The organism is Streptomyces sp. NPDC088350, from assembly GCF_044753545.1.
GTDB lineage: Bacteria > Actinomycetota > Actinomycetes > Streptomycetales > Streptomycetaceae > Streptomyces.
On record NZ_JBIVNL010000014.1, the window covers coordinates 1 to 57,408 of the forward strand.

At 70.5% G+C, this 57,408-nt stretch carries 47 protein-coding genes and 1 pseudogene (1 of these 48 only partly in view); 23 read left to right on the forward strand and 25 right to left on the reverse strand.

Annotation, left to right across the window (positions count from 1 at the left end; all coding sequences use genetic code 11):
• Positions 1 to 320: 320 nt before the first annotated feature.
• Entirely contained in the window at positions 321 to 1,328 is a 1,008-nt protein-coding gene (locus ACIQBL_RS38995; protein ID WP_401951157.1) for a stage II sporulation protein M, read from the reverse strand.
• 128 nt (positions 1,329 to 1,456) lie between these two features.
• Between ACIQBL_RS38995 and ACIQBL_RS39000 the strand changes: the two genes are divergently transcribed.
• Positions 1,457 to 2,473, forward strand: coding sequence for an RDD family protein (locus ACIQBL_RS39000; RefSeq protein ID WP_401951160.1), 1,017 nt, complete (start codon positions 1,457 to 1,459; stop codon positions 2,471 to 2,473).
• 57 nt (positions 2,474 to 2,530) lie between these two features.
• On the opposite strand, the gene ACIQBL_RS39005 is transcribed toward ACIQBL_RS39000, so the two are convergent.
• Positions 2,531 to 3,145 carry a hypothetical protein gene (locus ACIQBL_RS39005; RefSeq protein ID WP_401951162.1) on the reverse strand — a complete coding sequence of 205 codons (615 nt, stop codon included), beginning with the start codon at positions 3,143 to 3,145 and terminating at the stop codon, positions 2,531 to 2,533.
• Positions 3,146 to 3,283: 138 nt separating this feature from the next.
• Complete coding sequence (ahcY, locus tag ACIQBL_RS39010; protein WP_401951164.1) at positions 3,284 to 4,741, reverse strand: adenosylhomocysteinase; 1,458 nt, start codon at positions 4,739 to 4,741, stop codon at positions 3,284 to 3,286.
• Between the two features lie 444 nt (positions 4,742 to 5,185).
• Between ahcY and lepB the strand changes: the two genes are divergently transcribed.
• The gene (gene lepB, locus ACIQBL_RS39015; RefSeq protein WP_401951167.1) at positions 5,186 to 5,857 is read left to right on the forward strand and encodes a signal peptidase I; all 672 of its coding nucleotides are present in this window, start codon (positions 5,186 to 5,188) and stop codon (positions 5,855 to 5,857) included.
• A gap of 14 nt (positions 5,858 to 5,871) precedes the next feature.
• On the opposite strand, the gene ACIQBL_RS39020 is transcribed toward lepB, so the two are convergent.
• From ACIQBL_RS39020 to ACIQBL_RS39045, 6 genes are all read right to left on the reverse strand, one after another.
• Positions 5,872 to 6,852 (reverse strand): cation diffusion facilitator family transporter, encoded by a 981-nt coding sequence (locus ACIQBL_RS39020; protein ID WP_401951170.1) that lies wholly within the window; start codon positions 6,850 to 6,852, stop codon positions 5,872 to 5,874.
• A 146-nt stretch (positions 6,853 to 6,998) separates the two neighbouring features.
• Positions 6,999 to 8,150 (reverse strand): mannose-6-phosphate isomerase, class I, encoded by a 1,152-nt coding sequence (manA, locus tag ACIQBL_RS39025; protein ID WP_401951173.1) that lies wholly within the window; start codon positions 8,148 to 8,150, stop codon positions 6,999 to 7,001.
• Positions 8,151 to 8,259: 109 nt separating this feature from the next.
• Positions 8,260 to 9,387 (reverse strand): SIS domain-containing protein, encoded by a 1,128-nt coding sequence (locus ACIQBL_RS39030; RefSeq protein ID WP_401951176.1) that lies wholly within the window; start codon positions 9,385 to 9,387, stop codon positions 8,260 to 8,262.
• Positions 9,388 to 9,418: 31 nt separating this feature from the next.
• Positions 9,419 to 9,589, reverse strand: a complete 171-nt coding sequence (locus tag ACIQBL_RS39035) for a Trm112 family protein (protein WP_019072213.1) — start codon at positions 9,587 to 9,589, stop codon at positions 9,419 to 9,421.
• 304 nt (positions 9,590 to 9,893) lie between these two features.
• The gene (locus ACIQBL_RS39040) at positions 9,894 to 11,264 is read right to left on the reverse strand and encodes a phosphomannomutase/phosphoglucomutase (protein WP_401951179.1); all 1,371 of its coding nucleotides are present in this window, start codon (positions 11,262 to 11,264) and stop codon (positions 9,894 to 9,896) included.
• 180 nt (positions 11,265 to 11,444) lie between these two features.
• Positions 11,445 to 11,825, reverse strand: a complete 381-nt coding sequence (locus tag ACIQBL_RS39045; RefSeq protein WP_401951181.1) for a DUF3499 domain-containing protein — start codon at positions 11,823 to 11,825, stop codon at positions 11,445 to 11,447.
• Between the two features lie 330 nt (positions 11,826 to 12,155).
• On the opposite strand from ACIQBL_RS39045, the gene ACIQBL_RS39050 reads away from it, so the two are divergent.
• Positions 12,156 to 12,605, forward strand: coding sequence for a metallopeptidase family protein (locus ACIQBL_RS39050; protein ID WP_401951646.1), 450 nt, complete (start codon positions 12,156 to 12,158; stop codon positions 12,603 to 12,605).
• A 32-nt stretch (positions 12,606 to 12,637) separates the two neighbouring features.
• On the opposite strand, the gene ACIQBL_RS39055 is transcribed toward ACIQBL_RS39050, so the two are convergent.
• From ACIQBL_RS39055 to ACIQBL_RS39065, 3 genes are all read right to left on the reverse strand, one after another.
• Positions 12,638 to 14,125, reverse strand: coding sequence for a DUF5719 family protein (locus ACIQBL_RS39055; protein ID WP_401951184.1), 1,488 nt, complete (start codon positions 14,123 to 14,125; stop codon positions 12,638 to 12,640).
• On the reverse strand, positions 14,122 to 17,835 hold the full coding sequence (locus tag ACIQBL_RS39060; protein ID WP_401951187.1) for a glycosyltransferase: 3,714 nt from the start codon (positions 17,833 to 17,835) through the stop codon (positions 14,122 to 14,124). Before ACIQBL_RS39060 ends, ACIQBL_RS39055 begins: the two co-directional genes overlap by 4 nt.
• 221 nt (positions 17,836 to 18,056) lie before the next feature.
• Entirely contained in the window at positions 18,057 to 18,320 is a 264-nt protein-coding gene (locus tag ACIQBL_RS39065; protein WP_003975777.1) for a WhiB family transcriptional regulator, read from the reverse strand.
• Positions 18,321 to 18,925: 605 nt separating this feature from the next.
• Between ACIQBL_RS39065 and ACIQBL_RS39070 the strand changes: the two genes are divergently transcribed.
• The 4 genes from ACIQBL_RS39070 (at position 18,926) to ACIQBL_RS39085 (ending at position 22,951) form a co-directional block, all read left to right on the forward strand.
• Positions 18,926 to 19,471 carry a cysteine dioxygenase gene (locus ACIQBL_RS39070; RefSeq protein ID WP_401951190.1) on the forward strand — a complete coding sequence of 182 codons (546 nt, stop codon included), beginning with the start codon at positions 18,926 to 18,928 and terminating at the stop codon, positions 19,469 to 19,471.
• A gap of 70 nt (positions 19,472 to 19,541) precedes the next feature.
• Complete coding sequence (gene cofD / locus ACIQBL_RS39075) at positions 19,542 to 20,501, forward strand: 2-phospho-L-lactate transferase (protein ID WP_401951192.1); 960 nt, start codon at positions 19,542 to 19,544, stop codon at positions 20,499 to 20,501.
• The gene (locus tag ACIQBL_RS39080; RefSeq protein WP_401951194.1) at positions 20,498 to 21,811 is read left to right on the forward strand and encodes a coenzyme F420-0:L-glutamate ligase; all 1,314 of its coding nucleotides are present in this window, start codon (positions 20,498 to 20,500) and stop codon (positions 21,809 to 21,811) included. Before cofD ends, ACIQBL_RS39080 begins: the two co-directional genes overlap by 4 nt.
• Before the next feature lie 138 nt (positions 21,812 to 21,949).
• On the forward strand, positions 21,950 to 22,951 hold the full coding sequence (locus ACIQBL_RS39085; RefSeq protein WP_401951197.1) for a DNA-3-methyladenine glycosylase family protein: 1,002 nt from the start codon (positions 21,950 to 21,952) through the stop codon (positions 22,949 to 22,951).
• Positions 22,952 to 23,071: 120 nt separating this feature from the next.
• Here ACIQBL_RS39085 and ACIQBL_RS39090 read toward each other — a convergent pair whose 3' ends face one another.
• Both ACIQBL_RS39090 and ACIQBL_RS39095 read right to left on the reverse strand, forming a co-directional pair.
• Positions 23,072 to 24,154 carry a sugar phosphate nucleotidyltransferase gene (locus tag ACIQBL_RS39090; RefSeq protein WP_401951200.1) on the reverse strand — a complete coding sequence of 361 codons (1,083 nt, stop codon included), beginning with the start codon at positions 24,152 to 24,154 and terminating at the stop codon, positions 23,072 to 23,074.
• A gap of 114 nt (positions 24,155 to 24,268) precedes the next feature.
• Positions 24,269 to 25,591 (reverse strand): peptidoglycan recognition protein, encoded by a 1,323-nt coding sequence (locus ACIQBL_RS39095; protein ID WP_401951202.1) that lies wholly within the window; start codon positions 25,589 to 25,591, stop codon positions 24,269 to 24,271.
• Between the two features lie 139 nt (positions 25,592 to 25,730).
• Here ACIQBL_RS39095 and ACIQBL_RS39100 point away from each other — a divergent pair, with 139 nt between their 5' ends.
• The 4 genes from ACIQBL_RS39100 to ACIQBL_RS39115 all read left to right on the forward strand — a co-directional run bounded on the left by ACIQBL_RS39100 (position 25,731) and on the right by ACIQBL_RS39115 (position 31,484).
• A complete protein-coding gene (locus ACIQBL_RS39100; protein ID WP_401951205.1) occupies positions 25,731 to 26,468 on the forward strand; it encodes a TIGR03089 family protein in 738 nt (245 codons plus the stop codon).
• A gap of 280 nt (positions 26,469 to 26,748) precedes the next feature.
• Positions 26,749 to 27,864, forward strand: coding sequence for an LCP family protein (locus ACIQBL_RS39105; RefSeq protein ID WP_401951649.1), 1,116 nt, complete (start codon positions 26,749 to 26,751; stop codon positions 27,862 to 27,864).
• Positions 27,865 to 28,072: 208 nt separating this feature from the next.
• On the forward strand, positions 28,073 to 29,800 hold the full coding sequence (locus ACIQBL_RS39110; protein ID WP_401951208.1) for an LCP family protein: 1,728 nt from the start codon (positions 28,073 to 28,075) through the stop codon (positions 29,798 to 29,800).
• A 130-nt stretch (positions 29,801 to 29,930) separates the two neighbouring features.
• On the forward strand, positions 29,931 to 31,484 hold the full coding sequence (locus tag ACIQBL_RS39115; RefSeq protein WP_401951651.1) for an LCP family protein: 1,554 nt from the start codon (positions 29,931 to 29,933) through the stop codon (positions 31,482 to 31,484).
• A 31-nt stretch (positions 31,485 to 31,515) separates the two neighbouring features.
• On the opposite strand, the gene ACIQBL_RS39120 is transcribed toward ACIQBL_RS39115, so the two are convergent.
• Positions 31,516 to 32,550 carry a glycosyltransferase family 2 protein gene (locus tag ACIQBL_RS39120; RefSeq protein WP_401951210.1) on the reverse strand — a complete coding sequence of 345 codons (1,035 nt, stop codon included), beginning with the start codon at positions 32,548 to 32,550 and terminating at the stop codon, positions 31,516 to 31,518.
• Positions 32,551 to 32,676: 126 nt separating this feature from the next.
• Between ACIQBL_RS39120 and ACIQBL_RS39125 the strand changes: the two genes are divergently transcribed.
• Together ACIQBL_RS39125 and ACIQBL_RS39130 are read left to right on the forward strand one after the other, a co-directional pair.
• Positions 32,677 to 34,113 carry an LCP family protein gene (locus ACIQBL_RS39125; RefSeq protein ID WP_401951213.1) on the forward strand — a complete coding sequence of 479 codons (1,437 nt, stop codon included), beginning with the start codon at positions 32,677 to 32,679 and terminating at the stop codon, positions 34,111 to 34,113.
• A gap of 254 nt (positions 34,114 to 34,367) precedes the next feature.
• Entirely contained in the window at positions 34,368 to 35,654 is a 1,287-nt protein-coding gene (locus tag ACIQBL_RS39130; protein ID WP_401951216.1) for an LCP family protein, read from the forward strand.
• A 66-nt stretch (positions 35,655 to 35,720) separates the two neighbouring features.
• Here ACIQBL_RS39130 and ACIQBL_RS39135 read toward each other — a convergent pair whose 3' ends face one another.
• Positions 35,721 to 36,878, reverse strand: a complete 1,158-nt coding sequence (locus tag ACIQBL_RS39135; protein WP_266769313.1) for an acyl-CoA dehydrogenase — start codon at positions 36,876 to 36,878, stop codon at positions 35,721 to 35,723.
• Positions 36,879 to 37,056: 178 nt separating this feature from the next.
• On the opposite strand from ACIQBL_RS39135, the gene ACIQBL_RS39140 reads away from it, so the two are divergent.
• The gene (locus ACIQBL_RS39140; RefSeq protein ID WP_401951219.1) at positions 37,057 to 38,400 is read left to right on the forward strand and encodes a UDP-glucose dehydrogenase family protein; all 1,344 of its coding nucleotides are present in this window, start codon (positions 37,057 to 37,059) and stop codon (positions 38,398 to 38,400) included.
• 127 nt (positions 38,401 to 38,527) lie between these two features.
• On the opposite strand, the gene ACIQBL_RS39145 is transcribed toward ACIQBL_RS39140, so the two are convergent.
• Positions 38,528 to 39,028 (reverse strand): CGNR zinc finger domain-containing protein, encoded by a 501-nt coding sequence (locus ACIQBL_RS39145; protein ID WP_401951222.1) that lies wholly within the window; start codon positions 39,026 to 39,028, stop codon positions 38,528 to 38,530.
• Between the two features lie 84 nt (positions 39,029 to 39,112).
• Between ACIQBL_RS39145 and ACIQBL_RS39150 the strand changes: the two genes are divergently transcribed.
• Entirely contained in the window at positions 39,113 to 39,478 is a 366-nt protein-coding gene (locus ACIQBL_RS39150; RefSeq protein WP_401951224.1) for a VOC family protein, read from the forward strand.
• 14 nt (positions 39,479 to 39,492) lie between these two features.
• Positions 39,493 to 39,873, forward strand: a complete 381-nt coding sequence (locus ACIQBL_RS39155; RefSeq protein WP_401951226.1) for a VOC family protein — start codon at positions 39,493 to 39,495, stop codon at positions 39,871 to 39,873.
• 8 nt (positions 39,874 to 39,881) lie between these two features.
• Here ACIQBL_RS39155 and ACIQBL_RS39160 read toward each other — a convergent pair whose 3' ends face one another.
• The 4 genes from ACIQBL_RS39160 to ACIQBL_RS39175 form a co-directional block, all read right to left on the reverse strand.
• Positions 39,882 to 41,024: a dipeptidase gene (locus ACIQBL_RS39160; protein ID WP_401951229.1), complete on the reverse strand. Its 1,143-nt coding sequence runs from the start codon at positions 41,022 to 41,024 to the stop codon at positions 39,882 to 39,884.
• A 121-nt stretch (positions 41,025 to 41,145) separates the two neighbouring features.
• The gene (locus ACIQBL_RS39165) at positions 41,146 to 42,324 is read right to left on the reverse strand and encodes a dipeptidase (protein WP_401951231.1); all 1,179 of its coding nucleotides are present in this window, start codon (positions 42,322 to 42,324) and stop codon (positions 41,146 to 41,148) included.
• Between the two features lie 5 nt (positions 42,325 to 42,329).
• The gene (purE, locus tag ACIQBL_RS39170) at positions 42,330 to 42,881 is read right to left on the reverse strand and encodes a 5-(carboxyamino)imidazole ribonucleotide mutase (RefSeq protein ID WP_401951234.1); all 552 of its coding nucleotides are present in this window, start codon (positions 42,879 to 42,881) and stop codon (positions 42,330 to 42,332) included.
• Positions 42,878 to 44,017: a 5-(carboxyamino)imidazole ribonucleotide synthase gene (locus ACIQBL_RS39175; RefSeq protein WP_401951236.1), complete on the reverse strand. Its 1,140-nt coding sequence runs from the start codon at positions 44,015 to 44,017 to the stop codon at positions 42,878 to 42,880. Before ACIQBL_RS39175 ends, purE begins: the two co-directional genes overlap by 4 nt.
• Positions 44,018 to 44,180: 163 nt before the next feature.
• Here ACIQBL_RS39175 and ACIQBL_RS39180 point away from each other — a divergent pair, with 163 nt between their 5' ends.
• Complete coding sequence (locus tag ACIQBL_RS39180) at positions 44,181 to 44,702, forward strand: GtrA family protein (protein WP_401951239.1); 522 nt, start codon at positions 44,181 to 44,183, stop codon at positions 44,700 to 44,702.
• 22 nt (positions 44,703 to 44,724) lie between these two features.
• On the opposite strand, the gene ACIQBL_RS39185 is transcribed toward ACIQBL_RS39180, so the two are convergent.
• Positions 44,725 to 46,002: an ATP-binding protein gene (locus tag ACIQBL_RS39185; RefSeq protein WP_401951242.1), complete on the reverse strand. Its 1,278-nt coding sequence runs from the start codon at positions 46,000 to 46,002 to the stop codon at positions 44,725 to 44,727.
• Between the two features lie 6 nt (positions 46,003 to 46,008).
• On the reverse strand, positions 46,009 to 46,686 hold the full coding sequence (locus ACIQBL_RS39190) for a response regulator transcription factor (protein ID WP_174447603.1): 678 nt from the start codon (positions 46,684 to 46,686) through the stop codon (positions 46,009 to 46,011).
• A gap of 320 nt (positions 46,687 to 47,006) precedes the next feature.
• Between ACIQBL_RS39190 and ACIQBL_RS39195 the strand changes: the two genes are divergently transcribed.
• On the forward strand, positions 47,007 to 48,503 hold the full coding sequence (locus ACIQBL_RS39195) for an oligopeptide:H+ symporter (protein WP_401951244.1): 1,497 nt from the start codon (positions 47,007 to 47,009) through the stop codon (positions 48,501 to 48,503).
• 792 nt (positions 48,504 to 49,295) lie between these two features.
• On the opposite strand, the gene glmS is transcribed toward ACIQBL_RS39195, so the two are convergent.
• A complete protein-coding gene (glmS, locus tag ACIQBL_RS39200) occupies positions 49,296 to 51,143 on the reverse strand; it encodes a glutamine--fructose-6-phosphate transaminase (isomerizing) (RefSeq protein WP_401951247.1) in 1,848 nt (615 codons plus the stop codon).
• A gap of 604 nt (positions 51,144 to 51,747) precedes the next feature.
• Between glmS and ACIQBL_RS39205 the strand changes: the two are divergent.
• The 5 genes and pseudogenes from ACIQBL_RS39205 to ACIQBL_RS39225 form a co-directional block, all read left to right on the forward strand.
• A pseudogene (locus tag ACIQBL_RS39205) lies at positions 51,748 to 53,866 on the forward strand (RICIN domain-containing protein); the annotation flags it as partial.
• A gap of 14 nt (positions 53,867 to 53,880) precedes the next feature.
• Entirely contained in the window at positions 53,881 to 54,270 is a 390-nt protein-coding gene (locus tag ACIQBL_RS39210) for a hypothetical protein (RefSeq protein WP_401951664.1), read from the forward strand.
• A gap of 86 nt (positions 54,271 to 54,356) precedes the next feature.
• The gene (locus tag ACIQBL_RS39215) at positions 54,357 to 55,205 is read left to right on the forward strand and encodes a CbrC family protein (protein ID WP_401951250.1); all 849 of its coding nucleotides are present in this window, start codon (positions 54,357 to 54,359) and stop codon (positions 55,203 to 55,205) included.
• Between the two features lie 114 nt (positions 55,206 to 55,319).
• Positions 55,320 to 56,288 (forward strand): type I pantothenate kinase, encoded by a 969-nt coding sequence (coaA, locus tag ACIQBL_RS39220; protein WP_401951252.1) that lies wholly within the window; start codon positions 55,320 to 55,322, stop codon positions 56,286 to 56,288.
• A 16-nt stretch (positions 56,289 to 56,304) separates the two neighbouring features.
• A complete protein-coding gene (locus ACIQBL_RS39225) occupies positions 56,305 to 57,249 on the forward strand; it encodes a DUF389 domain-containing protein (RefSeq protein WP_401951254.1) in 945 nt (314 codons plus the stop codon).
• Here the strand turns inward: ACIQBL_RS39225 and glmM are convergent.
• Positions 57,246 to 57,408, reverse strand: the final stretch of a protein-coding gene (gene glmM / locus ACIQBL_RS39230; RefSeq protein ID WP_401951256.1) for a phosphoglucosamine mutase. 1,196 nt of this gene lie beyond the right edge of the window; the window shows 163 of its 1,359 coding nt (coding positions 1,197-1,359); its start codon lies off the right edge, out of view; the stop codon is at positions 57,246 to 57,248. The genes ACIQBL_RS39225 and glmM overlap by 4 nt on opposite strands.

Genomic DNA, 57,408 nt, shown 5'->3' on the forward strand with positions numbered 1-57,408 from the left:
TGCGTTTCCGACTCTATCAGACCGTTTCCGGTTCCGATTTCCTCGGTGCTTTCCAGGTTTCCGCTTCCGCGTTTCCCTTTCCGGCGGTTCCGACTTTATCAGAAGCTTTGGGCCGGACTGACCAGCCGCTCTTTTCCGATTCATCGGGAGTGTGGCTTCTTTGAAATCGAAGTCTCTAGAAGCAGACAGACACTCACTGTCGCCGACCGGACCAGATCCAGTTCTAGGCAACTGTTCGAATCTACCTCCCCAACCGGTCCGTGTCAACGGCTCCTGTGGGGCGAAGAGGAGACTAGCAGCTCAGCCGGAGTGCCCGCACATCAGGCGGCCGTGGGGACGGTGGAGCTGCGCTCGGCCGCCTCGACGTCACCCGTCTCACCGGCGCGCACGGCACGGCCGCCCAGGACGTAGACGTACGTCAGGAAGGCTCCTTCGGCGACGATGCCGATGCCGATGCGGGCCCAGGTGGGGAGGCCCGAGGGGGTGACGAATCCTTCGATGGCGCCGGAGACGAACAGGACCAGGGCCAGGCCGATCGCCATGCCCACGGCTGCTCGGCCTTCTTCGGCGAGGGCGGTGCGGCGCGAGCGGGGACCGGGGTCGATGAGGGTCCAGCCGAGGCGCATCCCTGTGCCGGCCGCGACGAAGACCGCCGTGAGTTCGAGCAGGCCGTGCGGGAGGACCAGGCCGAGGAACGTGTCGAGCCGGCCGACGGACGACATCAGGCCGATGCCGACACCGAGGTTGAGCATGTTCTCGAAGAGGATCCAAAGGACCGGTAGACCCAGGAAGACGCCCAGGACCAGGCACATCGCGGCGGCCTGGGCGTTGTTCGTCCAGACCTGTGCCGCGAAGGCCGCCGCCGGGTGGCTGGAGTAGTAGGTCTCGTACTCGCCGCCGGGGCGGGTGAGTTCGCGCAGTCGGCTCGGGGCCGCGATGGAGGACTGCACTTCGGGGTGCGTGCCTATCCACCAGCCCAGGAGGATCGCGACCACGGTCGACAGCACTGCCGTGGGAACCCACCAGTGGCGTGCGCGGTACACCGCGGCCGGAAAACTGTGCCCCAGGAAGCGCGTGACATCGCGCCAGGAGGCACGACGGGTTCCCGTCACCGCACTACGCGCGCGTGCCACGAGTTGGCTGAGCCGTCCGGTGAGCTGGGGGTCCGGGGCGCTGGACTGGATCAGGGAGAGATGGGTGGCCGTGCGCTGGTACAGGGCGACGAGTTCGTCGGCCTCGGCACCGTTGAGGCGGCGCTGGCGGCGGAGCAGTGCGTCGAGGCGGTCCCACTCGGCTCGGTGGGCCGAGACGAAGACGTCGAGGTCCATCTGGTTGCCTGCTCCTCGGCTGCTCGTCGACTGCTGGTTCGGGATCAGCTTGTCGTACTGGGGCGCGATGTGCCCTCAGCTTGGCAGACTGGCTGTTCCAGGGGCAGGGCAGGGGAAGGGCGGCAGGCGTGAGTGAGCTGGTGACGGGCGAGGCGGTGGCGCTGGAGTTGCGCCCCGCGAGACTGCCCAGCAGGGCGCTGGCGGTGATTCTCGATCTGATCGTGGCCGTGGCCGCCTATACCGGCGTGACCGTGGTCCTGATCCTTTCCACGGCCTCTTTGGACGACGCGGCGCAGATCGCGCTGTCGATCGCGGCCTTCGTGCTGGTGCTGGTGGGCGGGCCCATAGCCGTGGAGACACTGAGTCATGGGCGGTCGCTCGGGAAGCTGGCGTTCGGGCTGCGTGTGGTCCGGGACGACGGTGGGCCGATCCGGTTCCGGCACGCGCTGGTGCGGGGCGCGATAGGTGTGATCGAGATCCAGATGACCTTCGGGGTCGTCGCGTGCATCGCGTCGCTCGTCTCGGCTCGCGGTCGGCGGCTCGGGGATGTGTTCGCGGGCACTCTCGTCGTACGGGAAAGGGTGCCCGCCGGGCAGACGGCCTTCGTGCCTCCTCCGCCGATGTGGCTCACGGGACGTTTCGCCGAGCTTGACCTGTCGGCCGTCCCCGATGGGCTGTGGCTGGCCATCCGGCAGTACCTGACGCGGATGCAGCAGTTGGATCCGCAGGTCGGCTGGGCCATGGCCGAGCGGCTCGCTGCGGAGCTTGTGGCTCGTACAGGTGCCCCCGCGCCGCAGGGTGTTCCGCCGGCCGCGTATCTGGCGGCGGTGGTGCAGGAGCGGCAGGCGCGGGATGCGCGGCGGGCCTTCGGGAAGGGTGCGGCCGGGGGTGCACCGGTCGGCGGGTTCAGGCCTGGGGCGGGTGTGCCGGGCGCCTTCGGCAACGCGGCGCTCCAGCCTTCGCCGGCCCCTCAGCAGCCTTCCGGTTCCGTTCCCGCTTCATGGGCGACCGCCGCTCCCCCTCCGCCCACTGGAGCCGAACCGGTCGCGCCCGGTGTCCAGACGCCGGCTCCCCGGCCCCCGGCGCCGCAGAACCCCTCGCCGGCTGAGACCCGGCCCTCCACCGGATTCGCGCCGCCCGCCTGACCCTGCCGTGACCGGACCGGATTGCCCTGCCCCGTCGCCTGCCCTGAACGCCGCCGCTCAGTCGAAGACGGAGGGCGGTGACTCCAGTTCCTCCAGCTCGATGCCGGGGGCCGCGAGCACGACGTCTCCGGCGATGTGTACGGCGTGCTGCTCGCCCGTGTCCAGGGCTGTGACCTGGTATTCGTCCACGGGCAGAGGGCCGTTGTCAGTGGCGTGTGTTTCTCTCTTCAGCAAGGCCCAGGACTGGTCCACGGTGCGCGGGGCGAGGACCGGGTCCGTGAAGGTGACCAGGCGGACGCGGGTCGCGGCGGAGGACGGGGTGAGGCGCAGGAGACGGGTTGTGGCGATGAGGAACGCGGGGGAGGTGCCGGTGAAGGCGTGGGCTCTGACGTTGCCTTCGGTGGCATCGGTGCCGGTGGGGTCGGTGCGGACCCAGGTGACGCCGTCGAGAGCGGCGCCGCGCACCTGCCAGCTCGCCGCGTGGAGTTCCAGGCGGATAGGGCGGCCGAGTTCGTCGAGTGTGAGGTCGACGGAGCCGCTGTGGTCGCCGGAGGGGGTGGTGAGTTGGGAGACATAACGCCAGCCGGACGGGCCGGGGGCGCACTGGAAGTGTTCTTCCGCGAGGGGGGTGTGATCGTGCGGATCGTGGAGCGAATAACGGCCGCGGGGCATCGGGGTCCTGGGTCTTGACAGGCCGGTCCGCCAAAGGGGCAGGCCCCCGTCACGGGGGTGCGGGGGCCTGCCTCGGTGGACCTGTCGCTGGGGCCGCGTCAGCGCACGGACGCGGCCCCAGCGGGCGGGGTCGTCGGCTCAGTAGCGGTAGTGGTCCGACTTGTACGGGCCCTCGACCTCTACGCCGATGTACGCGGCCTGCTCCGGGCGGAGCGTGGTCAGCTTCACGCCGAGCGCGTCCAGGTGGAGGCGGGCGACCTTCTCGTCGAGGTGCTTGGGCAGCACGTAGACGTCGGTCGGGTACTCCTCGGGCTTGGTGAACAGCTCGATCTGGGCCAGGGTCTGGTCCGCGAAGGAGTTGGACATCACGAACGAGGGGTGGCCGGTGGCGTTGCCCAGGTTCAGCAGGCGGCCCTCGGAAAGCACGATGAGGACCTTGCCGTCGGGGAACTTCCAGGTGTGGACCTGCGGCTTGACCTCGTCCTTGACGATGCCCGGGATCTGCGCGAGGCCGGCCATGTCGATCTCGTTGTCGAAGTGGCCGATGTTGCCGACGATCGCCTGGTGCTTCATCTTGGCCATGTCCGCGGCCATGATGATGTCCTTGTTGCCGGTCGTGGTGACGAAGATGTCTGCCTTGTCGACGACCTCGTCGAGGGTCGTGACCTGGTAGCCGTCCATCGCCGCCTGCAGCGCGCAGATCGGGTCGATCTCGGTGATGATCACGCGGGCGCCCTGTCCGCGCAGGGACTCCGCGCAGCCCTTGCCCACGTCGCCGTAGCCGCAGACGACCGCGGTCTTGCCGCCGATGAGGACGTCGGTGGCGCGGTTGATGCCGTCGATCAGGGAGTGGCGGCAGCCGTACTTGTTGTCGAACTTCGACTTGGTGACGGCGTCGTTCACGTTGATCGCCGGGAACAGGAGGGTGCCGTCGCGGTGCATCTCGTACAGACGGTGCACGCCGGTCGTGGTCTCCTCGGTCACGCCGCGGATCTCCGAGGCCACCTGGGTCCACTTCTGCGAACCGTCACTGATGGTGCGCTGCAGGACCTGGAGGACGACGCGGTGCTCGTCGGACTCGGCGGTGTCGAGGGAGGGGACCTTGCCGTCCTTCTCGTACTCGACGCCCTTGTGGACGAGCATGGTGGCGTCACCGCCGTCGTCCAGGATCATGTTCGGGCCGCCGGTGGGGGTGTTCGGCCAGGTCAGCGCCTGCTCCGTGCACCACCAGTACTCCTCCAGGGTCTCGCCCTTCCAGGCGAAGACCGGGACGCCCTGGGGGTTCTCGGGCGTGCCGTTCGGGCCGACGGCGATGGCGGCGGCCGCGTGGTCCTGGGTGGAGAAGATGTTGCAGGACACCCAGCGGACCTCGGCGCCCAGGGCGACCAGGGTCTCGATGAGGACGGCGGTCTGCACGGTCATGTGCAGCGAGCCCATGATGCGGGCGCCGGCCAGCGGCTGGCTGGCGGCGAACTCCCGGCGGATCGACATCAGGCCGGGCATCTCGTGCTCGGCGAGGGTGATCTCCTTGCGGCCGAACTCGGCCAGGGAGAGATCGGCGACCTTGAAGTCCTGTCGGTTGTCGACAGTCGTCATTGCGAGGTACTCCTCGGGGTTGGGGCGAGGTGGGTACGGCTGGTCTGCGCGGCGGCGGACACAGGAGTGCCCGAAGGAGGGCACAGCAAGGCCCCCGTACGCGCAGCGCAGTCCGTCGGAGGCCCTCTCTCCCTCGGTCGGTCCGCGGTGGGACCGCCCGACCGCCATCAGCAGCGACGTCTGGCTCCGTCCCAAGCTACACCGGTGGGACCGGCCGCCCCCAGTCAGCTCCGGACAGATCCAGCCGAACTCCGGCGGGCGTCCGGCGTCGGATCGGGTTTCCGGCGTCGGATGTCGCGGGATGCGCGGAGATCAAAGGCCTCGGATCGGTCTTGCGGGACGGTTCGCCGAGCGAGGGCGGTCGGCCGTCGCGGGCCCGCACAGTCCGTTCACAGACACCCGCTACCCTCGGCGCCGCGGAAGTGCCGCATGGGGAGGGAAACGATGTCGGGCAAAGGGCGGGGACTCGGGGTCACGGCCGTCATAGTGGGGCTGCTGGGGGTGGTGCTGGCGCTCGGTTCCTTCGCGTACGCACGGCAATCGTACGGGAGTTCCACCATCAGCAGCCAGAGCATGTCGCCGACGTACAAGCCGGGCGACCGGATCATCTACGAGAAGGTCGCCGGCGGCGAGGTGCACCGCGGTGATGTCGTGCTGTTCTCCGCGCCGGACCGCTACGGGTTCAGCGCGAATGTGATGCAGCGGGTCGTCGGGGTGGGCGGCGACCGCGTGGCGTGCTGCACGGGTTCGGGCACGGACGCGCGGATCACCGTGAACGGAAAGCCGCTGGCGGAGCCCTACGTCAACCAGGGTGACGTCGACGGCCTGAACAAGACGTACGACGTGAAGGTCCCGACGGGGCGGCTGTTCCTGCTCGGTGACAACCGGGCGGACTCGCAGGACTCGCGTTTCTTCGCGAGCGACCACGACGGGACGGTGGCCGAGTCCGCCGTACGGGGCCGGGTGACCGACGACCGCAAGGTCCCCCTCGCCCTCGGGACGGCTGCCATCGGCGGGGTCGTCCTCGCCCTGGTCGGTGTCGGCCTGGGCATCGCGGCGTTCGTACGGCGGCGGAAGGCGGCGCCGGTGGCGCCGTGGCCGATGCGGCAGGTCTAGCGGGAGCCGCGAACTCAGTGCTCCGCGGGGTGTTGGGCCGGGCCTCCGGGGGTCGCCTCGCGGTCCGCGCCCTTGGTGGCCTCGGACTCGCTGTAGATGTCGGGTTCGAGGTAGATCACGCGGGCGATCGGGACGGCCTCGCGGATGCGGGACTCGGCCGCGTTGATGGCGGTGGCGACCTCGGCGGCCGTGTCGTCGTGCTGGACGGCGATCTTGGCGGCGACGAGCAGTTCATCGGGGCCGAGATGGAGCGTGCGCATGTGGATGATGCCGGTGACCGTGTGGCCGTCGACGACGGCGGCCTCGATCTTCTTGACGTCCTCGATGCCGGCGGACTCCCCCAGCAGCAGCGACTTGGTCTCGGCGGCCAGTACCAGGGCGATCAGGATGAGCAGGATGCCGATGCAGAGGGTGCCGATGCCGTCCCAGATGCCGTCGCCGGTGAGCAGCGCCATGCCGACACCGCCGAGGGCGAGGACCAGGCCGATGAGCGCGCCGAAGTCCTCCAGGAGGACGACCGGCAGTTCGGGGGCCTTGGCGCGTCGGATGAACTGCGACCAGGAGTGCGTGCCGCGCAGTTCGTTCGACTCCTTGATGGCCGTACGGAACGAGAAGCCCTCGGCGATGATCGCGAACACCAGGACGCCCACCGGCCAGTACCAGTGCTCGATGTCGTGCGGGTGCTTGATCTTCTCGTAGCCCTCGTAGACGGCGAACATGCCGCCGACCGAGAAGAGGACGATCGAGACGAGGAAGGCGTAGATGTAGCGCTCGCGGCCGTAGCCGAAGGGGTGCTGCGGGGTGGCCTCGCGCTGGGCCTTCTTGCCGCCGATCAGCAGCAGTGCCTGGTTGCCGGAGTCGGCGAGGGAGTGGACGCCCTCGGCGAGCATCGAGGACGAGCCGCTGAAGGCGAACGCGACGAACTTCGATGCCGCGATCGCGAGGTTGGCGCCGAGTGCCGCCACGATCGCCCTGGTGCCGCCTGACGCGCTCATGTGTTCGCGGTGTCCCTTCGCCTTCGTACGTCTGGTCCGGACGTGTGCCCCGGATCGGCCGTCCGACCGTCTTTGCCCGTCCTTTGCCGGTGGGCCATTCTTGCAGCCCTGCCCGGCGACGGCTCGTCAGGTATCCACAAGCCCGGTCATACGATCACAGTGGCGCGGAAGACCGTGCCGACTCCGGACACCTCGGCCCTGTCGCCGGCCGGGACGAAGACCGACTGGCCGGGGGCGAGTTCGAACTCGCCCGCCCTCACCGCACCGGCCGTGCAGAGCAGGATCTGCGGGGTGTCGAGGGTGAGGTCGCGGGCGCCGGCGCCCTCCGCGAGGACGTACCGGGACAGCCGGAACTCGTCGATGGGGGTCTCGTAGACCTCCTCGCCGTCGGGGGACGCCTCGGGGCGCAGCACTCCGGGGTCGCTCGCCTCGAACTTGACGATGCGCAGGAGTTCGGGGACGTCGACGTGCTTGGGGGTGAGGCCGCAGCGCAGGACGTTGTCGGAGTTGGCCATGATCTCGACGCCGAGGCCGTTGAGGTAGGCGTGCGGGATGCCGGCGCCGAGGAACAGGGCCTCGCCGGGCTGGAGTCGGACGTGGTTGAGGAGCATCGCCGCGATGACGCCCGGGTCGCCCGGGTAGTGGTGGGCGATGTCGGCGTAGGGGGCGTAGTCGCCGCCGAGGCGGGTGCAGGTGGTCGCCGCCGCGGTGACCGTGTGGCGCATCTCCTCGGGGTCGGCGGTGAGGATCGCCGTGAGGACCTCGCGCAGGGCGGCTTCCTCGGGGTGCGCGTGCAGGAGGTCGACGTACGGCTTGAGGGAGTCGACGCCCAGGCCGGCGAGGAGGTCGGCGGCGCGCAGCGGGTCGCGGAAGCCGCACAGGCCGTCGAACTCCGTGAGCGCGCAGATCAGTTCGGGCTTGTGGTTGGCGTCCTTGTAGTTGCGGTGCGGGACGTCCACGGGGATGCCCCGGCGCTCCTCGTCGGCGTAACCCTCCTTCGCCTGTTCCAGGTTGGGGTGTACCTGGAGGGAGAGCGGGGCGCCGGCGGCGAGGATCTTCAGCAGGAAGGGCAGCCGGGGGCCGAACTTCGCCACCGCCTTGTCGCCCAACTCCCGCTCCGGAGCGGCCTCGATGACCTCGACGAGTGTCCCGCGCGCGGTGCGCGAGGGTGCTCCCGGGTGCGCGCCCATCCACATCTCCGCCTGCGGCTCGCCGCCCGGCTCCACACCGAGGAGCTTCGGGATGGCGGTGATGGAACCCCAGGCGTAGGGGCGGACGGTGTTGTCGAGGCGGTCCATGTGGCTCTCTACCGGTTCTCTCTGCGTACGACCCGAGGACGACCTGGGTACGACGTGGCTTCGCGCCCCGTACGACGGTGTACGGCGGCTCAGGGCTTCGACGACAAGATCAGGCGCCCGAGGCGAGCGCCAGGTAAACGGCGGCGAAATCCGTCATGGCGATCAGCTCCGCGAGGGTCTCCAGCTCGCCACCCTCCTCGGGCTCCAGCTCGCTGATCGGCGTGTCGTGGCTGAGGGCCAGTTCACGGGCGGTCGGAGCGGCGGTGAGACCGCCGATCGGACGGTCCCGGAGCAGCACCACGCGTGCGTGCAGCGCGGGCACCTCGTCGACGCGGTCCCTGAAGAAGTCGTCCGGGTCGGCGCTGGCGGCGAGCGGGCCGGCCAGCAGGGCGTTGTGCTCGGAGAGCGCCTCGGGCAGCTCGGCGACGAGCGCGGGGCGGCCGGCCAACTCCGCGAGCGCGGCGGCGAACCGACGGCCCGCCGGGCCCGCCGACGTGCCCTCCGTCCAGATCACCGGGAGCGAGTCGGCGAGTTCGGCGGCCAGGGTCTTCGCGGGATTGCTGTACGTCGCGACGGCGGGCCCGCAGCGCTCGGCGACCTGGTCGAGGCGGTCGGCGACCTTCTCCAGGGCCTCGGGCGGCGCGCTGAGCAGGCCGGTGCGGTCCAGGATCGCGAGCAGCGGGGTGAGCAGCGCCCAGAGGACGCCGGGGGCGGAGGCGGCCAGGGGTTCGTCGTACTCGTACGGCGCGGTCGCCATCGGTACGAAGAGGCCGTGGGCGCCGTCCACCGCCTCGGTGAGGGGGCTGCGGGACGGGGCCACGGCGACGACGGTGCAGCCGCGGCGGTAGGCCTGCTCGGCGAGCAGGGACAGGCCGGGCTCGGTGCCGTCCGGGGTGGTGATCAGCAGCAGGTCCACGGAGCCCGCCCAGCCCGGGAGTTCCCAGCGCAGGGCGCCGGCCGCGGGGGCCACACCGGTGGGTGCCAGGCGGGTGACGGGGCTGCTGGCGCCGGCGAGCTTGCCGAGCAGGTCGGCGACGCAGGTGGCGGCGGCGCCGGGGCCCGCGATCAGGATGGCGCGGGGGCGGCCGTCCGGTTTCAGGTCGTTGACGCCGGCCTCGGCGGCGTGCCGGGCGGCCGTGCGCACCCGGGCGCCGGCTTCGGCGGCACCGCGGAGCAGGGCTCGGCGGTCGGCCTCGGTCAGCGCGTCCGGGGAGTCGAGCAGCGATTCGTCGAGCATGGGCGGCGGCCTCCGATCGCGTCGTCGTCGGTTACGCGGGGTGGCGGGCCTCGTCGACGAGGAGTACGGGGATGCCGTCCCGGACGGGGTAGGCCAGGCCGCAGTCCTCGCCGGTGCAGATCAGCTCGGTGTCCTGCTCCTTGAGGGGGGCGTGGCAGGCCGGGCAGGCCAGGATCTCCAGGAGGCCGGCTTCGAGCGGCATGGGATGTCCTTCCGAGGGGGTGTCTGCGACGCTTGGGCGGATGTGCCTGGTCAGGGTACCGCCGGTGGGAGGCGTGCGCCGGGGTTGGGGCCGAGCGCCCTGGGGGCTGCGCCCCCAGACCCTCCTTCGGCCTGAACGGCCTCGTTCTCAAACGCCGGACGGGCTGAAAATACCGGCCGGCGTCGGAGAGGTACGCCCCCCTCCTCCGGGCGGGTGGGGGTTGGGGACGGTGAACTCGGCCTCAGAAGCCGGACGCACCGGATCTGCCGACCGGCATCGAGAAGAACCGTCGGCCGAAGCACCGTCACCCCCTGATGATCCCCAGCACCTCGTCCCGCACCTTCCCCATCGTCGCCTCGTCCCGCGCCTCCGCGTTGAGCCGCAGCAGCGGTTCCGTGTTGGACGGGCGGACGTTGAACCACCAGTCGGCGGAGGAGACGGTCAGGCCGTCGAGTTCGTCGAGAGTCAGGTCGTCCTGGTTCTCGTACGCCGCGCGGATCGCCGCGAGGCGGGCCTGCTGGTCGTCGACCGTGGAGTTGATCTCGCCGGAGCCCACGTAGCGGTCGTACTGGGCCACCAGGGCCGAGAGGGGGCCGTCCTGGCCGCCCAGCGCGGCGAGGACGTGGAGGGCGGCCAGCATGCCCGTGTCGGCGTTCCAGAAGTCCTTGAAGTAGTAGTGCGCAGAGTGCTCGCCGCCGAAGATCGCGCCGGCCTTGGCCATCTCGGCCTTGATGAAGGAGTGGCCCACGCGCGTGCGTACCGGTGTGCCGCCGTTCTCCTTGACGACCTCGGGGACCGACCAGGAGGTGATCAGGTTGTGGATGATCACGCCCTGGCCGCCGTTCCTCGCCAGCTCGCGGGAGGCCACCAGGGCGGTGATCGCGGACGGGGAGACCGGGTCGCCGTGCTCGTCGACCACGAAGCAGCGGTCGGCGTCGCCGTCGAAGGCGATGCCGAGGTCGGCGGCCTCCTCGCGGACGCGTGCCTGGAGGTCGACGATGTTGGCCGGGTCGAGCGGGTTGGCCTCGTGGTTCGGGAAGGTGCCGTCCAGCTCGAAGTACATCGGGACCAGCGTGAGCGGCAGGCCGGCGAACACGGTCGGGACCGTGTGGCCGCCCATGCCGTTGCCCGCGTCGACGACGACCTTCAGGGGGCGGATGGAGGTCAGGTCGACGAGGCCGCGGAGGTGCGCCGCGTAGTCCTCCAACGTGTCCCTCCGCGTGATCGTTCCCGTCGGTCCTGAGACCTCCGGGGCGCCCGAGTCCAGCCAGGACTCGACGAGTTCGCGGATCTCGGCGAGGCCGGTGTCCTGGCCGACGGGGGCCGCGCCGGCCCGGCACATCTTGATGCCGTTGTACTTCGCCGGGTTGTGCGAGGCCGTGAACATGGCGCCGGGGAGGCCGAACGCGCCCGACGCGTAGTACAGCTGGTCCGTGGAGCACAGGCCGATCTCGGTCACGTCGACGCCGCGTGCCGCCGCCCCGCGCGCGAAGGCGGCGGACAGTCCCGGGGAGGAGGGGCGCATGTCGTGTCCGGTGACGATCGCGCTCGCGCCGGTCACCTGGACGAAGGCCGCTCCGAACAGCTCGGCCAGCGACTCGTCCCACTGGTCCGGGACGACGCCCCGAACGTCGTACGCCTTCACGAGCTGTGACAGATCAGAAGACACGGCCATCCCTCCGGAAAGTCCTATCGGTCGCCCCAAAGTACCCGCCCGCAACAGCATCTCGACGTGCGGTAACTGAGCCGTCCACAGACTCTTACCTGGGCTCAGGGAAGCGCTGCGCGCAGCGCTTCCCTCTCAGGGGACGCGGCCACTGTGGGGATCGTTGAACGAACTCGTGGACGGACGCCGTCAGTTGTCCGGTGAGCGCAGCACCCGGAGATGACCCCTACGGGCGACCTCCATCGGGTCCACCGTGCGGGCACCGCCTCCGCCGCCGGCCTCGGCCGCGCGCTCCCGGGGGCGGGCGGCCTCGCGGACGGCGTTGGCGAGGGCTTCCAGGTCGTCGCCGCTCGGGCGGGCCGGAGCGGAGCTGTCGAGGAGGCGGACGACCTCCCAGCCGCGGGGCGCGGTGAGGCGCTCGGAGTGCTCGGCGCACAGGTCGTAGCAGTGGGGTTCGGCGTAGGTGGCGAGCGGGCCGAGGACCGCGGTCGAGTCGGCGTAGACGTACGTCAGCGTCGCGACGGCGGGGCGGCCGCAAGCGGTGCGCGAACAGCGACGTACAGGGCTCACGACGTTGGACGGTACCGCACTCTTGAGCGGGCCGCGACGACTCTTCCCCAGGTCACTCCACCGTGTCGGGCTGTGAAACGCCCCACACGCCACTCCGGTAACGCGCCGCTGACCTGCGCGGACACCTCTTTCCGGGATCTCGAACAGAGTCGGACCCGGTCACCACTCGGCACAAACACCGTCAATTGCCGTGAGAGCGACGGTCTTGGAGACATACGGAATCGAGCCCAACCTTGGCCGGAATGGTCATCCGGTGACATGGGGTGCGAAGGGCCGGACGGCGAGTGGAGTCGGGCGGCCGGACCCGGCGGGGACTACGCTTCACCAGTGATGGACACCCCCGTACCGCCCCCTGCCGCCGGCCCCGGGCCCCGCCGCCGCGATCGCCACGGCCGGGGCATGCGCGGCCCGATCGCACCGCCACAGGTTCCGCTGGCCGCGAGCCGCGCGGACGCGTTCGCCGATCTGGTGCAGGACTCCGTGGAGCGTCTGGAGCGACGCTGGCCGCAGCTGGCGGACATCGATTTCCTCGTGCTCGAAGTCCCTCGGCTGGGTGGTGCGGGCGAGGGGTGGAACGACGAGTCGGTGCCCCTGGGGGGGACGATCGCCGCCCGTGAGGGGCATCCCGCGCGCGTGGTCATCTATCGGCGGCCGGTCGAGATCCGCACGAAGGGACGCGACGAACGGGCCGCCCTGGTCCACGAGATCGTCGTGGAGCAGGTCGCCGAGCTGCTGGGGCTCACTCCGGAGACGGTCGATCCGCGCTACGGGGAGGACTGAACCCTCCCCCGCGCGCGTGCCCCGCGCCGCCGCTACTTCTGCAGCACCGACAGGTCCTCGTCCGTCTGCGGCACCGACACCGTTCCCCGGTCGTCGGGCAGTGTCTGGATGGTGAAGCCCGGGACGCCCTCCTCGGTCGCCGCCAGGGTCCGGGCCGCGTACACCGGGCCGCCCGACTGCGACTCGACCGTCAGCGCGTACGTGCCCTTGAGGCCGCCGGGGACCGGGAGTTGGACGTCCTCGGTGGTGCCGGCCTTGATCGTGTACGTCTTGGAGACCGGCGTACCGCCGCCGCTGCCCGCCGACGCGGTGACCTTGACCGTCGCGGTGCGGGTGGGCGCGGCCAGGGACAGCGTGGAGCCCTTGGCGCTGTTGTCGGCGGACGTCGCGCGCGTGCCGACCGGACTGGTCGCCGGGATGAACGCCGTCTCCTGCTTGCTGCCCTTGCCCCGTACGACCTTGAGCGCGGCGACGACCGGCACGGACTGGTCGGTCGGCGTCAGCACCAGGGAGCCCGGGTCGCCGCGTGTGACGTCGCCCAGGTCGACGGCGGTCGTCATGCCCGCCTTCACGTGCACGGTCTCGTGCCCGGCCGGCGTGATCATCCCCGTGGGTGAGGACAGCCGCACCTTCAGGTCGGCGTCCGAGTCGCCCGGCGTGAAGGCGATCAGCCGCACGGAGGTGGCGTCCTTCGGGATGCCCGGCATGACCAGGCTGCCCGCCGGGTCGGTGGACGCGGCCAGCCAGTCGCCGCCGAGCTTGGCGTCGAGGGCCTGCACGGAAGCGCCGACCCGGCCGCTGCGCACGGTCACGTGCACGGTCAGGTCGGTCTCCTGCGCGTCGGTGAGCGTGGACAGCAGGATCGGCTCGCTGGCGTGCGGCTCGACCGTGATGCCCTCCCCCACCGTCGACTTGAGGTCGCCGTCCTTGCCGTAGAGGCCGATGTCGACCACGGCGGCGGAGTCGTCCGGGTTGGTGAGGTGCACGTAGTCGGTGCGGCCGGCGGAGGTGCTGGCGCCCGGGAACCAGAACTCGGTGTCCGGGGCGGTGCAGTTGACTCCCTGGAGGCCGCGTCCGGTGCCCGCGGCGACCTCGGTGGTCTCCTGGACGCTCCAGCCGGGCGCGTACTTGCCCTCGGCGGTGCCGAGCAGCGCGGGCGAGTCGGCGCCGGAGCTGTCGCCGGTGGCCGGGGTGCCGGGGTCCTTGGGTTCCAGGACGGGCTTGGCGGGCTTCTTCTTGCTGCTCGTGCCGTCGCCCGACTCCTCGGTGGCGGACTTCAGTTCGGCCTTGCCGCTGCTTCCCGTGCCCGTCGTGACGGGCGTGAAGGACGTGTACGACGTGTCGGCGAGGTCGGAGGTGCTGGGTGCCGGGCACAGCAGGCTGGTGCGCTCCACGGGCAGCTGGGCGGCCGCCCTGGCGGTGTCGGCGCCGGACGCGGCCGGAGCGTTCATCTCGGCGAACCCGGTGACCGCGGCGAGCGCGGCCACGCCGGCGAGGAAGGACAGGGTGGTGCGGTTCACTGCTGGCTCCCGTCGGGGCGCTCATTGCCGTGCGGATGCTGCTGGGCCGGGTCGTACGTCGGGTCGTAGGCGGGGTCATAGTTCGGGTCGTAGCCCTGGTTCTGCCCCTGGTCGTAGCCCTGTTCGTACGTCGGGTCGTAGGCCGGTGCCGGGGACTGCCGGCCTCCGTAGGCGTACGGGTCGTACTGGCCGCCCTGGTAGGGGTCCGCCTGGTACGACTGGTCGTAAGTGCCCGTCTGGTACTGCTCGTTGGCCTGGTACTGCTCACCGCCGTAGGTGCCGTACTCGGCGCCCGCGTAGCTCGCCGTGTCCCACTCTCCGTAGGACTGCTGCTGCGGGATCGCGGCGACCTCCTCCTCCGCAGGAGGAGGGGTGTTGGTGGCGAACGCGTCGAACTGGCCGGTGTCCGCGGCCTCGTCGGGCTGGTCGGTGGAGTCGGCCTCCGCCTGGGCGCGCAGGCGGCGGGCACGGCGGCCCTCGCCCTCGACCGCCTGGGCCGGGATCAGCTCCTCCTCGGGGAGGTCGTCGTCGACGTCGCGGCGGCGGCCCGGGAGGGCGAGCACGACGAGGACGAGGGCGAGCGCGCCCTGCGTCCACAGCCAGGCGGTGTGCCCGATCGGGTCGTCGTAGGTGACGTCCAACGTGCCGCCGGAGGCGGGGAGTTGGAAGCCCTGGGCCCAGCCGTCGACCGTGGTGCGGGTCAGCGCTGTGCCGGCCAGCGTGGCCGTCCAGCCCGCGGCGGCGCTGTCGGCGAGGCGCAGGACGCGGCCGGTGGCGCCGGACGGGATCGTGGTGTGGATGTCGACCGGTCCGGCGGCGACGGGCGTCGGGGCGGCGGAGCCGGTGACGATGGCCGCGCGGGAGACCTGCGCGTCCACCCGCCACAGGGCGCTGCCGTCGGCCTGGCTGAGCCGGCTGAGGCCCGGGGTGGCGTCCAGGACGCGGCTGACCTCTCGGGGCGCGCCCTTGTGGACGAGGACGTAGCGCACGGCGAAGCCGCCGAGTTCGTCGGCCTGGTCGGCGCCGGAACCGGCGACGAGGTTGGCGACGACCTTGTCGAGCTCGGTGTTCTCGCCGTCCGCCGCGGCGAACTCGCCGTCTCCCATGCGGGCGCCGGAGCCGCGCACCAGCATGTAGCCGACGTGGGCCGCGGAGTCGCTGTCGAGGACGAGGGTGCGGGCCTGGTCCTGGGTGCCGCTCTCCTCGGCGACGAACGCGGGCACCTGGGTCGGGTCGCGGCGCTCCAGGGGGCCGTCGGCGCCGCGGATCATCCAGCCGGCGGCGACGAGCAGCGGGCCGGCCGCCGAGGCGAAGGCGATCAGCACGGCCACCGGCTGGCGCCAGCCGAAGCTCTGCTCGGCCACACGCGCGCGTGCCCCGTCGGCGCCGAGCGCGGCGGCGGCGAGGAGGGCGAGGCCGTAGACGAGGGTCGCGGGGCCCGCCCAGGTGGAGCTGTTGGACAGGACGGCGAAGACGAGGCCGACCAGGGCGACGCCCCAGGCCGTCCAGATGCCGAAGGTGCGCTCGCCGCGCAGCAGGGCGGCCAGCGCCGCCAGCACGATGCCGATGAGCATCAGACCGCTGACCGTGCCGGGGCCGCCGGGGCTGGCGCCGAGCAGGTCGAGGGCGGACGCGGCCCCGGAGCCGTACTCCAGGCCGGCCTGCTGGAAGAAGCCGAACGGAAGCAGGGTCAGCGACCAGGGCGCCAGGATCAGCAGCGGGGTGCCGAACTGGGCCAGGAAACGCGGCCCGTAGGCGAGGAGGTCGCCGCGGCGCACGGCCAGCAGGGCGATGCCGAGGATCAGCGCGATGGGCCAGATGATCGGTGTGAAGGCCGTGGTGATCGTCAGGAGCAGGGCGTACGCCCAGGTGGCGCGCCAGCTGCCGCGGGCGCCGGAGGCGTGCGTGAGGCCGGCGGCGGCGATGCCCGCGCGGGCCGTCAGCGGGAGCAGCACGGCGAGCACGGCGGTGCCGATGCGGCCACCCGCGAGGGCGCCGGTGGCGGCGGGCAGGAAGGCGTAGACGACGGCCGCCCACGCGCGCAGCAGGCGCGAGTCGACGAGCGGGCGGGACGCGAAGTAGGCGGTGAACCCGGCCAGCGGGACGGAGGCGACCAGCAGGACCGTGACGGCGAAGCCGGTCGAGCCGAACAGCAGCGAGGAGAGCATCGCGACGAGCGCGAGGTACGGCGGCGCGGACGGGGTGCCGCCGGCGCCCACCGGGTGCCAGGAGTCAAGGAAGCGGGACCACAGTTCGCCGGAGTCCCCGGGGGCGGGCAGCAGCGCGCCGCCGGTGAGCGCGCCGCCGCCGAGCAGGTCGCGGCAGGCGACGAGCGAGACGAGCAGCAGCACCAGGAACAGCACCGGGCCCGGCTTGCGGGCGATGCGCTTCACGCGCGCGAACTGCTCGATCTCCAGGAAGTCCGCGTCGTCGCCGCCGGGTCCGGACTCGACGGCGCCGCCGTGCCGGCCGGCTCCGGAGGTGATCTCGGGGTCGGAGGTGTCGACGAAGCTCCCGGCGACCTGTTCGAACGTGGCCCGCACGGTCGCGCCGGGCGGCGGGAACAGCGGTCGCAGTTCGGCCTTGTCGATCTGCGCGCCGCTGCGCCTGCGCCGCCCGGCGAGGATCCGCTCGGGGCGCAACAGGGTCCCCAGGAGGCCGCGGATCTCGTCGAGGGCCTGTCCGGGGACCTTGCCGACGAGGTTGGCGACGGTCCGCAGCAGTGTGCCGACGACGACCCTGAAGAGGACCCAGGGCAGCACGGCCGTACGGCTGTTGACGAGCAGGGTGTAGACGGCGCCGGCCTTGTCGACCTTGTGCGGGGAGGCGACGGTGCGGCCCGCGCAGTCGACGGCGCGGCGCTCGCGGGAGGCCGCCTCGGCGTGCCGTACGACCGCCTCGGGGGCGACCAGGACGCGGTGGCCTGCGGCGGTGGCGCGCCAGCACAGGTCGACGTCGTCCCGCATCAGGGGCAGCCGGCGGTCGAAGCCGCCCAGCTCGTCGAAGACGTCGCGCCGGACGAGCATGCCGGCGGTGGACACGGACAGTACGGGCCGCACGTGGTCGTGCTGTCCCTGGTCCTGTTCGCGGCGGTCGAGACCGGTCCAGCGGCGCCCGGAGTGGGCGATCGTGACGCCGACCTCCAGCAGCTGCCGCCGGTCGTACCAGCCGCGCAGCTTGGGGCCTACGACGGCCACGTCCTCGCGGCCCAGTTCGTACTCCTGGTCCACCACCCGCAGCAGTTGCGCCAGGGCGTCCGGCTCCGGGGCGGAGTCGTCGTGCAGCAGCCACAGCCACTGGACGGGCTCGCCGTGCGGGAGTTCCGGCATGTCGTAGGCGTCGTCGCGCCACGTGCGCGTGACGGGGTCCCAGCCGCTGGGGCGCTTCAGGTACGGCAGCTCGTCCGGCGTCAGCAGGGGCGCGGTGCGGTTCGCCTCCTCGACGGCCTGGCCGAAGCCGGTGCGCCGGGCGAGGTGGAGCACGCGGTCGGCGCCGAGGGCGTCGGTGACGAGCTGGGCGGAGTCGTCCGCGCTGCCGGTGTCGGCGGCCATGACGCTCTGCACGGGGCGCTCCTGGCCGAGCAGCCCGGCGAGCGCGTCGGGCAGCCAGCGGGCGCCGTCGTGGGAGACGAGCACCGCGGTCACCACGTGACGCGGGAACTCAGGAGTGGCAGCGTCGTGTTGGGCTGCCGTGTGGCTGTGCACGGACATCGAGGTACGGGCCCCGGTTCGATGGACTGCGGTGGACGCACGCGTCCCGAGGGGACTGCGGTACGTCTCGGACGAGCGCCCACACTATCGGCTGGGCACAGCGACGGCCCGCCGCCTGTGGATAACCCAGCTGCGACGGGCCGTTCAGTACGTTCCGAGGTAGGTCCCGAGGGGGATCCCGGGAGATGTCCCGAGGCAGGTCCCCAGGTGTGCCGTCCGGTTCAGACGGCGGCCTTCTTGAGCCGGCGGCGCTCGCGCTCGGAGAGGCCGCCCCAGATGCCGAAGCGTTCGTCGTTGGCGAGGGCGTATTCGAGGCACTCGGAGCGGACCTCACAGGCGAGGCAGACCTTCTTGGCCTCGCGGGTGGAGCCGCCCTTCTCGGGGAAGAAGGACTCGGGGTCGGTCTGGGCGCACAGCGCGCGCTCCTGCCAGCCGAGTTCCTCGTCCGCGTCGTCGACCAGCAGTTGCTGCACCAGCTCGGTCATGTGCGCCCCTCGTCTGTCTTTCGCGTCCCCGTGATGTAGCCGTTACCGATGTCGGCTGAACGACACGAGTGAAATTACAAGTGTGCTGCTCCGGGCGAGTCAAGCCGAGATCTGCTATTGGGCCCCTTATTCACTCTGCGGAACCAAGGCCTAGCGGAAAGTGTTCAAATCGGCATAAACCTTGACAAGCGGAGGAGACCCTCGCGGGCCTCCTACCCCGAGACGGAGCCTGTACGGGGGAGGACGCCCAGGAGTTCGATCTCGTTCCACTGGGGTGCGAGTGCCCGGTTGTGCGCCATGTGTCCCGGTAGGCGCATGAACAAACCTTTCACCTCCGAGATGAACCGGATGGGGTGAAACATGTCCCACATACCGGGCGTCGAGTTGACAGTGCGGGTGTGAACCGCTGTTCTTGTGGGCATGCTCGCGAACTCGGCACTCACCTCGACCCGCACCGCCGGGTCCCTCGGTGCTGCCCGCGCTCGCTGTAGCTGTTGTTGCTGCTCCGGCTGTTGAGCCCCACGCGCTCCGGCCCCCCTGCTTGTCTGTTTGGTGACACCCATCCCCCGCCGTTACTTCTTACGCCGAGGAACCACCGCACCCCCATGAACAGCGACAGCGACCTCCAGATCGCCGGCGACATCCTCGAAGTCCCGCACCTCCTCCAGGCCCAGCGCGAACACCCGGCCACCGTCGCCGAGTTCGTCGGCCTGGCGCGGTCCGTCGCCGCCGACCGCGCCCAGTGGGAACACCTCGTCGAGTACGACGCGACGACCCGCTGGTACCACCGGCTGCGCACCGGCCCCGGCTACGAGGTGTGGCTGCTGTCCTGGGTGCCCGGGCAGGGCAGCGGGCTGCACGACCACGGCCTCTCCTCCGGTGTGCTGACCGTCCTGGACGGCACGCTGACCGAGCGCACCGAGCGGGGCACGCGCGCGTTGGGGGCGGGCGCGCAGCGGGTGTTCGCGCCGGGGTACGTCCACGAGGTCGTCAACGACACCCTGGAACCGGCCATAAGCCTGCACGTCTACTTCCCCGGCCTCACCGAGATGCCCATGCTCCCCCAGTCTCAGCTTCGTTCGACCGGGGGGACCCCCATGGCGTGCGCGCGGCGCAGCGGGGCGGAGCCGGTCGACGCCGTGACCGCCTGACACGTTTCGGAACCGGTCGATGCGGTGACTGGCTGCCGCGTTGTCACACCCGCCTGCAAGACTTGTGCCCATGCGCATTGTGGTTCTGGCAGGCGGTATCGGTGGTGCCCGGTTCCTGCGCGGTCTCAAGCAGGCCGTGCCGGACGCGGACATCACGGTGATCGGCAACACGGGGGACGACATCCACCTCTTCGGGCTGAAGGTCTGCCCGGACCTCGACACGGTGATGTACACGCTCGGCGGCGGCATCAACGAGGAGCAGGGCTGGGGTCGGGCCGACGAGACCTTCCACCTCAAGGAGGAGCTCGGGGCGTACGGGGTCGGGCCGGAGTGGTTCGGGCTCGGCGACCGGGACTTCGCCACGCACATCGTGCGGACGCAGATGATCGGCGCCGGGTTTCCGCTGAGCGCGGTCACCGAGGCGCTGTGCGACCGCTGGAAACCGGGAGTGCGGCTCATCCCCATGACGGACGACCGCGTCGAGACGCATGTCGCCGTCGAGGTCGACGGCGAGCGCAAGGTGATCCACTTCCAGGAGTACTGGGTACGGCTGCGCGCGTCCGTGGCCGCCGAGGCGGTCGTACCGGTCGGGGCCGAGCAGGCCAAGCCGGCGCCCGGGGTCCTGGAGGCGATCGCGGAGGCGGACGTCATCCTCTTCCCGCCGTCCAACCCGGTCGTCTCCGTCGGCACCATCCTCGCCGTGCCCGGTATCCGCGAGGCGATCGCCGACGCCGGGGTGCCCGTGATCGGACTCTCCCCCATCGTCGGGGACGCGCCTGTGCGCGGGATGGCCGACAAGGTCCTCGCGGCGGTGGGCGTCGAGTCCACGGCCACGGCGGTGGCCGAGCACTACGGCTCCGGGCTGCTCGACGGCTGGCTCGTCGACACCGTGGACGCCGCCTCCGTAGCGGACGTCGAGGCGGCCGGCATCCGCTGCCGGGCCGTACCGCTGATGATGACCGACACCGAGGCGACCGCGCGGATGGCTCGGGAGGCGCTGGCGCTGGCGGAGGAGGTGCGGGCGGCATGAGCGAGGTACCACCTGTGGAGGGTTACCGGGTCTGGGCCGTGCCCGGGATTCCGGAGGTCGCGGCCGGGGACGACCTGGCCAAGCTGATCGCGGCGGCCGGACCCGGGCTCGCAGACGGGGATGTGCTCCTCGTCACCTCGAAGATCGTGTCCAAGGCGGAGGGACGGATCGTCGAGGCGGCCGACCGGGAGGCCGCGATCGACGCCGAGACCGTACGGGTCGTGGCGCGGCGCGGGACGTTGCGGATCGTGGAGAACCGGCAGGGGCTGATCATGGCCGCCGCCGGGGTCGACGCCTCCAACACCCCGGCCGGCACTGTGCTGTTGCTGCCCGAGGACCCGGACGCGTCCGCGCGCGCGATCCGCGACGGGCTGCGGGACGCGCTCGGCGTCAACGTCGGGGTGATCGTCACCGACACCTTCGGGCGGCCCTGGCGCACGGGGCTCACGGACGTTGCGATCGGCGCCGCCGGGGTGCACGTGCTGGATGATCTGCGCGGGGGTGCGGATGCCTACGGCAATCCGCTGAGCGCGACGGTCGTGGCGACGGCCGATGAGCTGGCCGCCGCGGGTGATCTGGTGAAGGGCAAGGCCGCGGGGTTGCCGGTCGCGGTGGTGCGGGGGCTGCCGCATGTAGTCACCGGGGACTACGGCGTGGGCGCGCGGGCCCTGGTGCGGGGTGGGCGCGACGACATGTTCCGGCTCGGGACGTCGGAGGCGGTACGGGAGGCGGTGACCCAGCGCCGTACGGTACGGGCCTTCACCGACGAGCCGGTCGATCCCGGTGCGGTACGACGGGCCGTGGCGGCGGCGGTGACCGCGCCGGCGCCGCATCACACGACGCCGTGGCGGTTCGTGCTGCTGGAGTCCGCCGAGTCGCGGGGGGCGTTGCTGGACGCGATGCGGGACGCGTGGATCTCCGATCTGCGGCGGGACGGGAAGTCCGAGGAGTCCATCGCGAAGCGGGTGCGGCGGGGGGATGTGCTGCGCGGGGCGCCGTATCTGGTGGTGCCGTGTCTGGTGATGGACGGGTCGCACGCGTATGGGGACGCTCGGCGGGACGGGGCGGAGCGGGAGATGTTCGTCGTGGCGGCGGGGGCGGGTGTGCAGAACTTCCTGGTGGCGCTTGCCGGGGAGCGGTTGGGGTCGGCGTGGGTGTCTTCGACGCTGTTCTGCCGGGATGTTGTGCGGGGTGTGTTGGGGTTGCCGGAGGGGTGGGATCCGATGGGGGCGGTGGCTGTGGGGCATGCGGTGTCGGAGCCTGCGGCTCGGGCTGAGCGGGATGCGGGGGCGTTTATTGAGGTGCGGTGAAGCGCCGTTGGGGCTGGTCTCGTTTGCGGGTGCGGGCCGTGTGTGGCTGGTCGCGCAGTTCCCCGCGCCCCTGAAGGGGCGCTGGCACCTAGGCTCGTAAGACTCGTCAGGTAACTCACCTCACCCCTGGATCTCGCCGTGGCCGGACGTTTTGCTCCTCGGCCCACTCGTACGACTGTGCGGGGTGGGGATGTTGTGGTGCCTGGAGGTGTGCCTCGGCAGGTTGGCGGGGCCGGGCGGACGCGGAGCTGGGTGCCGGACGGGGTGCTTGATCTCGGGCTGGTGCTCGGGCCGTTGCGGCGGGGGCCCGGGGATCCCACGTTTCGCGCTACGGCGGACGGGGCCGTGTGGCGGGCCAGTCTTACGCCTGTCGGGCCGGGGACCTTGCGGGTGTCCGCTCACGGGGGTGAGGTGCGGGGAGAAGCGTGGGGGCCCGGGGGTGAGTGGTTGCTTGAGCGGTTGCCGGAGATGTTGGGTGCCGCCGATGATCCCGGCGCGTTTGTTCCTCGGCATCGGCTTCTGGCTGTCGCTCGGCATCGGCGGCCGGGGTTGCGGTTGACGCGGACCGGGCTGGTGCTGGAGTCGTTGATTCCGTCCGTGCTGGAGCAGAAGGTGACGACCGACGAGGCGTATCGGGCCTGGCGGTTGTTGGTACGGAAGTTCGGGTCGCCGGCGCCCGGGCCTGTCGGCGGGCGGATGTGGGTGATGCCGGCGCCTCGGGCTTGGGCGTTGATTCCCTCGTGGGAGTGGCATCGGGCCGGGGTCGACGACAAGCGGGCCTCGACGATTCTGCGTGCCGTACGGGTTGCCGCGCGGCTGGAGCAGGCGGGGGCGATGTCTGCGGAGGATGCACGGGCTCGGTTGGAGATGGTGCCGGGGGTGGGGGTGTGGACGTCCGCGGAGACTGTGCAGCGGAGTCATGGGGCGGCGGATGCGGTGACTGTGGGGGATCTGCATCTGCCGGGGATCGTGGGGTGGGCGTTGGCCGGGGACCGGGATGCGGATGACGCGGTGATGTTGTCGTTGCTGGAGCCGTATGCGGGGCAGCGGCATCGGGCGGCTCGGTTGATTCTGCTGAGCGGGCGTACGCCTGCGCGGCGGGCGCCGAAGATGCCTCGCGGGGACATCGGGAAGTTGTGAGCTGCCGGGGGGTGGGCGTGGGCGTCCCTGGGGGCTCCGCCCCCGGACCCCCGGGCCTGTGCCCGCCCACCACCCGACTCGGTACGCCTAGAAGTCACCCACCCAGGCACCCCCCACTTCCTACTGGTCGGAAGAGAACCGCACCGCCCCCGCCGGAATCCGCGCGTCGCACCACACCCGCATGCCGTCGCGGAGTTCGTTGTCGGCGCCGATGATCGCACCGTCGCCGACGACCGTGCCGGTGAGGACGGAGCGTTCGCCCACGACGGCTCGGGTGCCGATGAGGGAGTCGGTGATGACGGCGCCGGGTTCGATGACGGCGCCGGGGAGGATCGTCGAGCCGAAGACCCTCGCGCCCTCCGCCACGAACGCGCCCTCGCCCACCACCGTGCCGCCCGTCAGCTTGGCGTCGGGGGCCACCCGGGCCGTGGGGAGGACCAGGCGGTCGCCGCAGCGGCCGGGGATCGCGGGGGACGGGGCGCGGCCCAGGACCAGGTCCGCCGAGCCGCGGACGAAGGCCGCCGGGGTGCCCAGGTCCAGCCAGTACGTCGAGTCCACCAGGCCCTGGAGGTGGGCTCCCGCCGACAGCAGGTCGGGGAAGGTCTCCCGTTCCACCGACACCGGGCGGCCCACCGGGATCGTGTCGATGATCGAGCGGCGGAAGACGTACGCGCCCGCGTTGATCTGGTCGGTGACGATCTCCTCGGGGGTCTGGGGCTTCTCCAGGAAGGCCAGGACCCGGCCCGTCGCGTCCGTCGGGACGAGGCCGTACGCGCGCGGATCCGTGACCTTCGTCAGGTGGAGGGAGACATCCGCGCCCGTCGACTCGTGGGTGTCCACCAGGGCCCTGATGTTCAGGCCGGTGAGGATGTCGCCGTTGAAGACCAGGACCGGGTCGTCGGGGCCCGAGTGGAGGCGGGAGGACACGTTGCGGATCGCGCCGCCCGTGCCGAGGGGCTCGTCCTCCGTGACGTACTCGATGTGCAGGCCCAGGGACGAGCCGTCGCCGAAGTACGGTTCGAACACGTCCGCGAGATAGGAAGTGGCCAGGACGATGTGGTCCACGCCCGCCGCTCTCGCTCGCGCCAGCTGATGCGTGAGGAACGGCACCCCCGCCGCCCTGACCATCGGTTTCGGGGTGTGCACCGTGAGGGGGCGCAGCCGGGTGCCTTTGCCGCCGACCAGGAGGATCGCTTCTGTCACCTGTCGTCTCTGCTTCCTGCCGGGACCGGCCGAACTGTTTCGTCGGCCGGCCAGTGTGTGCGGACCGTGCGCGTGTCCCGCAGACCCTTCCCCGGCGCCCCTGTCGGTCCTCTGTCAGCGGCCCTGGAAGCGGGCCGACGTGGAGCGGGCCGAGCCGAGCTTGCCGTAGAGCTGCCGTCCTGGGCACTCCGTGGCGAACCCGTCCCGATGGCCGGAGATCACGTTGAGTCGTACGTTCTTGCCTTTTCGGTAGAGATTGCCACCAGCGGACTTCAGGTATGTCTTGCCGCGCGGATTGACACCGTAGAGCCCGAGCTTCCACGCGGCGAGCCTGGCGATGGCCGTCACTGCCGCGGAGGACGGTTTGGCGCTGCCGAAGGTTCCGAGGACCGCGATCCCCATGCTGTCGGTGTTGAAACCGAGGGTGTGGGCACCCAGGACCGCCTTCGCCACTCCCCCGGCGCGGCCCTCGTAGATGGTTCCGCACTTGTCGACGAGGAAGTTGTAGCCGATGTCGCGCCAACCGCTGCTCTCCACGTGGTAGCGGTAGATACCACGAATGACTGAAGGCGCTTGCGAGCAGCGGTAGTTGTTGCCGGAGGCGGTGTGGTGCACGAAGACCGCCTTGACCTTCTTCGTGTACACGAACCCCTTCTCCCGCAGCCTCTCGTCGGCCCCCCAGCCGCGCCGGGTCACGATGCGCGGCCTCGGCCCGATGTACGGCTGCGCCTTGCCGCCCAGCGCGACCAGTTCCCGTTCGGTCGCCTCCTTGCTCAGCGCCGGGATCTCGGTGGCGGCGAGGGGGACGGCGGCGGCACGGCCGGTGGCCGCTCGGGCGCCCGCGAGCGGGGCTTCCGCCGCGCCCGGGTCCACGAGTTCCAGGTGCAGGCCGGTGGGCAGGGGGGACGACTGTTCTTCCACGTTCCCTACGACCGTGCGTCTCGCCGTCTCGTCCGCTCTTACGCGTACGTCCACTCCGTCCGAGTCGCCCACCCACAGCGGGGCCGTGGAGCCGTGGACGTGGCCGGAGGCGCGTTCGGCGGTGCCGGGGTCGGCGCCGTGGTCCTCGTTGTGGGTGTCGACGTCCTGCCAGCCGGACCACTCACCGGTGCCGGTGGCGCGGGCGCGGACCTGGACCCGGCCGCGGAGTTCGGTGTCGGGGTTGTCCCAGATGACGCCGACGAGGGAGAAGCGCTGGACGTCGTCGCGGGTCAGGCCCTGTTCGGGGGCCGCGCCGAGGGTGCGGTCGCGGGTACGGGGGGTGAGGGGCAGCGACTGGGTGCTGCCGGGGAGGTCCGGTGCCTGTGCCTTTGCCGATGCCGGTACCGGTGCCTTCGTAGGTGCCTTTGTGGGCGCCGCGACCGCGGGCAGGGTGAGCGGGAGGGCCAGTGCGGCCGCGCAGGTGACGCCGATCGAGGAAGCAAGGAATCCACGCATGCCCCTGATCCTGGACATAGTCATACATATCTGTCTATCCGGGAATTGACGGACCGTCGGCTGCGGTTCGTCCGAACCGGTGGTCCGGAGCGCCTGTGCGAGGGCGTGCGCCGGTGGGTGCCCGCGTACGCTTGCGCGGGTGAACGCCACCGATCGCACCCCTGCCGACCTGCTGCGTTCCGCGCTCGCCGCGGATCCCGGCCGCCCCCTGGTGACCTTCTACGACGACGCCACGGGGGAACGTGTCGAATTGTCCGTGGCCACCTTCGCCAATTGGGTGGCCAAGACCGCGAATCTGCTTCAGGGGGATCTTGGGGCGGGGCCCGGTGATCGGGTCGTGTTGTTGTTGCCTGCGCACTGGCAGACGGCGGTGTGGTTGCTGGCCTGTTCGTCTGTGGGGGTGGTCGCGGACGTGGGCGGGGATCCCTCCGGGGCCGACGTGGTTGTCAGTGGGCCGGAGTCGTTGGACGCGGCTCGGGCGTGTGGTGGGGAGCGGGTTGCTCTTGCGTTGCGGCCGCTCGGGGGGCGGTTTCCGCAGGCTCCGGCCGGGTTTGTCGACTATGCGGTTGAGGTGCCGAGCCAGGGGGATCGGTTTGTCGCGTTCTCGCCGGTTGATCCTGAGGGGGTGGCGTTGGTCGTGGGCGGGGTGGAGTTGACGGGGGTGCAGGTTGTCGAGCGGGCGCGGTCGGACGGGGATACGGGGGCTCGGGTGTTGTCGGGGCTGTCGTATGGCACCTGGGAGGGGTTGAGCGCGGGGTTGTACGGGCCGCTCGCCGTCGGGGGTTCCGTGGTCCTGTGTCGGAATCTGGCGGAGTTGAGTGAGGAATCGCTGGCCAAGCGGGTTGAGAGTGAGCGCGTGACTGTTTCGCGCCTCTGAAGGGGGTGGCGAGGATTGTTTGGCGGGTGCGGGCCGGTGGGGGCTGAGCGCGCAGTTCCCCGCGCCCCTGGGGGCATCGCACTCACCCGAATGGGTCAGTAACGCCCGCCTCCCCACCCCATCCACGCCATGGTCGTAAGAGCAGAAGCCGACGCAGAACCGCACGCAGGACCACGCACTCTTACGACGGCCATGAGGGGTGGAACCGCACGTGTTCGACGACACCGCAGGAGGCGTTCTCGGGCCGGGTGCGGGGGTCTCCGCGTCCGGGGCGGGGCTCATACGTCGGCGGCGTCGGCGGTGGGTGCGGGGGGTGGCCCTCGGGGTTGCCGTGGTCGTCGTAGGGGCCGCCGGTGTCGGATGGGCCGTCTACGCGAAGCTCGACTCGAACATCACGCCCGACAACGCCGCCGCCGCCGAGCTCGCCCGGTACGACAAGGAGCGGCCGACCGCCCTCGTGAAGGGGGCGCAGAACATTCTGCTGATCGGGTCGGACTCGCGGTCGGGGGACGGGAACGGGGAGTACGGGCGGGACTCGGGGACCGAGCGGTCGGACACGACGATCCTGTTGCATCTGGCGGCCGACCGGCGCAGTGCCACCGCCGTGTCGTTGCCGCGGGACCTGATGGTGGATGTGCCGGGGTGTCTGCGGCCGGACGGGACGCGGAGCGAGCCGATGTTCGCGATGTTCAACTACGCGTTCCAGGTGGGGGGTTCGGGGTGCACGATCCGGACCGTGGAGAAGCTGACGAACGTGCGGATCGACCATCACATGGTGGTGGACTTCCATGGGTTCAAGGACATGGTCGATGCCGTGGACGGGGTACAGGTCTGCCTCAAAGCTCCTATTCGCGACAAAGCCGCCAAGTTGGCGCTGCCCGCGGGGCGCGTGACCCTCGACGGGGAGCAGGCGCTCGGGTATGTGCGGGCGCGGAAGTCGTTGGGGAACGGCAGTGACACCGATCGGATGGACCGTCAGCAGGGGTTCCTGGGCGCGCTGGTCAACAAGGTGCGGAGCGACGACGTGCTGTTCAATCCGGTGAAGCTGTATCCCGTGCTGGACGCTGCGACTTCGTCACTGACGACCGATCCGGATCTGGCTAATCTGCGCGGTTTGTACGAACTGGTGCGCGGCTTGCGGAACATCCCCACCGAACATGTGCAATTCCTCACCGTTCCACGGGAGTCGTACCTCTACAACGCGAATCGCGACCAACTTGTCGAGCCCGAGGCCGAAAAGCTGTTCGCCCGGTTGCGGGCCGACGCAACGGTCGCCGTGACCAAGGAAGTTCCGCTGGATTCAGGGAAAAACGGCAGTAATGCGGCGCCTGTTGGCGGGGCCACGCCCGCGCCCACGTTTCGTGGGAACACCGCCGCCGAGGACACCTGCGGGTAATGCGCTCACCGGGTCGACGAACTTTTGTTCCGAAAAATAGGGCGGATTGACCGGTTGTAGGGACGTGGAATTTGTCACCGCAGTCACTTGCCGCCCAACTGGACGGATAGTGTGAGCGATCCGGTGTGCTTGCCGCACCGGATGAACGAGACCCGAGCGCCTGGAGGGGGAAGGCGCCGCGTGGCCCCGACGGAGGATTCGGTAAACCGTGGACGCGCAAGGCCGTGGGCGGGCGGACGACATCGACCCCGCAGACCAGTGGGTACTCAATCCGAACACTGGCGAATACGAACTGCGACTGACTCCTTCCACACCGCAGTCAGCGGTGCCGGGGCCCCGTAGAGCCACTGTGCAGAACCGCAGTGTGGCGGCGCCGGAGCGGGAGGCGGTCCCGAAGACCCCTGGGCGTGAGGTACCGGCGCCGCGCAGACGGCGGGGTGCGCCCGAGGAGCCACCGGTGCGGCGCGGGCGCCGGCCGGTCAAGAAGAAGGCCAAGGGCAAGAAGATCCTGATGTGGACCGGTGGCGGTCTGGCCTTCGTGCTGGTCGCCGTCGCCGCGGGCGGCTACCTCTACATCAAGCATCTCAACGACAACATCACGGCCGTCTCCGACGACGGCGCGAGCACCGGTGGCTTCAGCAAGGGCAAGGCCATCAACCTGCTGATCATCGGCACCGACAAGCGCACCGGTGCGGGCAACGAGGGCTACGGCGACGCCGGCAGCGTCGGCCACGCGGACACCACGATCCTGCTGCACGTGTCCAAGGACCGCTCGAACGCGACCGCGCTCAGCATCCCCCGTGACCTGATCACCGACATCCCGGACTGCCCGACGACCCAGTCGGACGGCACCTCCAAGGTCATCCCGGGCACGACGAGCGTCCGCTTCAACACCAGCCTCGGCCAGGACGGCCGTACGCCCAGCTGCACCCTGCGGACCGTCACCGAGCTGACCGGGATCCAGCCCGACGACTTCATGGTGGCCGACTTCAACGCCGTGAAGACGCTGACGGACGCGGTCGGCGGGGTCGAGGTCTGTCTGGCCAAGGACATCGACGACTCGGACTCGCATCTGAAGCTGTCCAAGGGCACGCACAACATCTCGGGCGAGCAGGCGCTGGCCTTCGTGCGCACCCGGCACTCGGTCGGCTTCGGCGGTGACCTGAGCCGGATCACGCTCCAGCAGCAGTTCCTCAGCGCGCTGATGCGGAAGCTGAAGTCCAACTCCACGCTCACCAGCCCCGGGAAGATGCTGAAGCTGGCGGAGACCGGCACCAAGGCGCTGACCGTCGACGACAACCTCGACTCCATCGTCAAGCTGAAGGACCTCGGTCTGGAGCTGGGCAAACTCAACCCGAAGAACCTCACCTTCACCACCGTGCCGGTCGTCGACAACCCGGCGGAGAAGACCCCGGTGACGGTCGTCCTCAACAACTCGACCGCCCCGCAGGTCTTCTCGTTGATCAAGAGCGACACCTCCTTCACCGCCGTCAAGCAGAAGGCGGCGAAGGAGAAGGCCGCCGTGGCCGCCCGGCTCAAGGGCACCAAGTCCGCCGCCTCCGCGGTGCGGGTCCGGATCCTCAACGGAGGGGCCGTCGCCGGCAGCGCACAGGAAACTCTTACGTGGCTGCAGAATGATGAGGGCGTGCTCAAGTCCGAGAACGCGGGCAACGCTCCGGCTGCGCTCGCGAAGACGACCCTCGAGTACGCACCCGACCAGGCGGACCAGGCTCGACGGCTCGCCGCCATCCTGGGCCTCTCGGGGTCCGCGATGAAGCCGGGCAAGAGTGTGCGGAACTCCCAGGGCCTGCCGGCGATGACGCTGACCCTGGGCAAGGACTTCAAGGGAGCCGGCATCCCGCTCACCTCGACCGCGGGGTCGACGCCGGAGGGGGTCCAGAAGTCCACGGCGGACAAGGTTGAGTGCGCCAAGTAAGTGACCACACGGGTCCGTTCCGCGTCTCACAGGGCGCGGGGCGGACCCGTGCGTCAGGGCGCGGCGTGGGAGGGGTGGGGACTTGACTCAGAGCAGCGTGCGCGGGGAGGTGCCGGCGGTTGAGGACACGATGTCGCTCATACCGCAGGGCGGGAAGAGACCCGGCAGCGGCAAGGCGGAAGCGCGCAAGGGCCGTGGACGGCGGGCTCTGCGCTGGTCCGCGATCGTCCTCGCGGTGGTCATAACCGGGACGGCCGGCGCCGGATACCTGTACTACGAGCATCTCAACCACAACATCAAGAAAGACCCCCTGAACATCGGGGACGAGAAGGACAGGGCGGCCCAGTCCAAGGCCAACGCGGCCGGGCAGACCCCGTTGAACATCCTGCTGATCGGTTCGGACGCGCGGGACTCCGCGGAGAACCAGAAGCTCGGCGGCGCGAAGGACACCTTCGGCACCCCGGCCCGCGCAGATGTCCAGATGCTGCTGCACGTCTCCGCGGACCGCTCCAACATGTCGGTCGTGAGCATGCCCCGTGACACCCTGGTGGACATCCCCAAGTGCACGGACCCGGACACCAAGAAGACGTACGCGGCCGAGACGAACGTCATCACGAACGACTCCCTGGGCCGCGGCGGCCCCGGCTGCACGGTGGCGACCTGGGAGAAGCTCACCGACATCCACATCGACCACTTCATGATGGTCGACTTCTCGGGTGTGGTGTCGATGGCGGACGCGATCGGCGGGGTGCCGGTCTGTGTGAACGCCAACATCTACTCGCACACCTCCTCCGGCAAGGGCTCCGGCCTGAAGCTGAAGGCGGGCACGACGTCGGTGAAGGGCAAGCAGGCCCTGCAGTGGCTGCGGACACGCTACGGCTTCGAGGACGACACCGACATCGCCCGCACCAAGGCGCAGCACCAGTACATGAACTCGATGGTCCGCCAGCTGCGCGAGAACGCCACGCTGAGCAACCCGACCAAGCTGCGCAGCCTCGCCGAGACGGCGACGAAGGCGATCACCGTCGACAACGGTCTCGGGACGGTCGCCAAGCTCTACGACCTGAGCACGGAACTGAGGAAGGTTCCGACCGGCCGGATCACCATGACGACGATGCCGTGGGAGTACTCGGGCAGCAGCGGCCGGGTGGTGCCCAAGCCGGCCGACGCGGCGAAGCTGTTCCGGCTGGTCCGTGAGGACATCGCGCTGGACGGCAAGGACAAGAAGAAGACGACCACTACGGCGGTGACGGCGTCCACCGATCCGGCCGCCGCCGACGACAGGATCGCCGTACAGGTGGAGAACGGCACGCGGACCGACACGACCGGCGCGGTACGGGGGCGGGCGACCACGGTGGCCGGGCTCCTCGTGGGCAAGGGCTTCAAGGAGGCGGTGGCGGACTCGTCGGAGATCCTCAGCGAGGCCACGACGGTCGTCCGCTATCCGAGCGCCGACCTGGAGGGCGACGCCCAGCGGGTCGCCAAGGCGCTCGGCATCCCGACGAGCGCGGTGAAGAAGTCGACGAGTGTCTCCGGGGTCACCCTGGTCGTCGGCGCCGACTGGAGCACCGGCACCAAGTACAAGGCACCGGCCGAGGACGACACGACCCCGGCGTCGGCCGACGTCCTCAACGGTTCGGACACCACGGCGTGCATGCACGTCGACCCGAACTACGTCTGGTAGCGGTCCGGGGCGTCGTTCGCCGTGGCGGTACTCAGCTGTTGGTCGAGCTGAGTACCGCGGGCCTCCGGGACGCGATGACGCGCTTCGCGAGGGACTTGGGGCTGGTGAGGAAGCCGTAGCCCCAGGACATGTGCATGGTGGCGAGGGCGACGGGGATCTGCAGCCGGGCCTTCAGCGAGAGTCCCTTGCCCGCCGGGAGGGAGCCGAGGGTGATCGCCGCGAGGTAGCCGGCCGGGACCAGGAAGCCCCAGGGGGTCAGGGCCGCGCCGACCACGATGCCGGCCGCGATCGCGCAGACGGCGGTCGGCGGGGCGAGGTAGCGCAGGTTGATGGAGCCCTCGTGGTAGCGGGCGACGACGTGCCGCCAGCGGCCGTAGTCCTTGTACTGCTTGGCCAGCGCCTTCACCGACGGGCGGGGGCGGTACGAGACCCGCAGCTCGGGCGAGAACCAGATGAGGCCGCCCGCCTCGCGGATGCGGAAGTTCAGCTCCCAGTCCTGGGCGCGGATGAACTCCTCGTTGTAGCCGCCCTGTTGCTCCAGTGCCTCGCGGCGGAACACCCCGAGGTAGACCGTGTCGGCGGGCCCGGCCTGTCCTCCCGTGTGGAAGGCCGCGTTGCCCACGCCGATCTTCGAGGTCATCGCGGCGGCGACCGCGTCCTCCCAGGAGTTCTCGCCCTCGGCGTGCATGATGCCGCCGACGTTCTGCGCGCCGGTCTCCTCCAGGAGGCGTACGGCGGTGGCGATGTAGTTCGGCGAGAGCATGCCGTGGCCGTCGACGCGGACGACGATCGGGTGGCGGGAGGCCTTGATCGCGGCGTTGAGGGCTGCGGGGGTGCGGCCGGCCGGGTTCGGGACGGTGTGCACGCGCGGATCTTCTGCCACAAGTTCGGCGGCGATCTCGTCCGTGCGGTCCTTCGAGGGACCGAGGGCGAGCACGACCTCCATCTCTCCGTCGTACTCCTGCGCGAGGATCGCTTGGACGGCTCCGCGCAGATGCCGCTCCTCGTCGAGGACGGGCATGATCACAGAAACGGCGGGGAGTCGCGCGTCGGGCTTGGCGTTCATAGGGGGCTCACGTTACCGCGAACGGGGGACACCGATGCGCCCGCCCGGGGCGGCGACCGTGGTATCAGATCGTATCGGCCTACGGTGCTCAAGATCCCACGTACGGCCCTCGCGGAGGTGTCCCCCATGCCCACGCCGCCCCGCCGCTCCCCCGCCGCCCGTCCCCCGCAGCGCCGCCCACGGCCCCCCGTACGGCCGAAGAGGCCGCGCTGGGCCATGCGGGCGGCGACGACGCTGTCCGTGGTGGTGCTCGCCTCCGCCGGGATCGGCCACGCGGTGGTCACCAGCCTCGACGCGGACATCGCCCGCGTCGACCCCTTCAAGGACATGAAGAACCGCCCGCGCGCGGGTCACGGCATGAACGTCCTGCTCGTCGGCACCGACGGCCGGGACAGGATCACCGAGGAGGAGCGGCACAAGTACCACCTCGGCGGCGCGCCCTGCCACTGCACCGACACGATCATGATCGTGCACATCTCGGAGGACCGGGAGCGGGCCAGCGTGGTCAGCCTGCCGCGCGACTCCTACGCGGAGGTACCGGGGATCCAGGGCCGTCCCGCGCACCCCATCAAGCTCAACGCGGCGTACGCGGAGGGCGGCCCCAACCTCACCGTCCAGACCGTCGAGAGCATGACCCACGTGAAGATCGACCACTACCTGGAGGTCGACTTCACCAGCTTCATGAAGACGGTCGACGTGCTGGGTGGAGTCAGGATCTGCACCGCCGAACCGCTCAAGGACTCCTACACCGGCCTCGACCTACCCGCCGGATCGCACACCCTGATGGGCGGTCAGGCCCTCCAGTACGTCCGCTCGCGGCACGTCGACGCGGCCTCCGACCTCGGCCGGATGAAGCGCCAGCAGCGTTTCCTGGCGGCGCTGATCGACCAGGCCACCTCCTCCGGGGTGCTGCTGAACCCGCTGAGGTTCCGTGACGTGACCCGGGCCGTGCTCGGCTCGGTCCGCGCGGACAAGGGCTTCGGCACCGACGAACTCCTCGACCTCGGGCGGGCGATGCGCAGCTTCTCCCCGTCCTCCTCCGAGTTCACCACCGTGCCGATCGGGCAGATGGGGTACGTCGTGAAGGACATCGGTTCCACCCTGAAGTGGGACGAGCCGAAGGCGGCCAAGCTCTTCCAGGCCCTGCGCGACGACCAGCCCCTGACCGTGCACCGGGCGCCGCGTGCCGGCGCCGTCAAGGTGGACGTGGCCCCGCAGCAGATCCAGGTCCAGGTGGAGAACGGCACGGCGACGGGCGGCCTCGGCAAGCGCGTGGACGCGGCACTGGCGGCGACCGGGTTCCGTACGACGCACCTGCCGACGAGCGCGGCCGACCGCACCGTACGACGGACGGTCGTCTCCTACGACCCCCGCTGGGACCGTTCCGCAAGGTCGCTCGCGGCGGCGCTGCCCGGGAGCGAACTGCGCGCGGTGAAGGGGCAGGGGCCGGTGCTGAAGGTGATCGCCGGGAGTGACTTCCAGCAGGTCACCCGGGTGCGGGCGGCGGATGTGCAGCAGGGCGGGTCCGGGGTGGTGACCGGGGACGAGGTGGGGTGTTCTTGAAAATGTGACACTCGGGGGTCCGTGTGTCACATTTCAGAAATCGAGTCCCTCCGCGGCGCGCTTCTCGCGCAGCTCCATGATGTGGCTGCGCGTGGTCCGGGAGGCGGACGTCGGCTTGCCCGGCAGGTCTGTCATGGGCTTCACCCTGTGCCGCGTGGACATCTGCGGACTTTGTGTTGGCTTCGCAACAGCAGTGCCCTGATTTTCCTACGACCCTTGTAAAGGACCTGGGCGCAACCTGCACACTGGGCCCCATGAACGATTGGCCCGAGGGATGGTCCGGCGGCAACCGCGGCGACGAGTACGGACGCGGTAGCGCGAACGCACAGCCGGAGAGCGCACGTGTGATGCGCCAGGTACGACGCGGCCCCCAGGCCCCGCCGTACGGCGCCGGAGTCCCCCCGCAGCCGTCGTACACGGGCGGCCAGGGCTACGACGAGGGCCAGAACGGCTACGGCCAGGGCGGCTACGACAACAACGGGTACGACGGCTACAACACCGGCCAGGTCTACGGCGGCGGTGGGCCGGGCGGACCGGACGGCGGGCGGGGTCCGCGGCGGGCGCCGAACTGGCGCCGTCGTATCAAGTGGACCGCGATCACCGTGGTCACCGTGCTGGTCGTGACCACCGTCGGGACCTACTTCTGGGCCGACTCCAAGCTGAACCGCGACGTCGACCTGTCGAAGGTGATCGACCGGCCGTCGGGGGGCGACGGCACGAACTACCTGATCGTCGGTTCCGACAGCCGCGAGGGACTGTCCGCCGCCGAGAAGAAGAAGCTGCACACCGGCTCCGCCGCGGGCAAGCGCACGGACTCGATGATGATCCTGCACGTGGGCTCCAGCGGCGACACCCTGATCTCGCTGCCGCGCGACTCGAACGTCACGATCCCGTCGTACGTGGGCTCCACCTCGGGCAAGACGTACAAGAACACCGGCCGGCAGACGAAGCTCAACGCGGCGTACGCGGAGGACGGGCCGACGCTCCTGGTCCGCACGGTCGAGTACAACATGGGCCTGCACATCGACCACTACGTCGAGATCGGCTTCAACGGCTTCGCGGACATCGTGGACGCGGTCGGCGGTGTCACGCTCACCATCGACAAGGGCTTCAAGGACTCGTACTCGGGCGCCGACTTCAAGGCCGGCAAGCAGACACTGAACGGCGAGCAGGCGCTGGCCTTCGTCCGTACGCGGCACGCGTTCGCCGCCTCCGACCTCCAGCGCACGAAGAACCAGCAGAAGTTCCTGTCGGCCCTGGCCCACCAGGTGGCGACCCCGGGGACCCTGCTGAACCCGTTCAAGCTCTACCCGACGCTCGGCGCCGGCCTCGACTCCCTCTCCGTCGACAAGGGCATGTCGCTCTGGGACCTGGCGTCCATGTTCTGGGCGATGAAGGGCGTCAGCGGCGGCGACGGCACCTCGATGAACATGCCGCTCTCGGGCTCCGTCGGCGGCAACCTCGTCTGGGACAAGGCGAAGGTGAAGACCCTGGTGAACGAGCTGAACAACGACCAGAAGGTCACGGTCTCGGGCAACTGACGCGACCGGTGACATGAGAAGGGGGCCCTTGCCGGAACCGGCAAGGGCCCCCTTCTTTGCTTGCCGTTACGGCAGGTTGCGCGCCATGACGATGCGCTGGACCTGGTTCGTGCCTTCGTAGATCTGCGTGATCTTCGCGTCGCGCATCATCCGCTCCACCGGATAGTCACGCGTGTAGCCGTAGCCGCCCAGGAGCTGGACCGCGTCGACGGTGACCTCCATCGCCACGTCCGAGGCGAAGCACTTGGCCGCCGCGCCCTGGAAGGTGAGGTTCTTGTCGCCGCGTTCCGAGGCCGCCGCGGCCTGGTAGGTGAGGGCGCGGGCGGCCTCGATCTTCATGGCCATGTCGGCGAGCATGAACTGGATGCCCTGGAAGTCGGCGATCGGCTTGCCGAACTGCTTGCGTTCCTTGACGTAGCCCTTGGCGTAGTCGAGGGCGCCCTGGGCGATGCCGAGGGCCTGGGCCGCGATGGTGATGCGGGTGTGGTCCAGGGTCTTCATCGCGGTGGCGAAGCCGGTGCCCTCGGCGCCGATCATGCGGTCGGCCGGGATGCGGACGTTGTCGAGGTAGACCTCGCGGGTCGGGGAGCCCTTGATGCCGAGCTTCTTCTCCGGGGCGCCGAAGGAGACGCCCTCGTCGGACTTCTCGACGACGAAGGCCGAGATGCCCTTGGAGCGCTTCTCGGGGTCCGTCACCGCCATCACCGTGTAGTACTCGGAGACGCCCGCGTTGGTGATCCAGCGCTTCACGCCGTTGAGGACGTAGTGGTCGCCGTCGCGGACCGCCTTCGTCTTCATGCCGGCCGCGTCCGAGCCCGCGTCCGGCTCGGAGAGGGCGTACGAGAACATCGCGTCGCCCTTGGCGAGCGGGGTCATGTACCGCTTCTTCAGGTCCTCGGAGCCCGAGAGGATCACCGGGAGCGAGCCCAGCTTGTTCACCGCGGGGATGAGGGAGGAGGACGCGCACACGCGGGCCACCTCCTCGATCACGATCACCGTGGCCAGCGCGTCCGCGCCGGTGCCGCCGTACTCCTCGGGTACGTGGACGGCGTGCAGGTCGTTCGCGACGAGGGCGTCGAGGGCCTCCTGCGGGAAGCGTGACTCCTCGTCCACCGCTGCGGCGTACGGCGCGATCTTCGCCTCGGCCAGTGAGCGGATCGCGTCGCGGAGCATGTCGTGCTCCTCTGACGGGCGGTACAGGTCGAAGTCAGCCGATCCGGCCAAGGTCTCTCACGCTCCAAGGACGCTGTGATGACGATGCTAATTACTGTTAAGTAACCCAAATTTTAGGGGCCCGCCCACGGGAGTGATACGTGAGCTTGGCGACAGGGGGAAAGGTGCCCGGTGGGACCGCCGGTTATGCTCGGGCGCGCATCGCCCCCGTACCCCTTCTGGAGCACTCATGGCCCTCAAGATCACCGTGATCGGCACCGGCTATCTCGGCGCCACGCACGCCGCGGCCATGGCCGAACTGGGCTTCGAGGTGCTGGGGCTCGACGTCGTTCCCGAGAAGATCGAGATGCTCCAGCGGGGTGAGGTCCCGATGTACGAGCCGGGGCTTGAGGAGCTGCTGCGCAAGCATGTCGCCGGGATCGAGGGTTCCAGCGGGCGGCTGCGCTTCACCATGGACTGGGCCGAGGTCGCGGAGTTCGGCGACGTCCACTTCATGTGCACGAACACCCCGCAGAAGCACGGCGAGTACGCCTGCGACATGTCGTACGTCGACCGGGCCTTCGAGCTGCTCGCCCCGCACCTCACCCGCCCCGCGCTGGTCGTGGGCAAGTCCACCGTGCCGGTCGGTTCGGCGGACCGGCTGGCCGCCTATCTCGCCGCGCACGCGCCCGTCGGCGTGGATGCCGAGCTGGCGTGGAACCCGGAGTTCCTGCGGGAGGGGTTCGCCGTCCAGGACACGCTGCATCCGGACCGGATCGTGGTCGGGGTGCGGAGCGAGCGGGCCGAGAGGCTGTTGCGCGAGGTGTACGCGACGCCGGTCCGGGCCGGGTCGCCGTTCGTGGTGACCGACTTCCCGACCGCCGAGCTGGTGAAGACCGCCGCGAACTCCTTCCTCGCCACGAAGATCTCCTTCATCAACGCGATGGCCGAGGTCTGCGAGGCCGCGGACGGGGACGTCGTGAAGCTGGCCGAGGCGATCGGGCACGACGACCGGATCGGGAAGAAGTTCCTGCGGGCCGGGATCGGGTTCGGTGGCGGGTGCCTGCCGAAGGACATCCGGGCGTTCATGGCGCGCGCCGGTGAACTGGGCGCCGACCAGGCCCTCACCTTCCTGCGCGAGATCGACTCCATCAACATGCGGCGGCGCGGGCAGATGGTGGAGATGACCCGGGAGGCGCTCGGCGGCGGGTCCTTCCTGGGCAAGCGGGTCGCCGTCCTCGGCGCGACCTTCAAGCCCGACTCGGACGACGTCCGCGACTCCCCCGCGCTGAACGTCGCCGGCCAGATCCACCTCCAGGGCGGCCAGGTCACGGTGTACGACCCGAAGGGCATGACCAACGCGCTACGGCTCTTCCCGACGCTGGGCTACGCCGACACCGCCGTGGAGGCCGTCCGGGGCGCCGATGTCGTCCTGCACCTCACGGAGTGGCGCGAGTTCCGCGAGCTGGACCCGGCGGCGCTCGGCGAGGCCGTACGCGCCCGGGTGGTTCTCGACGGGCGCAACGCGCTCGACCCCGCGCTGTGGCGGAAGGCGGGCTGGACGTTCCGCGCGATGGGCCGCCCCACGGCATAGGTGTCCGTCCGCGCGCAGGCGACGCCGGTCCGGCCGAGGCTCAGTCGGCCGGACCGGCGTCTTGCTGCATTCTGCACCACTGGGCCCCCCTCGGTGCGGCGACCGCCCAAGTCGCCTCCGGCCAGGGCTACTTGGCCCGGTACCGGCGCATCTTCGCGCGCGATCCGCACACCGCCATCGAGCACCAGCGGCCTCTGCCCGCCGGGCTGCGGTCGTAGTACGCCCAGTGGCAGGTGGGGGCTTCGCAGGCCTTGAGGCGGGGCCAGGTGCCCTCGGCGAGTGACCGGGCGATCGCCGAGGCCACGCGGGCGAGGAGGGGTTCGGCGTCGGCCGGCTCGATGCGCGCGGAGCCGTCGTGGGCGTCGATCGCGATCAACAGCGGGGCCCGCGCGAGGAGTTCGCCCAGCGGGGTGGTCTCGCGGTGCGCGGGGTGGCCGGCGTGGGCGAGCAGGATCGCGCGCAGCGACTCACGGAGTTCGCGGGCCTGCGGCACCTGCCCCTCCGTGAGTCCGAAGCGGGCGCGGCCGTCCGCCGTGCCGAGTGCGTCGGCGCCCGCCTCGATGTCCAGCGTGTTGACCAGGGCCTCGATCAGGGCCAGGTCTCCGGGCGCGGGAACTCTCTCACTCATGCTTGCGACGTTACCTCCAATGCGGGAGCATGCAGTAACCGTTACTGACTGACGCCGTATACAGGTAACAAGGAGGAGTTCGTCATGGCCATCGCCAAGCTCGGTGCCGTCGTCCTCGACTGTCCCGACCCGCGCGCGCTCGCCGGTTTCTACGCCGGGATCCTGGGCGGCACCGTCGAAGGAGAGGGCGAGGGCGACTGGGTGGACCTGAAGGTGCCCGGCGGACAGTCGCTGGCGTTCCAGGAGGCCCTGGGACACGTACCGCCGAAATGGCCGACACCCGGCGACTCGCAGCAGTTCCATCTCGACCTGACCGTCGAGGACCTGGACGCGGCCGAGAAGGACGTACTGGCGCTGGGCGCGAGGCCGCTGGACACCGACGACCGCTCCCGCGCCTGGCGCGTGTACGCCGACCCGGCGGGGCACCCGTTCTGCCTCTGCGCCCACTGACCCAGGAGGTCGCCTTGACTGCCGTCGCACGTTTCCGTTCCACCGTGATCGACTGCCCGGATCCGCTCGCGCTGGCCGCCTTCTACGCCGGGATCCTGGGCGGCACGCCTCGCGCCGCCGACGACGAGTGGGTCGTCCTCGACATTCCGGGCGGGCCCCGGATCGCCTTCCAGCGGGTGACGGAGTACGTCCCGCCGGAGTGGCCGCGCCCCGACCGGCCGCAGCAGTTCCATCTCGACTTCGACGCCGGGTCGACATGGGAGGGGATCGACGCGGCGGAGAGTGCCGTACTGGCGCTCGGCGCGCGGCTGTTGGAGAGGCAGGACAAGGAGGACTTCCGGGTGTACGCCGATCCGGCAGGGCATCCCTTCTGCCTCTGCCGGATCGACCACTGACCGGAGAGCTACCCGTCCAGCTCGGCGATCTTCGCCGTCGACGGCTCGCGGCGCTGCTGTGCGGCGCGGGCCGTGAAGTCGGCGCCGCGCAGGGCGCGTTGGACGTTGCCCCAGCTGAGCAGGGCGAGGTCGGGCTCGGACCAGCCGCGGTGGAGGAGTTCGGCGACGAGGTGCGGGTAGCAGGAGGCGTCGGCGAGGTCCTGCGGGTGGGCGGTGCCGGCGTCGTAGGTGCCGGACAGGGCGACGCACTCGCGGCCCGCGACCTCGCGGACGTGGTCGACGTGGTCGGCGACGTCCCGGACGGACGGGCCGGTCTGCTCGGCGGTGAGCGGCACCATGCACAGCCCCTTGGCGGCGCCCACCGCGGCGAGGAGTTCGTCGGAGAGGTTGGCCGGGTGCGGTCGCAGGCTGCGGGCGGCGGAACGGGTGAACAGCACCGGCGCCTTGGACGCCGCGAGAGCGCGGCGGATCGTCTCCTCGGAGGCGCCGGAGAGGTCGGCGAGCACGCCGAGCCGGTTCATCTCGCGGACGACCTCCTCGCCGAACCGGGTCAGCCCGGCCTCGCTCGCCCAGGACACCCCGGACAGCGTGAGGACGCGCAGCCCCAGCGCGTGCAGGGAGCGCAGGATGCCCAGGGATTCGCCGAGCGCGGCGGCTCCGGCGGGGCCGAGGAGGACGGCGATACGGCCGCAGTTGCGCACGTCGGTGGTCTGCCCTGCGGTGTACGCCAGGCGCAGGCCCTCGGGGTGGGCGCGGACCACCGTGTTCACGAGGTCCAGCTGCTCCAGGGTGGCGCCCACCGCCCGGTCCCCGGCCAGCCCCTCCGGCAGGTGCAGTGACCAGAACAGCGCGCCGACATGGCCCTCGCGCAGCCGCGGCACATCGGTGTCCACGGAACTCTCGCCCAGCTCCAGGTCGAACCACGGCAGGTGCCGCAGCGCCCACGGCAGCCCGCTGTAGCCGTCCGCGACCGGGTGCGCGGCGAGGATGGCGCGGGCGCGCTCCAGCGGGGCCGCGTCGGGGTCGGAGACGGGGTCGTACGGTTCCGCGGTGTCCGGCGGGAAGGGCCCGGCGGGAAAGGGCTCGTGGACCAAGTCGTCGAGCTCGCCGACCTCGGTCGTCGCGTGCAGTTGGTCCTGGAGGTCGGCCATGGCGGGGCTCCGTACGTCGTTACGGCAGTACGGTCACCGTCGCACGCCGACGTGGGGGCTTCCTGGTGAGCGGGGCGTTCGGGGTACGGCGCGGGAGGTCGGCGCTCCCGCGCCGCGCCGGTCACCCGTCCAGCGACTCGATCGTCGCGTTCGACGGCCCCCGCGTCGCGCGGAGCTCCCGCGCCACGTCCTCCGCCGCGCCCAGCACCCGTACCGCGTTCCGCCAGGTCAGTTTGGCGAGGTCGGTCCTGGACCAGCCGCGGTCCAGGAGTTCCGCGATGAGGTTCGGGTAGCCGGAGACGTCGCTGAGGCCGTCGGGGGTGAAGGCCGTGCCGTCGTAGTCGCCGCCGATGCCGAGGTGGTCGACGCCCGCGACCTCGCGCATGTGGTCGAGGTGGTCGGCGACGGTGGAGACCGTGGCGATCGGGCGCGGGTTGAGCTCCTCGAAGGCGCGGTGCACCTTCATCGCCTCGGCGGTGGTCTCCAGGTGGTGCAGGCCGTGCGCGCGCATGTTGTCGTCGGCCGCGGCCGTCCAGTCCACGGCGGCCTGGAGCACGAACTTCGGTACGAACGTCACCATCGCCACACCACCGTTGGCGGGGAGGCGTTCGAGCACGTCGTCCGGGATGTTGCGCGGGTGGTCGCAGACCGCCCGGGAGGAGGAGTGGGAGAAGATCACGGGGGCCGTCGACGTGTCGAGCGCGTCGCGCATCGTCGTCGCCGCCACGTGCGAGAGGTCGACGAGCATGCCCTCGCGGTTCATCTCCCGCACGACCTCACGGCCGAACGCCGACAGTCCGCCCACGCCCGGCTCGTCCGTCGCCGAGTCCGCCCACGCGACGTTGTCGTTGTGGGTGAGCGTCATGTAGCGGACGCCGAGCGCGTACAACCCCCGCAGCGTGCCGAGGGAGTTGGCGATCGAGTGCCCGCCCTCCGCACCCATGAGGGAGGCGATACGGCCCTCCGCGCGCGCCGACTCCATGTCCGCGGCGGTCAGCGCCGGCGCCAGGTCCCGCGGGTAGCGGGCCAGCAACTGCCGTACGCAGTCGATCTGTTCGAGTGTCGTCGGCACCGGGTCGGGCAGGTCCGAGCGGACGTACACCGACCAGTACTGCGCGCCGACGCCGCCCTCGCGCAGGCGCGGGATGTCGGTGTGCAGATGGGCGTTCTGGTGGACGGCGATGTCGCGGGCGTCGAGGTCGTAGCGGACCTGGTTGCGCAGGGCCCAGGGCAGGTCGTTGTGGCCGTCGACGACCGGGAACTCGCGGAGCAGTTCGCGGGCCTGGTCCAGCGAGGTCATGCCCGTCACTTCCCGAAGCCGAAGCCGCTGCCGCCGCCGCTCTCGACCTTGGCGCGCAGGCGCCTGCCCTTCTCGGTGGCCTGGTCGTTCAGCTCCTGCTGGAACTCCCGCATGCGGACGAGGAGTTCGTCGTCGTGGGTGGCCAGGATGCGGGCGGCGAGCAGGCCCGCGTTGCGCGCGCCCGCGACCGAGACGGTGGCGACGGGGACACCGGCCGGCATCTGCACGATGGAGAGCAGCGAGTCCATGCCGTCCAGGTACTTCAGCGGTACGGGGACGCCGATCACCGGCAGCGGGGTCACCGAGGCGAGCATGCCCGGGAGGTGGGCCGCGCCGCCGGCGCCCGCGATGATCACCTTGAGGCCGCGGCCGTCGGCCTGCTCGCCGTATGTGATCATCTCGCGCGGCATGCGGTGCGCGGAGACGACGTCGACCTCGTACGCGATCTCGAACTCGTCGAGGGCCTGCGCGGCGGCCTCCATGACGGGCCAGTCGGAGTCCGACCCCATGACGATTCCTACGACGGGTCCTGCGACGGGTCCTGCGACGGGGCTCATTCGGTGATCGTGCCTCTCAGATAGCCGGCTGCGTGGCGGGCGCGCTCGATGACGTCGTCCAGGTCGTCGCCGTAGGTGTTGACGTGACCCACCTTGCGGCCGGGCTTCACGTCCTTGCCGTACATGTGGATCTTCAGCCGCGGATCGCGGGCCATGCAGTGCAGGTACGCGGAGTACATGTCCGGGTAGTCGCCGCCGAGAACGTTACACATGACGGTCCATGTGTCACGTTTGCGCGGATCACCCAGCGGGAGGTCGAGGACCGCGCGGAGGTGGTTGGCGAACTGGCTGGTGATCGCGCCGTCCTGGGTCCAGTGACCCGAGTTGTGCGGGCGCATGGCGAGTTCGTTGACGAGGATGCGGCCGTCGACGGTCTGGAACAGCTCGACGGCGAGGTGGCCGACGACGCCGAGTTCCTTGGCGATGCGCAGGGCCATCTCCTCGGCCCGCAGCGCGAGGGACTCGTCCAGACCGGGGGCGGGTGCGATCACCGTGTCGCAGACGCCGTTGACCTGCTGGGACTCGACGACCGGGTAGGCGACCGCCTGGCCGTGCGGGGAGCGTACGACGTTCGCCGCCAGCTCCCGGACGAAGTCGACCTTCTCCTCGGCGAGCACGGGGACGCCGGCGCGGAAGGGATCGGCGGCCTCCTCCACGGAGTCGACGACCCACACGCCCTTGCCGTCGTAGCCGCCGCGGACGGTCTTGAGGACGACCGGGAAGCCGTCCCCCTCCTCCGCGAAGGCGACCACGTCCGCCGGGTCGCTCACGATGCGGTGCCGCGGGCACGGCACACCGATCTCGACGAGCTTCGCGCGCATCACGCCCTTGTCCTGGGCGTGCACGAGCGCGTCCGGGCCGGGGCGCACGGGGACGCCGTCCGCCTCCAGGGCGCGCAGATGCTCGGTGGGTACGTGTTCGTGATCGAAGGTGATCACATCGCAGCCCCGCGCGAAGTCACGCAGCGTGTCGAGGTCGCGGTAGTCGCCGATGACGACATCGCCGACGACCTGCGCCGCGGAATCCTGAGGGGTGTCACTGAGAAGCCTGAATCTGATGCCGAGCGGGATGCCCGCCTCGTGTGTCATACGAGCGAGCTGCCCCCCGCCGACCATGCCGACTACCGGGAACGTCACTCCCCCAGGGTATCGGTCACGCCGGGGCGGCCCGATTTCCGTACCTCTTACCGTCCTTTTCCGGGTCTCTTCCCTACCTGTGAGCGGCTTCGCGGGCGCCGGACGAAAGCGGTGGTTAGCATGGCTGGGTCCAGAATCCGAGAAGACGGAGGCCTGCCCAGCCATGGAACGTGGTTCCGAAGGGCCTTTCAAACGGCTCGCACGCGAGGTCGCCAAGTTCGGCGCGGTGGGCGTGGTGGGCACCGTGGTGAACTTCGCGGTCTCCAACCTGCTGTGGCATCTGACCAGCCTGCAGGCCGTGCGCGCCAACGTGATCGCCACGATCGTGGCCATCGCGTGCAACTACGTCGGCTTCCGCTACTTCACCTACCGTGACCGCGACAAGGGCGCCCGCACCAAGGAACTCACCCTGTTCCTGGCGTTCAGCCTCGTCGGCCTGGTGATCGAGAACGGCGTCCTGTTCGCGGCGATCTACGGCTTCGGCTGGGACAGCTCGCTGCAGCGCAACGTCTTCAAGGTGCTCGGCATCGGCATCGCGACGCTGTTCCGCTTCTGGTCGTACCGCACCTGGGTGTTCAAGGCCCTGCCGGTCGAGGACGAGCCCGAGGAACCGGCCGCCGGGGCGGAGACCTTCCCGGAGCCGAAGCCCGAGCCGCTGCCCCGCCCCAAGCAGCACGTGAGCTGAATCACCCGTTTTCCACCGGGGTTCAGCGGACCGTGGGCTCCTCGTTCTCCACCGGCAGCCGCTTCGTCGGCGGCGTACGCGACAGGAACAGCCCGAACACCGGCGGCTGCAGCTGCAGCATCTCCAGCCGCCCGCCGTCCGCCTCCGCGAGGTCACGCGCGACGGCGAGGCCGATCCCCGTGGAGTTCCGGCCGCTGATCGTGCGCTCGAAGATCCGGGCGCCGAGGTCGGTGGGGACCCCCGGACCCTCGTCCGTGACTTCCACGACGGCCTGGTTGCCGGTGACGCGGGTGCGCAGGGCGACCGTGCCGCCGCCGTGCATCAGGGAGTTCTCGATCAGCGCGGCCAGCACCTGGGCGACCGCGCCCGGGGTGCCGACGGCCCGCAGATGCCGCTTGCCCGAGCTGACGATCGCGCGGCCGGCGCTGCGGTAGGCGGGCCGCCACTCGGCGAGCTGCTGCTGGATGACCTCGTCGAGGTCGAAGGAGACGGCGGAGCCGGTACGGGGGTCGCGCGCGTTCGTCAGCAGCCGCTCCACGACGTCCGTGAGCCGCTCGACCTGCGTCAGCGCGATCGTCGCCTCCTCCTTCACCGTGTCCGGGTCGTCCGTGAGGGTGATTTCCTCAAGGCGCATGGACAGCGCGGTGAGCGGCGTACGCAGCTGGTGCGAGGCGTCGGCGGCGAGCCTGCGTTCGGCGGTGAGCATGCGCGCGATGCGCTCGGCGGAGGAGTCGAGGACATCGGCGACCCGGTCCAACTCGGGGACGCCGTACCGCTTGTGCCGGGGGCGCGGGTCACCCGAACCGAGCCGCTCGGCGGTCTCCGCGAGGTCGGTGAGCGGCGAGGCGAGCCGGTTGGCCTGCCGTACCGCGAGCAGTACGGCGGCCACCACGGCCAGCAGCGCGACGGCGCCGATGATGAGCAGCGTCCGCCCGACCTCACGGGTGACGGTCGAGCGCGGCTCCTCCACGGTGACCGTCTCGCCCTCCTCGCCCTTGGCGGTGGAGCGGATGGCGTCACCCGTCGGCCTGGTGCCGACCGCGATCACCGGGTCCCCGGGAATCCGGATCACGGCGTAGCGGTCCTCCGTGACCTGGGTGCGCAGCACCTCCGAGTCGACGATCTCCGCCCCGAGGATCCGGCTGTCCACGATGCTGGCCAGCCTGAGCGCCTCGGAATCCACGCGTTCCTGGGCGCTGTTGCTGATCGTGCGGGTCTCGACGATGACGAGGGACACACCGAACACGGCGATGACCACGAGCACCACGGCGAGCGTGGACTGGATGAGCCGACGACGCACGGGCCGCTAGCTCTTCTCGAACCGGAACCCGACACCACGCACCGTGGCGATGTACCGAGGGTTGGCCGCGTCGTCACCGAGCTTCTTGCGCAGCCAGGAGATGTGCATGTCGAGGGTCTTGGTGGACGACCACCACGTCGTGTCCCAGACCTCGCGCATCAGCTGATCCCGGGTGACGACCCGCCCGGCGTCCCGCACGAGCACCCGCAGCAGGTCGAACTCCTTGGCGGTGAGCTGGAGTTCCTCGTCGCCCATCCACGCGCGGTGCGACTCCACGTCGATCCGGACGCCGTGCGTGGCGGGCGGCTGCGCGGGTTCGGCGGCGCCGCGCCGCAGCAGGGCCCGGACACGGGCGAGCAGTTCGGCGAGCCGGAAGGGTTTGGTGACGTAGTCGTCGGCGCCCGCGTCGAGACCGACGACGGTGTCCACCTCGTCGGCGCGTGCGGTCAGGATGAGGATCGGAACGGTGTGGCCTTCGGCGCGCAGTCGGCGGGCCACTTCCAGGCCGTCCATGCCGGGCAGGCCCAGGTCCAGGACACACAGGTCGATGCCGCCCTGAATGCCGGCGTCGAGCGCTGTCGGTCCGTCCTCGCGCACCTCGACCTCGTAACCTTCCCGTCGCAAAGCGCGGGCCAGCGGCTCCGAAATGGACGCGTCGTCCTCGGCGAGCAGTACACGGGTCATGAGGTGATGGTAGTCCGCCTCGGACAGCGGTCGGGGTGTGATCGCCACGAGTGATTCTTACCTTGCCGCACGTCGGATTCGCTCGCGCGAAGAATCTGGTCCGAACCTGCGCCTGTGGGATGCCATCCTTGCGATCACCTTGGAAAGGTCGGCTGCGGTTCCCCTTCTTCCTGTGATCGATGTCTCAAGTCCTTCCATATCCGGCAGTGTCCTGTCGTATGGTGACTGGACCGCCTGTAATGACACTGGGGACCTTTGGCGAGCATTCACAGCTGAAGGTCCCTTTTGCGTGCGGCCCTCCCGACCAGCAAGGATCGACCATGGCGTCCAGCCTGACGAAGGACTCGGTGACTCCGGGCACCCCCGGTTCCGAGAAGACCTTCTTCGGCCACCCCCGCGGACTGGCCACGCTCTTCATGACCGAGATGTGGGAGCGCTTCTCCTACTACGGCATGAGGGCCCTGCTCCCCCTGTACCTGGTCGCCCCCGGCGGCCTGCACCTGAGCGCGGCCACCGCTACCGCGATCTACTCGGTGTACCTGTCCCTCGTGTACCTGCTCGCCCTGCCCGGCGGCTGGTTCGCGGACCGGATCCTCGGTCCCCGCAAGACCGTCGCGGTCGCCGGCGTGATCATCATGCTCGGCCACCTCACCCTGGCCCTCCCGACCTCCGGCACGTTCTTCGCCGGCCTGGGCCTGGTGGCGATCGGCTCCGGCCTCCTCAAGGCCAACATCTCCACGATGGTCGGCCACCTCTACGAGGGCCCCGACGACCCGCGCCGCGACGGCGGCTTCACCCTCTTCTACATCGGCATCAACCTCGGCGCCTTCGCCGCGCCGCTGGCCATCGGCACCGTCGGCGAGAACGTCGACTGGCACCTCGGCTTCGCGCTCGCCGCGGTCGGCATGGCGCTCGGCCTCGCCCAGTACCTGCTCGGCACGCGCCACCTCAGCTCCCGCTCGGACGTCGTCCCCACGCCGCTGTCCGCCGCGGAGAAGTCGGCCACCCTGCGCAAGTCCGCGCTGTGGGCCGCCGTCGCCGTCGTCTTCTACGCGATCGTCGGCTTCTCCGGCCACTACACGCTGAACTGGCTGCTGGTCCCGATCACGGTCGCCGGCCTGCTCATCCCCGTCCTCGTCATCGCCCGCATCAAGCGCGACAAGACCCTCGGCCGCGCCGACCAGTCGAAGATGTCCGCGTACATCTGGTTCTTCGTCGCCGCGGCCGTCTTCTGGATGATCTACGACCAGGGCGGCTCGACGGTGTCGCTGTTCGCCGACTCCTCGGCCAAGAACACCGTCTTCGGCTGGAACTTCCCGGTCTCCTGGTACCAGTCCGTCAACCCGGTCCTCATCATGGCCCTCGCCCCGGTCTTCGCCTGGGCCTGGCTGGCCCTGGCCCGCCGCGGCAAGGAACCGAGCACGGCGACGAAGTTCGCGATGGGCCTCGTCCTGATCGGCGCGTCCTTCTTCCTCTTCCTCGCCCCGCTCGCGATCGCCGACGGCGGTCACAAGGCGGCGGCGATGTGGCTGGTGGCGATCTACTTCGTCCAGACGGTGGGCGAGTTGACCCTCTCCCCCGTCGGACTCTCCGTCACCACGAAGATGGCTCCCGCCAAGTACGCCTCCCAGATGATGGGCGTCTGGTTCCTCGCGGTGACGGCCGGCGACGCCACGACGGGTCTGCTCTCCATCGCCGGCGTGGACCTGAACAAGACGGGCATCGTCGCGTTCCAGGCCGTCCTCGCGGTGCTGGCGGGCACGGCGGTCTGGATGTACCGCAAGAAGGTCAAGGAACTCATGGGCGACGTCCACTGACACCCGTCTACGGCAACTTCGGCCGAGGGCCGCTGCACCCTTCGGGGTGTGGCGGCCCTTTCGCACTCCCGACGTTCCCGAAGTAACCGTTGGGCCACTCGCTTCTTAGCCAGTGTCGGGCTTCCACGCCCCGAGTAAAGGGCGCTCCCTACGGTCGCGTCGGCTACGCCGATTCCGCTGCGCTCCACCCTTGACTCGGGACGCTCCAGCCCGTTGGAGAAGCGAGCGAGCGGCCCGAAAGAACGGGGGCCCAGGCAGGAAGCCCCCTACCTGAGCTACGTCCCCGGCCGGAGCGATGGGGACGCGTCTGCGTCTCGCCAGCACGCCGGGCCGGCTTAGCGGCCAACCGCGAGTGGGTAGCGGGTGGGGCGGGCGAAGGACGGGGTGGGGGGTTGCTGGAAGCTGGGTGCCAGACTAACCACTGGCATGTCATGTGAGCGGTTAGAAATGACCCCAGCCTGCAGAGGGTAGAGGGTGGGGGGGTGGGGAGCGGGCGGCAAAGTGAGCCCCGGGCGGAGTGGCAACGGGGCAGATGCGTGCCGCCACCCAGACCGCCACCCCACCACCATCCGCGAGCGACCCGGAGCCTTGACCGATCCCCGTGGCCCGGATCTGCCAATTCACCCACCACCCACCGCCCACCACTTGCATCCCCCCGATGCGGGTGTCCCCACCGGGCGTTGGCCGCTAAGCCCACCCGGCGTGCTGGCGAGCGAGTGGCCCGACGGCCACGTACAAACAGCGTCCAGTTCACACCGCACGTACTTGCGGCTTCCTCGACGGCGTGAAGGATTACTCCACGGTCACCGACTTCGCCAGGTTCCGAGGCTGATCCACCTCGTTGCCGCGAGCCGTGGCCAGCTCACAGGCGAACACCTGCAACGGCACGGTCGCGACCAGCGGTTGCAGCAACGTGGGCGTGGCCGGGATCCGGATCAGGTGGTCCGCGTACGGGACGACCGTCTCGTCCCCCTCCTCCGCGATCACGATGGTCATCGCACCGCGCGCCCGGATCTCCTGAATGTTGGACACGATCTTGTCGTGGAGGACAGACCGCCCACGCGGCGAGGGAACCACGACGACGACCGGCATACCCTCCTCGATCAAGGCGATCGGGCCGTGCTTCAACTCGCCCGCCGCGAAGCCCTCGGCGTGCATGTACGCCAACTCCTTGAGCTTCAGGGCGCCTTCGAGAGCAACGGGATATCCGACGTGCCGCCCCAGGAACAGCACGGTGTTCTTGGAGGCGACAGACCGTGCCAACTCCCGTACCGGCTCCATGGTTTCCAGGACCCGTTCGACCTCGCCGGAGATCTGCGACAGGTCCCGGATGACGGCCAGGATCTCGTCGCCCCACTTGGTACCCCGCACCTGGCCGAGATAGAGGGCGACCAGATAACACGCCACGAGCTGCGTCAGAAACGCCTTCGTCGACGCTACGGCGACCTCCGGCCCGGCGTGCGTGTACAGCACCGCGTCGGACTCACGGGGGATCGTCGAGCCGTTGGTGTTGCAGATGGCAAGCACCTTCGAGCCCTGCTCGCGGGCGTGCCGTAGCGCCATGAGCGTGTCCATCGTCTCGCCGGACTGCGAGATGGCGATGACCAGGGACCGCGAGCCCAGGATCGGATCCCGGTACCGGAACTCGCTCGCCAGTTCCACCTCGCACGGAATCCGGGTCCAGTGCTCGATGGCGTACTTGGCGATCAGGCCCGCGTGGAAGGCCGTACCGCAGGCGACGATGACGACCTTGTCGGCCTCGCGGAGTTCATGGACGGGGATGCGGACCTCGTCCAGGGTCAGCAGGCCGGCCGCGTCGATGCGGCCCAGCAGCGTGTCGGCGACCGCCTTCGGCTGCTCGGCGATCTCCTTGAGCATGAAGTAGTCGTAGCCGCCCTTCTCCGCGGCGGAGGCGTCCCAGTCGACGTGGTACGAGCGGACCTCGGCCGGGGCACCGTCGAAACCGGTGACGGTCACGCCGTCGCGGCGCAGCTCGACCACCTGGTCCTGGCCCAGTTCGATCGCGGACCGCGTGTGGGCGATGAACGCGGCGACGTCGGAGGCGAGGAAGGCCTCGCCCTCGCCGACCCCGACGACGAGCGGCGAGTTGCGGCGGGCGCCGACGACCACGTCCGGCTCGTCCGCGTGCACCGCGACCAGCGTGAACGCGCCCTCCAGCCGCCGGCACACCTGCCGCATCGCCTCCGCCAGGTCCGCGCACGCCGAGAACTCCTCGGCCAGCAGATGCGCGACCACCTCGGTGTCCGTGTCGGAGGCCAGATCGTGCCCGCGCTCCGCCAACTCGGCCCGCAGACAGGCGAAGTTCTCGATGATGCCGTTGTGGACGACGGCGACGCGCCCCGCGTTGTCGAGATGCGGGTGGGCGTTGGCGTCCGTCGGGCCGCCGTGTGTGGCCCAGCGGGTGTGCCCGATGCCCGTCGACCCCGCCGGCAGCGGGCGGTCGACCAGTTCCTTCTCCAGATTGACGAGTTTCCCGGCCTTCTTGGCCGCCGCCAGCCCGCCGTCCGCGAGCACGGCGACGCCCGACGAGTCGTAACCCCGGTACTCCAGCCGCTTCAGTCCGGCCATCACCACATCGAGCGCCGACTGCGACCCCACGTATCCCACAATTCCGCACATGCGCCGCAGCCTAGGCGCCGAAGCCCACCCGAACACGGCACTTCGTGCCCGATTTCGGAAATTCCGGCCATGGTCGAAAACCGGCCAACTCCGGCCGCCACACCCTCACAGACCCCACAGATCGACCACAAAAGAACCACAGGTTTCCCCATGGGGCGGCTAGGTTCCGCAGGACGCGCCACCGGTCGCGGGCATCGGTGACTTCGCGCCACCGCACCCGAGCGCGACGGAAAGGCCTTGCCCAAAGCACTTACCTCCCGCTTACGGTGGCACGCGCTTGACCGGCTCTTGACCAAGCCATAAGCGTTCAGTTCAAGCCAGCGACCGGGGGAACAGCGTCGCCACGCCACGGGGGATCACGTCGCCACGCCGCACTGCCGCACGCGTGCGTCCACCGGACCGGACGCGCGCCGAGTTCCCCCTGACAGGGGATCCACGTATGCGACTCAGACTCGGCCGACCACCTGTACCACCCGGACGACAGAGAGAACCAAGACGACCGGGACCTCCGAGGTCGAGACGATTCGCCGGCCCGGTCCTCACCCGACCCCGACCCGGGTCTGCCGACCGGTGAGTGGAACCGGGCCCGGGGCGGCACACGGACGCCGACGACGCCCGTATCTTCCTGGAGTCCGGCGGCTTCCCCCGTACCGCCCCGGAACCGGACAGCGCCGAGTACCGCATCGCCGTAGAGAATCTGAAGTCCAGGTTCTCTACCTGTGCGTGGCGTGATCCGCTCGACCCGAACGGCGTGCTGAGCGCCGCCGGTGCCACCGCGGCGGCCGAGTGGCAGCAGGAGATCGCCTCGCAGGCGACCCAGCGCAACCAGATCCTGGACGCGAACAAGACCGCCGTGGAGGCCCTCGCCACCGCGTCCAAGTCGCTCGGCGATCTGCTGGGCCAGTCCTGGGCAGCCGACCGGCTCACCCGCTGGCAGGACTACTGGTCCGACGGCGGGGTCGGCTGGGTCGGCAACGCGCCGGCCGCCATCAAGGTGCACGCGGCCGCCGGCAAGTGTCTGGAGGTCCAGGACGCCGCCAAGACCGACGGCGCCGCGGTCCAGCTGAACACGTGCTCCACCTCGGCCGCGCAGAAGTGGGAGATCTACGGCGACGACAAGGGCCTGCACCTCGCAACGTCAACTCCCTGAGGTGCCTGGACGTCGCGGGCAACAACCCGGCCAACGGCACGAAGATCCACCAGTGGACGTGCAACAGCTCGCCCGCGCAGACCTGGGAGTTCAACCTCCGGGCCACCTCGGCCCTGAAGAACACCGGGACCGTGCCGCCGGTGGCCCAGTTCACCAAGGCCGCCGCCGGCCTCGCCAAGGCCCGCGCGGTGTCGGGGGGCAAGCTCGCCGACATCAAGGCCCAGCTCACCGCCGCGCAGAAGGCGGCCACCGCCTCGGACACCGCCGAGCAGGCCGCGTACACGGTCGCGGACACCAACAACGCGCCCCGGGGCCGCGGACCGCTGGTCGGTCAGCAGAAGGCCCAGGTCACCAAGGGCGCGGTCGCCGCGCTGGAGGCGATGGTGAAGGCCGGCGAGACCGCCGAGGCCGCCCCCCGCGCCGCCGCCGCGGACAGCGCGACCATCACCCAGCGGGCGCTGGCACAGGCCGCGCAGGTGAAGGCCGAGTTCCGCAAGAAGGCCGCCGAGAAGGCCGAATTGCAGGCCAAGGCCGCGGCCGACGCGGCGAAGATCCACCGCGACAACGCCAAGAAGGACAAGGAGACCGCGGAGGCGAAGCTCACCGTGGCCCTGGGCGCCGAGAGCGACGCGAAGGCCGCCGCCGCCGACGCGCACGCCAAGCGGCTCGCGGCCGAGTCCGAGGAAGCCACCGCCAAGAAGGAGAAGGAGACCGCCGAGGCCAAGCAGGCGGAGGCCAACCAGCACAAGCAGACGGCCCAGGCCGAGGCGACCAGGGCCAAGGACGCCCAGGACAAGGCCGAGACCGCCGAGCAGACCGCGCAGAGCAGACGGGACGACGCGGTCGCCGCCCGCGCCAAGGCCAAGGACAAGCGGGACGACGCGTGGGAGGCTGAACAGAAGGCCGACGCCGCCCGCGCCAAGGCCGACGCGAAGGGTGCCTACGCCGACTCCCTGGACGCCGGTGACGCGGCAGACGCGGCCCGAAGTGCCGCGAACGAGGCGGACACCCAGGCAGTCAAGGCCGAGACGGCCGCCACCAACGCCCGTGCCGCGGCGAACGCCGCCACCCAGGCCGCCGCCGACGCGGACGCCGCCGCCACCCGGGCCGAGGCCGCCGCCAAGCGGGCCCGCGCAGACGCGGACGCCGCCCAGGCCGCCAAGCTGAAGGCCGACGCCGCCGTACGCACCGCCACGGCAGCGGTCGCCGACGCCGTCAAGGCCGCCGCGCACGCCGCCGAGGAGGCGAAGACCGCGGTCCAACTGGCCGACCAGGCCGAGGCGTTGGCCAGGACCGTGCGGACCAACGCGAACGCCGCGCTCAAGGAGGCCGCCAACGCCCGGGTCGCCGCGGCGAAGGCGGCGGGCTTCGCCCATGTCACCGCCCGGGCGGCGGTGGACGCGACCACATCCGCCGAGCAGGTCGCCGCCCCGGCCAACGACGCGATCCAGCTCGGCTCGCCTACCTCACCACCGACTCGGCCGCGGCCCTGGTCGTCCTGAGCGGGCAGTCGTCCAAGACGATCGCCGAGCATCCGAGTACGGTTTCGCCCGCGCGTCCGATGAGTTCCTCGCCCTCCGGCACGAATTGGCCGGGCAGGTGGTCCAGGCGCTCCAGCAAGCCGGCCTGCCCGCTTTCCTGGAAGGGGAGACCCCGGCAACGGACCGGGCAGGCGCTGTGGTCCACGTCGATCCCGACGCCGAGGCGGCTTCGGCGCCCGTGTGCGTGAGCTGGAGATGCGACCCCGCCATGCTCCGGGCGGCCGTCGACAGCCTCACCTCCGGCGATCCCGACGCACCCGCCGTCCGTTGTCCCGGGACCATCGGCCTGCACATGCAGAGTTCGCTGATCAAGATCCTGCTGTCGGCGGGAGTCATCGCGACGCTGGACAACGACACCACGAATCCCGACCATGTCCTGGTGTTCGCGATGATGTCCGACCTGCCGACCGCGCTGCGACCCACGTTTCACGCATGAGGGAACCCGGCTTCGAACCGACGGAGACCCCGCCCCGACGGACGGGACCGAGATCCGCGACGTGCTCGGCCCCGTCACCGTGGGCGGTGTCCCGCCCACCGATCTTCCTGGAGTCCTGGAAACTCGAAGCCGAGGACGGCGGAACGGTGGACGTCCACGGTGACGCCCACAGGCTCACCTTCCACCGTTCCTCCTCCGGCCGCATCCTCGACCGCATCGCCGAACTCGCCCGCCGCACCGGCACGGTGGTCGTCCCGGGCGACGGTCCGGCGGTCCTGACGGCCGAGACCCACCGGAAACACCGCCTGGCAGGCTTCCGGACGGGAGCCATCCCGCCCCCGCCCCGGGCCCTGACCGGGCAGGCGATCCAGGTGACCGTCTTCCCGCAGCCGGAACCACGCCGACGGCCGCCCCTCCCCCGGTTCCCGTACCACCCGAACCCGGTGGCCACCGGTTCCGTGACCCCCTCCGACGAGCCCTGCGCATGCTGCGGCCAGGAACGCGGCTGGCTGTACACGGGTCCCGTCTACGCCGCCGACGCCCCGGCCACCGGCATCTGCCCGTACTGCGTCGCCCTCGGAACCGCGGCCGACCGCTACGACGCCTGCTTCGCCGACACCGTCGAGGGCGACGTACCTCAGGAAGTCGTCACGGCGATCCTGAGGCGCACACCGGGGTTCACCGCCTGGCAGTCCCCGTACTGGCTGACGCACTGCGGCGACGGCGCCGCCTTCCTCGGCCCCGCCGGGACCAAGGAGCTCACCGCGTATCCGGACGCCGTCGACCACCTCCGCCGGCAGTGCGCCGCGTGGAAGTGGCCGCCCGGCCAGGTCGAGGAGTTCCTCGGCTCGCTCGACAAGGACGGCGGACCGACCGCGTACCTCTTCCGGTGCCGAGTCTGCGAGACCCACCTCGCCTACGCGGACTTCACCTGATCGCGCCCCGAGCGACCTGCCCGATGCGGCCCGCCCCACCGCACGTGACGCACCCCACCCACCACCCCGTTCAAACTCCGTTAACAATGGACTGTGATCTCTCCGGTCTCCCCGATGCCCCGGAGCGCCCACCGGCACAAGCCGGAGGCGACTCCCTACGTCGACCTCACCCGAGCCGAGTGGAGCGCGCTGCGCGACAAGACGCCGCTGCCGCTCACCGCCGCGGAGGTCGAGAAGCTGCGCGGGCTCGGTGATGTCATCGACCTCGACGAGGTGCGTGACATCTACCTCCCGCTGTCCAGACTCCTCAACCTCTACGTCGGCGCCACGGACGGCCTCAGAAGCGCCCTGAACACCTTCCTGGGCGAACAGGGCTCCCAGTCCGGCACCCCGTTCGTCATAGGCGTCGCCGGCTCCGTGGCCGTGGGAAAGTCGACCGTCGCCCGGCTGCTGCAGGCGCTGCTCTCCCGTTGGCCCGAGCATCCACGCGTCGAGCTGGTCACCACCGACGGGTTCCTGCTGCCCACGCGGGAGCTGGAGGCGCGGGGGCTGATGTCGCGGAAGGGGTTCCCGGAGTCGTACGACCGGCGGGCGCTGACCCGTTTCGTCGCCGACATCAAGGCGGGGAAGGACGAGGTCACCGCGCCCGTCTATTCGCATCTCATCTACGACATCCTCCCTGATCAGCGGCTCACGGTCCGGCGGCCCGACATCCTGATCGTGGAGGGGCTGAACGTGCTGCAGCCCGCCCTCCCGGGCAAGGACGGCCGTACCCGCGTCGGGCTCGCCGACTACTTCGACTTCAGTGTGTACGTCGACGCGAGCGCCGAGGACATCGAGCGCTGGTATCTGAACCGGTTCCGCAAGCTGCGCGCCACCGCGTTCCAGAACCCGGACTCGTACTTCCGCAAGTACACCCAGGTCTCGGAGGACGAGGCCGTCGACTACGCCCGTACGCTCTGGCGCACCATCAACAAGCCCAACCTGGTGGAGAACATCGCCCCCACCCGAGGCCGCGCCACCCTCGTCGTCCGCAAGGGAACCGACCACAAGGTGCAGCGGCTCAGCCTGCGCAAACTGTGACGGCTACCCTGCCCGCATGCTGCACCTGCGCCTGATCACCCCCGCCGACCGGACCGACGCCGTCGTCCGGCTGATCGAGACGACCGTCGGCACCGCACACCTCGTCGTCCTCCCCGGCGCCGCCCGCAACCCGGCCGGCGATGTCGTCATGTGCGATGTCGCCCGCGAGGCCGGTGACGAACTCATCGGCGCGCTACGGGAGTTGGAGCTGGACCGGACCGGTTCCATCGCCGTCGACAACATCGGCCTGTCGCTGTCGGAGCAGGCCGACAAGGCCGAGGACGAGGCGCCCGGCGAGGGTGCCGACGCCGTGCTGTGGGAGCATCTCGCCGACGCGACGCACGAGGAGTCGACGCTCACCGTCACCTACGTCGCGTTCCTGACCGTCGCCACGATGCTCGCGGCCTGCGGGGTGATGCTGGACAACGCGATCCTGATCGTGGGCGCGATGGCCGTGGGACCGGAGTTCGGGCCGCTCGCGGGGATCTCCACGGCGCTGGTGCGGAAGGCGCCGCGGCTGGTGGGGCGGTCGCTGTGGGCGCTGCTCGCCGGGTTCGCGGCGGCCATGGTGCTGACGGCGGGCTTCAGTTGGCTCCTCGACGCCTTCGGACTCTTCGAGAAGTCCATGGTGGAGGCCGCGCGGCCCAACACCGCCTTCATCTGGAAGCCCGACTGGATGTCCTTCGTCGTGGCCTTCCTGGCCGGCATCGCCGGCACCCTGTCGCTGACGTCCGCCAAGTCCGGTGCCCTGATCGGCGTCGCGATCTCGGTGACGACCGTCCCTGCCGCCGCGAACGCCGCCGTGGCCTTCAGCTACACGGACTACTCCCAGACGTGGGGCTCCACTTGGCAGCTCCTCGCCAACCTCGGCGGGATCGTCGTGGCGGGCACGCTCACACTGCTGGCCCAGAAAACCTTCTGGACCTGGCAGCGCGAGCGCACCACCGCTCAACTCACCTAGCCGAGCGCCGACTTCACGGCATCCGCCAACCGGCCCGCCACCGACCGCGCCTGGTCGATGTCGGCGGCCTCCACCATCACCCGTACCAGCGGCTCGGTGCCCGACGGACGCAGCAACACCCGCCCGGTGGAACCGAGTTCACGCTCCGCCTCGGCGACC

Coding starts and splice junctions, on each gene's coding strand:
- ACIQBL_RS39165 (WP_401951231.1), bottom strand. CDS start 42,324: ATGACCTCGCTGGACCAGGCCCGCGAACTGCTCCGCGAGTTCCCGGTC.
- lepB (WP_401951167.1), top strand. CDS start 5,186: ATGTCGGGCAAAGGGCGGGGACTCGGGGTCACGGCCGTCATAGTGGGG.
- ACIQBL_RS39050 (WP_401951646.1), top strand. CDS start 12,156: ATGGACACCCCCGTACCGCCCCCTGCCGCCGGCCCCGGGCCCCGCCGC.
- ACIQBL_RS39160 (WP_401951229.1), bottom strand. CDS start 41,024: ATGGCCGACCTCCAGGACCAACTGCACGCGACGACCGAGGTCGGCGAG.
- coaA (WP_401951252.1), top strand. CDS start 55,320: ATGCCCCGGAGCGCCCACCGGCACAAGCCGGAGGCGACTCCCTACGTC.
- ACIQBL_RS39115 (WP_401951651.1), top strand. CDS start 29,931: ATGTCGCTCATACCGCAGGGCGGGAAGAGACCCGGCAGCGGCAAGGCG.
- ACIQBL_RS39225 (WP_401951254.1), top strand. CDS start 56,305: ATGCTGCACCTGCGCCTGATCACCCCCGCCGACCGGACCGACGCCGTC.
- ACIQBL_RS39125 (WP_401951213.1), top strand. CDS start 32,677: ATGCCCACGCCGCCCCGCCGCTCCCCCGCCGCCCGTCCCCCGCAGCGC.
- ACIQBL_RS39095 (WP_401951202.1), bottom strand. CDS start 25,591: ATGCGTGGATTCCTTGCTTCCTCGATCGGCGTCACCTGCGCGGCCGCA.
- ACIQBL_RS39080 (WP_401951194.1), top strand. CDS start 20,498: ATGAGCGAGGTACCACCTGTGGAGGGTTACCGGGTCTGGGCCGTGCCC.
- ACIQBL_RS39130 (WP_401951216.1), top strand. CDS start 34,368: ATGAACGATTGGCCCGAGGGATGGTCCGGCGGCAACCGCGGCGACGAG.
- manA (WP_401951173.1), bottom strand. CDS start 8,150: ATGGACCGCCTCGACAACACCGTCCGCCCCTACGCCTGGGGTTCCATC.
- ACIQBL_RS39145 (WP_401951222.1), bottom strand. CDS start 39,028: ATGAGTGAGAGAGTTCCCGCGCCCGGAGACCTGGCCCTGATCGAGGCC.
- ACIQBL_RS39065 (WP_003975777.1), bottom strand. CDS start 18,320: ATGACCGAGCTGGTGCAGCAACTGCTGGTCGACGACGCGGACGAGGAA.
- ahcY (WP_401951164.1), bottom strand. CDS start 4,741: ATGACGACTGTCGACAACCGACAGGACTTCAAGGTCGCCGATCTCTCC.
- ACIQBL_RS39020 (WP_401951170.1), bottom strand. CDS start 6,852: ATGAGCGCGTCAGGCGGCACCAGGGCGATCGTGGCGGCACTCGGCGCC.
- ACIQBL_RS38995 (WP_401951157.1), bottom strand. CDS start 1,328: ATGGACCTCGACGTCTTCGTCTCGGCCCACCGAGCCGAGTGGGACCGC.
- ACIQBL_RS39180 (WP_401951239.1), top strand. CDS start 44,181: ATGGAACGTGGTTCCGAAGGGCCTTTCAAACGGCTCGCACGCGAGGTC.
- ACIQBL_RS39040 (WP_401951179.1), bottom strand. CDS start 11,264: ATGGCCGTGTCTTCTGATCTGTCACAGCTCGTGAAGGCGTACGACGTT.
- cofD (WP_401951192.1), top strand. CDS start 19,542: ATGCGCATTGTGGTTCTGGCAGGCGGTATCGGTGGTGCCCGGTTCCTG.
- ACIQBL_RS39060 (WP_401951187.1), bottom strand. CDS start 17,835: ATGTCCGTGCACAGCCACACGGCAGCCCAACACGACGCTGCCACTCCT.
- ACIQBL_RS39070 (WP_401951190.1), top strand. CDS start 18,926: ATGAACAGCGACAGCGACCTCCAGATCGCCGGCGACATCCTCGAAGTC.
- ACIQBL_RS39120 (WP_401951210.1), bottom strand. CDS start 32,550: ATGAACGCCAAGCCCGACGCGCGACTCCCCGCCGTTTCTGTGATCATG.
- ACIQBL_RS39030 (WP_401951176.1), bottom strand. CDS start 9,387: ATGCTCGACGAATCGCTGCTCGACTCCCCGGACGCGCTGACCGAGGCC.
- glmS (WP_401951247.1), bottom strand. CDS start 51,143: ATGTGCGGAATTGTGGGATACGTGGGGTCGCAGTCGGCGCTCGATGTG.
- ACIQBL_RS39005 (WP_401951162.1), bottom strand. CDS start 3,145: ATGCCCCGCGGCCGTTATTCGCTCCACGATCCGCACGATCACACCCCC.
- ACIQBL_RS39035 (WP_019072213.1), bottom strand. CDS start 9,589: ATGCCGCTCGAAGCCGGCCTCCTGGAGATCCTGGCCTGCCCGGCCTGC.
- ACIQBL_RS39140 (WP_401951219.1), top strand. CDS start 37,057: ATGGCCCTCAAGATCACCGTGATCGGCACCGGCTATCTCGGCGCCACG.
- ACIQBL_RS39195 (WP_401951244.1), top strand. CDS start 47,007: ATGGCGTCCAGCCTGACGAAGGACTCGGTGACTCCGGGCACCCCCGGT.
- ACIQBL_RS39150 (WP_401951224.1), top strand. CDS start 39,113: ATGGCCATCGCCAAGCTCGGTGCCGTCGTCCTCGACTGTCCCGACCCG.
- ACIQBL_RS39190 (WP_174447603.1), bottom strand. CDS start 46,686: ATGACCCGTGTACTGCTCGCCGAGGACGACGCGTCCATTTCGGAGCCG.
- purE (WP_401951234.1), bottom strand. CDS start 42,881: ATGAGCCCCGTCGCAGGACCCGTCGCAGGACCCGTCGTAGGAATCGTC.